This is a genomic window from Sphingomonas sp. SORGH_AS_0438 (genome assembly GCF_031453475.1).
Classification (GTDB): domain Bacteria; phylum Pseudomonadota; class Alphaproteobacteria; order Sphingomonadales; family Sphingomonadaceae; genus Sphingomonas.
Window position 1 is genome coordinate 509525 of record NZ_JAVIZS010000001.1, and the last position, 55652, is coordinate 565176.

Consider the following 55652-nt stretch of genomic DNA (forward strand, 5'->3'; position numbering starts at 1 on the left):
CCGAAATGCCGGATCGCGACGACCCGGCTTCCCAATATTGCCTCCGCTTGAGGCTGCACGATATTCCATTCCCACACCGCCAGGGCGGCCGCCACCGGACAGGAGGTGCCGAGTCCGGCCGGGGCCAGTGCGATCCGCCGTGCGCCGCCCGCCGTGAAGCGGACCGCGTCGTCATAGCCGCACTGGGCGCCATCGGACCGGGGCGGCAATGCGGTAAAGCGCACGCCCGCCTTATCGAGCAGCGCGCGACAGGCCGGCGCGTCCTCTGTCAGTGCGGTCAGCTTGCGACCGGTGAACAGCCCGACCGGCGCCCCGAGGTCGAGCGGCGTCCATGGCAGGTCCTGGGGCCGTCCGCGCAACGCTGCCCAAAGCAGGAAGGCCAGCGACAGAAGGAGACCGCCCAGGATCACGACGCCCGCGATCCGTCGCAGCGTCCGCATCAGCCGCGCACCGCTGCCGCGACGGGCTCGGCGCAGATCGGATAGCCGGCATCGTCGGGAATGCAGAGCCAGGCGCGGCCGTCGCGCTGCTCGACTCGCGGGGTGATGACCCGCACCGGATGGCGCGCCGCGTCCGCCACCGCCGCATCGAAATCGGCGAAGCGCGCCAGGCGCTCAAGGTTGCGGCGGGTTGGATAGATGATCGTGACCCGCCCCGCATCGGCCTCGGCGAGCAGGTCGGCGGCGCTGGTCCAGACCAGCCGGACGTTTTCGCTATGATCGACGGTCGGGGCAGGGGCATCGGGAGGAAGCGTGGCGAGATAGAAGCGGGCGTCGAAGATGCGCGACAGGCCATGCTCCTCGGTCGGCTCCGGCCGCCAGCGCGCGAACGGGACGAGTATCGACAGATCGAGTTCCAGCCCGGCGTCGTCCAGCAGGGTGTCGAAGGGTGCGCCGGCATGGAGCTGTTGGCGCATCACCGCCACCAAGTCGGGATCGCCGCTGAAGCCGATCGCTAGACCGGTTTCCTCCAGCGTCTCGCGGATCGCGGCGACTCGGGCGGCGGCTTCATCGCGGGGAAGGTCCGGGACGCGTTCGGCGAGACGATGGTCGCCGGGATCGACCCGCCCGCCGGGAAAGACCAGCGCGCCACCGGCAAAGGCCAAGGTGGCGGCCCGTTCGACCATCAGCAATTCGGGTGGACCGTCGCCTCGGGGTCGCATGATGACGATGGTCGCGGCGGGGATCGCATTGGCGAGAGAAGGCATGGCATCACTCACCATGATCGAACGCCCAAGTCGAGGCGATGGCGTCATGATGATCGCCTTGTGACTCGCCGTGCAGCCAGACGCGAAAAACGCCGCAACGCGAATGCGTTCGGCGTCGGATGGATATCTGCGATCGAGAAGTGGCAGGGGAGCTCGGATTCGAACCGAGGGCCTTCGGTTTTGGAGACCGACGCTCTAACCAGCTGAGCTACACCCCTGTGCGGTGGCGGGCATTAGCGCCACGACGGGGGCGATGCAAGCGGCTTCTTCACGTGATGTGAAGGGGAGGGTCGGGCAGTTGACCCGGCGGCACGGCTTACGTATAGGGCGCGCCTGTTTTCGGGGACTCCGGTTCCGGAAGGCACGCTTGAACATTGCTGGAATGAAAACGAGCCTTGGGCCCACCGATGGTGCGCCCCTGGGCTCCTTTTGTATTCTGGATGGCTCCAGCAAAGTAACCACTTGAAAGGTGAAGGCTTCAATGCCCACGATCAACCAGCTGGTCCGCAAGGGCCGCGAGCCGCAGAAGGCCAAGTCCAAGGTCCCTGCGATGGAGCAGAATCCGCAAAAGCGCGGCGTCTGCACCCGCGTCTATACGACGACCCCGAAGAAGCCGAACTCGGCACTGCGCAAGGTGGCCAAGGTTCGCCTGACCAACCAGCGCGAAGTCATTTCGTACATCCCGGGCGAAGGCCACAACCTGCAGGAGCACTCGGTGGTCCTGATCCGTGGTGGCCGTGTGCGCGACCTTCCCGGCGTGCGCTACCACGTGCTGCGCGGCGTTCTCGACACGCAGGGCGTGAAGGATCGCAAGCAGTCCCGCTCCAAGTACGGCGCCAAGCGTCCGAAGTAAGCCGGTCACGCTGCTGACCACCCAAGGCTGAAGTTAGAAGGAAGAAGAAATGGCACGTCGTCGTCGCCCCGAGAAGCGCATCATCCTGCCGGATCCCAAGTTCGGTGATGAGGTCCTCTCCAAGTTCATGAATTCGGTCATGATGGACGGCAAGAAGTCCGTCGCCGAGCTGATCGTCTATGGTGCCCTGGAAACCGTCGAAGCCCGCGCCAAGCGCGAGCCGATCGGCGTGTTCCATGACGCGCTCAACAACATCAAGCCGGGCATCGAGGTCCGTTCGCGCCGCGTCGGCGGTGCGACCTACCAGGTGCCGGTCGAGGTGCGCCCCGAGCGCGCCCAGGCACTGGCGATCCGCTGGCTGATCACCGCGGCGCGCAACCGCTCGGAGAACACCATGTCGGCGCGTCTGTCGGGCGAGCTGCTCGACGCCGCCAACAACCGCGGCAACGCGGTGAAGAAGCGCGAAGACACGCACCGCATGGCGGAAGCGAACCGCGCCTTCTCGCACTATCGTTGGTAAGGGCCGCGTCGGCGATGGTTCCCCGGAGCTGACGCCGACGGCTTTTCACCGGCAGCAATTGCACCTATATCGTGGGGAGCGGGCGTCATCGCCCTGCTCCCCACATCGCTAAGGAAGCACCGATCATGGCCCGCAGCCATCCGCTCGAACAGTATCGCAACATCGGCATCATGGCGCATATCGACGCCGGCAAGACGACCACGACCGAGCGTATCCTCTATTACACCGGCAAGTCGTACAAGATCGGCGAAGTGCACGAAGGCACCGCCACCATGGACTGGATGGAGCAGGAGCAGGAGCGCGGGATCACGATCACGTCGGCTGCGACGACGTGCTTCTGGAAGGCCAATGAAGGCCAGGGTCTCGAGCACCGCATCAACATCATCGACACGCCCGGCCACGTCGACTTCACCATCGAGGTGGAGCGTTCGCTCCGCGTGCTCGACGGCGCGGTCGCGTGCTTCGACGGCGTCGCCGGCGTGGAGCCGCAGTCGGAGACCGTGTGGCGTCAGGCCGACAAGTACGGCGTGCCGCGCATGTGCTTCGTCAACAAGCTCGACCGCACCGGCGCCGACTTCTACTTCTGCGTCGACTCGATCATCGAGCGTCTGGGCGCGCGTCCGGCCGTTCTGTACCTGCCGATCGGCATCGAGGGCGGCTTCAAGGGTCTGGTCGACCTGGTCGAGAACCGCGCGATCATCTGGCTCGAAGAGTCGCTGGGCGCGAAGTTCGAATATCAGGACATCCCGGCCGACATGGCCGAGAAGGCGGCGAAGTATCGCAGCGACCTGATCGAAATGGCCGTGGAGCAGGACGATGCGCTGATGGAAGCGTATCTCGAGGGCAACGAGCCGTCGGTCGCCGATCTGAAGAAGCTGATCCGCAAGGGTACGCTGAGCATGTCGTTCGTGCCGATCGTCTGCGGTTCCGCGTTCAAGAACAAGGGCGTGCAGCCGCTGCTCGACGCGGTCGTCGACTATCTGCCGTCGCCGCTCGACGTGCCGGCGATCAAGGGCGTGAAGCTCGACGGCGAGACGCCGGACGAGCGTCCGTCCTCGGACACCGAGCCCTTCTCGGCGCTGGCGTTCAAGATCATGAACGATCCCTTCGTCGGCACGCTGACCTTCGCCCGCATCTATTCGGGCAAGCTGGAGGCGGCGAGCCAGGTCCAGAACTCGGTGAAGGACAAGAAGGAAAAGGTCGGTCGCATGCTGCTGATGCATGCGAACAGCCGCGAGGACATCCAGGAGGCCTATGCCGGCGACATCGTCGCGCTGGCGGGTCTGAAGGATACCACCACCGGTGACACGCTCTGCGCCATCAGCGCGCCGATCATCCTGGAGCGGATGGAGTTCCCCGAGCCCGTCATCGAGCTGTCGGTCGAGCCCAAGACCAAGGCTGACCAGGAGAAGATGGGCGTCGCGCTCAACCGCCTCGCGCGCGAGGACCCCTCGTTCCGCGTCTCGACCGACCATGAATCGGGCCAGACGATCATCAAGGGCATGGGCGAGCTTCACCTCGAGATCCTGGTCGACCGCATGAAGCGCGAGTTCAAGGTCGAGGCGAATGTCGGCGCGCCGCAGGTGGCGTATCGCGAATATCTCGCGAAGAAGGTCGACATCGACTATACCCACAAGAAGCAGTCGGGTGGTTCGGGTCAGTTCGGTCGCGTCAAGCTGACCGTGGTGCCCGGCGAGCGTGGCTCGGGCTTCCTGTTCTTCGACGAGGTCAAGGGCGGCAACATCCCGAAGGAGTATATCCCCTCCGTCGAGAAGGGCATGCGCGAGACCGCCGAGTCGGGTTCGCTGATCGGCTTCCCGATCATCGACTTCGAGGTTCACCTGACGGACGGCGCGTACCACGACGTCGACTCGTCGGCGCTGGCCTTCGAAATCTGCGCCCGCGGCGCGATGCGTGAAGCGGCGCAGAAGTCGGGCATCAAGCTGCTCGAGCCGATCATGAAGGTCGAGGTCGTCACCCCGGAGGATTATCTGGGCGACGTCATCGGCGATATGAACAGCCGTCGTGGCCAGATCCAGGGCACCGATAGCCGCGGTAACGCGCAGACCGTCGAGGCGATGGTTCCGCTCGCCAATATGTTCGGCTATGTGAACCAGCTCCGCTCGTTCACCCAGGGCCGGGCGCAATACTCGATGCAGTTCTCGCACTATGACGAAGTGCCGAGCAACGTCGCGGACGAGATCAAGGCTAAGATGGCGTAATCGCCACGCTTCGGTCCGGCCGGTCGCTTTCGGGCGCCGGCCGGATGGAAGCACTGGCATTCCGTCCAAACTGTCGTTATGGGGCCGCGTTCGCATGGCCTCGGATGCGGCAGCGGATTCGATTCAGAAGGTAGGAAAATGGCAAAGGCAAAATTCGAGCGGACCAAGCCGCACCTCAACATCGGCACCATCGGTCACGTCGACCATGGCAAGACCTCGCTGACCGCGGCAATCACCAAGGTGCTGGCGGAAACGACCGGCGGCACCGCGGTGGACTTCGCGAACATCGACAAGGCGCCGGAAGAGCGCGAGCGCGGCATCACCATCTCGACCGCGCACGTCGAGTATGAGACGACGAACCGCCACTATGCGCACGTCGACTGCCCGGGCCACGCCGATTATGTGAAGAACATGATCACCGGCGCGGCGCAGATGGACGGCGCGATCCTGGTCGTGTCGGCCACCGACGGCCCGATGCCGCAGACCCGCGAGCACATCCTGCTCGCCCGTCAGGTCGGCGTGCCGGCGATGGTCGTGTTCATGAACAAGGTCGACCTGGTCGACGACGAGGAAATCCTCGAGCTGGTCGAGCTGGAAATCCGCGAGCTGCTCAGCTCGTACGAGTTCCCGGGCGACGACATTCCGATCATCAAGGGCTCGGCCACCTGCGCCCTGTCGGGTTCGAACGACAAGTTCGGCAAGGAAGCCGTCACCGCGCTGATGCAGGCCGTTGACGACTACATCCCGCAGCCGGAGCGTCCGCTCGACAAGCCGTTCATGATGCCGATCGAGGACGTGTTCTCGATCTCGGGTCGCGGCACCGTCGTCACCGGCCGCGTCGAGACCGGCATCGTGAAGGTCGGCGAGGAAGTCGAGATCGTCGGCATCCACCCGACCGTCCGCAAGACCACGGTCACGGGCGTCGAGATGTTCCGCAAGCTGCTCGACCAGGGCCAGGCCGGCGACAACGTCGGTGCGCTGATCCGTGGCGTCGCTCGCGACGAAGTCGAGCGTGGCCAGGTGCTCTGCAAGCCCGGCTCGATCAAGCCGCACACCGACTTCAAGTCGGAAGTGTACGTGCTGTCGAAGGAAGAGGGTGGCCGTCACACGCCGTTCTTCGCCAACTATCGTCCGCAGTTCTACTTCCGCACGACGGACGTGACCGGCACCGTCGAGCTGCCTGAGGGCACCGAGATGGTCATGCCCGGCGACAACGTCGCGCTCGGCATCAAGCTGATCGCGCCGATCGCCATGGACGTCGGCCAGCGCTTCACGATCCGCGAGGGCGGTCGTACCGTCGGCGCCGGTGTCGTCAGCGCCATCGACAAGTAAGCTTCTCATAGCTTAGGCCTGCTCGCAGGCCCGGCCGCCTCGTCCCGCCTTGAAAAAGGTGGGGCGGGGCGGTTGCCTTTTTATGAGAGGGGCGCTAGTTGCGCCTCTTCGTTTTCATCCGCACAGCAAGAGCCCGGCAACGGGCCCGCTCTTTCGCATCGGTAGGGATCATGGACAGCAACATCCGCATTCGCCTGAAGGCGTTCGACCATCGCGTTCTCGACCAGGCGACCGGCGACATCGCCGACACCGCGCGCCGCACCGGCGCGCTCATCCGCGGTCCGATTCCGCTTCCGACGCGCATCGAGAAGTTCACGGTGAACCGTGGACCGCACATTGACAAGAAGTCGCGCGAGCAGTTCGAGGTCCGCACCTACAAGCGCATGCTCGACATCGTGCAGCCGACCCCGCAGACCGTCGACGCGCTGATGAAGCTCGACCTCGCGGCCGGCGTTGACGTCGAGATCAAGCTGGCCTAAGGGGCCATTGCGCCGCGGTCGACTCCGGTCCCGCGGCGTTCTCGCATTTTGAGATACCGCTGGTGGCCTAGGCCGCCGGGTCAGCGTCTCCCGTCATGTTCTTGCGCTCACGGCAAGAGGACAACCAGCCCGGGACGGGGGCACGCTTCGCATTTCCGGGCTGACACGCATGGGTGGAATGGGTCTGCCTGTGCCTCTGTGAGGAGTGTTGGTCATGCGTACCGGCGTGATCGCGAAGAAGATGGGGATGACCCGCCTGTTCCAGGAAGACGGTCGGCACGTGCCGGTCACCGTTCTTCAGCTGGACGGGCTGCAGGTCGTGTCCCGCCGCGAACTGAATACCGACGGCTATACCGCCGTCCAGCTTGGCGCGGGTAGCGCCAAGGCCAAGAACGTCGCCAAGCCGCAGCGCGGCCATTTCGGCAAGGCCGAGGTGGAGCCGAAGGCGGTCCTGGCCGAGTTCCGCGTCAGCGAGGACAATCTCCTCGACGTCGGCGCCGAACTGTCGGCCGACCACTTCGTTGCCGGCCAGCTGGTCGACATCCAGGGTCGCACCCAGGGCAAGGGTTTCGCCGGCGCGATGAAGCGCTGGAACTTCGGCGGTCTGCGTGCGACGCACGGCGTCTCGGTCAGCCACCGTTCGCACGGTTCGACGGGTAACCGCCAGGATCCGGGCCGCGTCTTCAAGAACAAGAAGATGGCCGGTCACATGGGCGACCGTAACCGCACCCAGCAGAATCTTGAAGTCGTCGGCACCGATGTCGAGCGCGGCCTGATCTTCGTGAAGGGCTCGGTGCCCGGTTCGAAGGGTGGCTGGCTGTTCGTCAAGGACGCGGTCAAGGTGAAGGCGCACGCCGATGCGCCGTATCCGGCCGGCCTGAAGGCCGTCGCCAGCAACAACAATGCGCCTGCCGAGACGCCCGCCGAGACTGCGGCCGCTCCCGAGGCCACCGAAGGCCAGGAGGGCTAAACAGTGAAGGTCAAGGTTCAGTCCTTTGCCGGCACCGACGCCGCGGATATCGAGCTCAACGACGAGGTCTTCGGCCTCGATCCGCGTGCCGATATCCTGCATCGCGTGGTGACCTGGCAGCTCGAGAAGCGTCGCGCGACCGCGCGCGGCACCCGCGAGCGTGCGGACGTCGCCCGTACGGGCAAGAAGCTGGGTCGCCAGAAGGGCGGCGGTGTCGCTCGTCACGGCGATCGTCGCGCTCCGGTGTTCATCGGCGGTGGTAAGGCGCACGGCGCCCGCGTCCGCGACTTCAATCCCTCGCTGAACAAGAAAATTCGCGCGTTGGGTCTGAAGATGGCGCTGTCGAGCCATGCCAAGGCCGGCTCGCTGATCGTCATGGATGCGCTCACGGTCGACGGCAACAAGACCAAGTCGCTCAAGGGCGATCTGGCCAAGCTGGGCTGGGGCAATCGCGCCCTGGTCATCGATGGCGATGCCGTCGAGACGAGCTTCGTGCTGGCCGCGGGCAATCTTCGCGAAGTGGACGTGCTGCCGGCGATCGGCGCCAATGTCTACGACATCATCAAGGCCGATACGCTGGTGCTGACCCGCGCGGCCGTCGAGAAGCTGGAGGCGCGCTTCAATGGCTAAGCCGCAGAACGCTGTCGACATCCGTCACTATGACGTGATCGTCGCGCCGCACATCACCGAGAAGGCGACCCTGCTCAGCGAGCAGAACGCCGTCGTGTTCAAGGTCGCCAACAGCGCGACTAAGCCCGAGATCAAGGCCGCCGTCGAGGCGCTCTTCGATGTCAAGGTGCTGAACGTGAACACGATCGTCCAGAAGGGCAAGACCAAGAAGTGGAAGGGCGCGCCCTACCAGCGGTCGGACATGAAGAAGGCGATCGTCACGCTCGCTGACGGTCAGTCGATCGACGTGACGACGGGGGTCTGAGGATCATGGCACTCAAGCAATATAACCCGACGAGCCCGGCCCGCCGCGGCCTGGTCCTCGTCGACAAGTCGCAGCTCTGGAAGGGCAAGCCGGTCAAGGCGCTCACCGAGGGCAAGAACAAGACCGGCGGTCGCAACAACAAGGGTCATGTGACCAGCCGCGGCATCGCGGGCGGTCACAAGCAGAAGTATCGCTACATCGACTTCAAGCGCCGCAACTGGGGCGTCGAGGGTACGGTTGAGCGTCTGGAATATGACCCCAACCGCACCGCGTTCATCGCGCTGGTCAACTATGGCACCGACGCCGAGGGCAAGGTCCAGCAGGCCTATATCCTGGCGCCGCAGCGTCTGGGCGTGGGCGACAAGGTGATCGCCGACAAGCGCACCGACGTGAAGCCGGGCAATGCCATGGAGCTGGGCCAGATGCCCGTCGGCACCATCGTCCACAATGTGGAGATGAAGCCGATGAAGGGTGGCCAGATCGCCCGTTCGGCCGGCACCTATGTGCAGGTCGTCGGTCGTGACCGCGGCATGGTCATCGTCCGCCTGAACTCGGGCGAGCAGCGCTACATCCATGGCGAGTGCATGGCGACGGTCGGCGCGGTCTCGAACCCCGACAACCAGAACCAGAATCTCGGCAAGGCTGGTCGTTCGCGCTGGATGGGCTCGCGTCCGCTGACGCGCGGCGTCGCCAAGAACCCGGTCGACCACCCGCACGGCGGTGGTGAAGGCCGGACCTCGGGCGGCCGTCATCCGGTCACCCCGTGGGGCAAGCCGACCAAGGGTGCGCGCACCCGCCACAACAAGGCGACGGACAAGATGATCATCCGTAGCCGCCATGCGAGGAAGAAGTAATGGCTCGCTCTGTCTGGAAGGGCCCGTTCGTCGAGCTCAGCCTGCTGAAGAAGGCTGAAGCCGCGCAGGACGCCGGTGGCCGCGCGCCGATCAAGACCTGGTCGCGTCGCTCCACCATCCTGCCGTCGTTCGTGGGTCTCACGTTCAATGTCTACAACGGCAAGAAGTTCGTGCCGGTGTCGGTCAACGAGGACATGGTCGGCATGAAGCTGGGTGAGTTCGCGCCGACGCGCTACTTCCCGGGTCACGCCGCTGACAAGAAGGGCAAGCGCTGATGAGCAAGCCGCAATCCCCCCGCAAGGTCGGTGACAAGGAAGCGCTGTCGGTCGGCACGCAGATCCGTGGTTCGGCGCAGAAGCTGAACCTGGTCGCGGGCCTGATCCGCGGCAAGAAGGCCGGCGATGCGCTGAACATCCTGTCCTTCTCGACCAAGGCGATGGCCGTGGACGCTCGCAAGGTGCTCGCCTCGGCGATCGCCAATGCCGAGAACAACCACAATCTCGACGTCGACGCGCTCGTCGTCGCCGAGGCGTCGGTTGGCAAGTCGATCACGATGAAGCGCTTCGCGACCCGCGGCCGTGGCAAGTCCACCCGCATCCTGAAGCCGTTCAGCCGTCTGCGCATCGTCGTGCGCGAGCAGGAAGAAGCGTAATGGGTCACAAGAGCAATCCGATCGGGATGCGGTTGCAGATCAACCGCACCTGGGACAGCCGCTGGTTCGCCGAAGGCGCGGACTATGGCCGTCTGCTGCTGGAGGATCTGAAGATCCGCCAGTACATCATGAAGAGCCTGCCGCAGGCCGCGATCAGCAAGGTCGTGATCGAGCGTCCGGCGAAACTGTGCCGCATCTCGATCTTCGCGGCGCGTCCCGGTGTCATCATCGGCAAGAAGGGCGGCGACATCGAGAAGCTGCGCAAGACGATCGGGGCGATGACCTCGTCCGACGTCTCGCTCAACATCGTCGAGATCCGCAAGCCCGAGGTCGACGCCCGTCTCGTCGCGCAGGGCATCGCCGATCAGCTGGAGCGCCGTATCGCGTTCCGCCGGGCGATGAAGCGCGCGGTGCAGTCGGCGATGCGCCTGGGTGCCGACGGCATCAAGGTGTATTGCGGTGGCCGCCTGGGCGGCGCCGAGATCGCCCGCTCCGAGAGCTATCGCGAAGGTCGCGTTCCGCTGCACACGCTGCGCGCGAACATCGACTATGCCGAGGCCGAGGCCCACACGTCCTACGGCGTGTGCGGCGTGAAGGTCTGGGTCTTCAAGGGCGAGATCCTGGGTCACGACCCGATGGCGACCGACCGGCTCATGATGGAGGCTCAGACCTCCGGCGTGCGCCCGGCGCGCGACGACCGTCGCTAAGGAACAAGAGCAATGCTGCAACCGAAGCGCACCAAATTCCGCAAGGCGTTCAAGGGCCGCATCCATGGCGACGCGAAGGGGGGCACCGCGCTCAACTTCGGCGCCTATGGCCTGAAGGCGATGGAGCCGGATCGTCTGACCGCGCGTCAGATCGAGGCGGCCCGCCGCGCCATCACCCGTCACATCCGCCGTCAGGGCCGTTTGTGGATCCGCGTGTTCCCGGACGTGCCGGTCTCGTCCAAGCCCGCCGAAGTCCGCATGGGCTCGGGCAAGGGTTCGCCTGAGTTCTGGGCGGCCCGCGTCAAGCCCGGCCGTATCCTGTTCGAGCTCGACGGTGTCGACGGCCGCCTGGCCGCCGAAGCATTCGAGCGCGCAGCGATGAAGCTGCCGATCAAGACCAAGGTCGTTGCCCGCCTGGGCGACACCAGCCACCTCGGAGGCGAGTAATGGCCGATAACGATTTCGTCGGTCAGACCGACGACCAGCTCAACGAGAGCCTGGCGCAGCTGAAGCGCGAGCAGTTCAATCTCCGCTTCCAGGCGGCGACGAGCCAGCTCGAGAAGCCGAGCCGCGTCCGCGAAGTCCGTCGTGACATCGCCCGCATCAAGACCCTGCAGACGCAGCGCACCCGCGCCGCGGCTGCCAAGTAAGGAACCGAGCACATGCCCAAGCGCGTGCTGACCGGACTGATCGTCTCCGACAAGGGCGACAAGACGGTGGTGGTGAATGTCGAGCGCAAGGTGAAGCACCCGCTCTACGGCAAGATCATCCGCCGCTCGAAGAAGTATCACGCCCATGACGAGGCGAACGAGTATAAGGCCGGCGAGACCGTGCGCATCGAAGAGATCGCACCGCTCTCCAAGCTGAAGACCTGGAAGGTGATCGAGCGGGTGAACACCCACGCGACGCCCGACCGGGTCGACGTCGACGCCTGATTGCGCGGCCCGGCACGCGCCGGGCCCGTCATCAAAAGGCAGGATCGAAGGGCATTGCCTTTCGCATCCGGAGTGGCTAAAGGCGCCGCTCCCCCTGGTGCGGATTGTCCGCGCCGGGGGTCGTTATTTTTAGGCGGGGTTGGGTCGGTATCCACCCCAAGAAGAGAAGGAAGCAGGATCCATGATCCAGATGCAGTCCAATCTCGACGTCGCTGACAACAGCGGCGCGAAGCGGGTTCAGTGCATCAAGGTGCTTGGCGGTTCCAAGCGCCGGACGGCGAGCGTCGGCGACATCATCGTCGTGTCCATCAAGGAAGCGCAGCCCCGCGGCAAGGTGAAGAAGGGTGACGTGCATCGCGCCGTCATCGTCCGCACTGCCAAGGACATCCACCGTGCCGATGGCTCGACCATCCGCTTCGACGGCAACGCCGCGGTGCTGGTCAACAAGAACGAGGAGCCGATCGGCACCCGTATCTTCGGCCCGGTCGTGCGCGAACTGCGTGGCAAGAAGCACATGAAGATCATCTCGCTGGCTCCGGAGGTGCTGTAATGGGCGCTGCGAAGATCAAGAAGGGCGACAAGGTCGTCGTCCTGTCCGGCAAGGACAAGGGCAAGACCGGCACCGTCACTCAGTCGATGCCCAAGGACGGCAAGGTGATCGTGGGCGGCGTCAACGTCGCGACCCGTCACCGCAAGCCGACCCAGGCGAACCCGCAGGGTGGCCTGGAAAAGGTCGAGGCTCCGCTGCACGTCTCGAAGGTCGCGCACGTGACGGCCGACGGCAAGCCCACCCGCGTCCGTTTCGAGACGCAGGACGGCAAGAAGGTCCGCGTGGCCGTGAAGACCGGGGAGAAGATCGATGGCTGATGCCTACAAGCCCCGGATGAAGGGCATCTACGAGGACCGCATCGTCAAGGCGATGCAGGAGAAGTTCGGCTACGAGAACGAGATGCAGATTCCCCGCATCGAGAAGATCGTGCTGAACATGGGCGTCGGCGAGGCGACCCAGGACAAGAAGCGCGTCGATCAGGCCGCGTCCGAAATGGAGCTGATCGCGGGTCAGAAGCCCGTCATCACCAAGGCGAAGAAGTCGATCGCGCAGTTCAAGCTGCGTGAAGGCATGCCGATCGGCGTGAAGGTCACGCTGCGTCGCGAGCGCATGTACGAGTTCCTGGACCGCTTCATCACGATCGCGCTGCCCCGCGTGCGCGACTTCCGTGGCCTGAATCCGAAGAGCTTTGACGGTCGCGGCAACTATGCCTGCGGCATCAAGGAACAGATCATCTTCCCCGAGATCAACTATGACCGCATCGACAAGGTGCGCGGCATGGATGTGATCGTGACCACCACGGCGAAGACCGACGACGAGGCGCGCGAGCTGCTCCGTCTGTTCGGCTTCCCGTTCCCGCAGGAAGAGACCGCCGAAGAGAAGAAGGCGGCCTGACATTCTACCCCCTTCCCCGTCTGATCGGCGGGGGAGGGGCTTTTCAAGGAAGAGCTTAAGTCCATGGCGAAACTGAGTTCGATCAACAAGAATGAGCGTCGCAAGAAGATGGTCGCGCAATATGCGCCCAAGCTGGCGAAGCTGAAGGCGCAGGCCAATGACGAGTCGCTGAGCGAGACGGACCGTCTCATCGCGCGCCTCAAGATGGCCGAGCTGCCGCGCAACGCGAACCCGACCCGGATCCGCAATCGCTGCGCGACCACCGGCCGTCCGCGTGCGTACTACCGCAAGTTCCGTCTCTGCCGCGTGCAGCTCCGCGATCTGGCCAACAAGGGCCTGATCCCCGGCGTCACCAAGTCGAGCTGGTAAGGATAGTCCAATGGCAGTGACCGATCCCCTGGGTGATTTGCTCACCCGCATCCGCAACGGCCAGCGCGCGCGCAAGGACTCCGTCCTGAGCCCCGCGTCGAAGCTGCGCGTGCGCGTCCTCGACGTGCTGCAGCGCGAAGGCTATATCCGCGGCTATTCCGAAGAGCAGATGGGCCCCGCCGCCGGCGTGCGCATCGAGCTGAAGTATTTCGAGGGCCAGCCCGCGATCAAGCATGTCGCGCGCGTCTCGAAGCCCGGCCGCCGCGTCTACAGCGGTTCGCAGGAGCTGCCCCGCGTCATGAACGGCCTGGGCATCACCATCGTCTCGACGCCGAATGGCGTTCTGTCCGACGCGGAAGCGCGTGAGCAGAATGTCGGCGGCGAAGTGCTCGCGGAGGTCTTCTGATGAGCCGTATTGGTAAGAAGGCTGTCCCGGTTCCGGCCGGCGTGACCGCCAACATCGCCGATCGCATGCTGAGCGTGAAGGGCCCCAAGGGCACCCTGACGCTGCCGCTCGCCGACGACATCACCTATGACGTCCAGTCGGACGGCATCTCGGTGCAGCCGGCCAACGACACCAAGCGCGCGCGCGCGTTCTGGGGCATGCAGCGCACCCTGGTGCAGAACCTGGTCACGGGCGTGACCACGGGCTTCACCAAGAAGCTGGTCATCACCGGCGTCGGCTATCGCGCGGCGGCCCAGGGCAAGACCCTGAAGCTGCAGCTCGGCTACAGCCACGACGTCAACATCGACGTGCCGGAAGGCCTCGAGGTGAAGACGCCGGACGCCACCACCGTCGAAATCAGCGGCGCGGACAAGCAGAAGGTCGGCCAGCTGGCCGCCGAGATCCGTCGCTGGCGCAAGCCGGAGCCCTATAAGGGCAAGGGCATCAAGTACGACGGCGAGTTCATCTTCCGCAAGGAAGGGAAGAAGAAGTAATGACCAAGGGTCTCTCTCTTTTCGAGAAGCGCCGTCGGCGCAATCGTACCGCGCTGCGTGCGCGTGCCGGTACGCGTCCGCGCCTGTCCGTGCATCGCTCGGGCAAGCACATCTATGCGCAGGTGATCGACGACACGGCAGGCCGCACGGTCGCCTCGGCGTCGACGCTGGCGGGCCACGAGGGCGCGACGTCGAATTGCGACGCCGCCTCCGCCGTGGGCCGGCGCGTGGCCGAAGCGGCGAAGGCCGCCGGCGTCACCCAGGTCGTGTTCGACCGTGGTGGCTTCCTGTTCCACGGCCGCGTCAAGGCGCTCGCCGAGGCCGCGCGTGAAGCCGGATTGGAGTTCTAAGAATGGCTGATACCAACGATATCCAGTCGCAGCCCGGCGCTCCCGCCGCGGTTGAGGCTTCCGCCGGCGATGCCGGCGCTAACACCGGCAACACCGGTGGCGGCTATCAGGGTCAGGGCGGCGGTCGTGGTCGCGGTGGCCAGGGCGGACGTGGCGGCCAGGGCGGCGGTCGCGGTGGCCCGGGCGGCAACCGTGGCGGTCGTGACGGCGGTCGTGGTGGTCGTGACAACCGCGGTCGCGGTGGTCCCGGTCAGGACGATGGCGGCGAAGAGCTGATCGAGAAGCTGGTCCACATCAACCGCGTCTCGAAGACGGTGAAGGGCGGCAAGCGCTTCGGCTTCGCGGCGCTGGTCGTCGTGGGCGACGGCAAGGGCCGGGTCGGCTTCGGTCATGGCAAGGCGCGCGAAGTGCCGGAAGCCATCTCCAAGGCGACCGCTGCGGCGAAGAAGAAGATGGTCCGCGTGCCGCTGAAGGACGGCCGCACGCTGCACCATGACGCGAACGGTCACTTCGGTGCCGGCCGCGTGACGCTTCGCTCGGCGCCGCAGGGCACCGGCATCATCGCCGGCGGTCCGATGCGCGCCATCTTCGAATCGCTCGGCGTCGCCGACGTGGTGACGAAGTCGGTGGGCACGTCGAACCCCTATAACATGATCCGCGCTACCTTCGGCGCCCTGACTGAGCAGACCAGCCCCAAGGCGGTCGCGCAGCGTCGTGGCAAGAAGATCGCGGACCTGCTGGGTCGCGGCCAGGGCGCCACGGCGCAGGTGGCCGAGGCGGAAGCCGCGGCGATCACGGAGTAAGCTGACATGGCGACGATCAAGATCAAGCAGACCGGTTCGCCGATCCGCCGTACCAAGGATCAGCGCGCGACGCTGATCGGCCTTGGCCTCAACAAGATGCACAAGGTCAGCGAACTCGAGGACAGCCCCGAGGTTCGCGGCATGATCCGCAAGGTCCAGCACATGGTCGAAGTGCAGGGCTGAGCCCCGCATCTTCCATGCGCCTGAAGGGGCGGCGTCGGTTTCGACCGACGCCGCCCTTTTGCTTTGGGGGAAGGCGAGGGGAGGTTGCCCGACATCTTCGCTCGACAAGCGGGCGACTCCCCGTTAAGGCCCGCCGCTTCCATCCAACAGCGCGTCAAAAGCGAAAGCGAGTGCAATCATGAAGCTCAACGAACTCCGCGACAACGAAGGTGCCCGCAAGTCCAAGATCCGCGTCGGTCGCGGCATCGGCTCGGGCAAGGGCAAGACCGGCGGTCGTGGCCAGAAGGGCCAGAAGAGCCGCGAGGGCGTGTCCATCGCCGGCTTCGAGGGCGGCCAGATGCCGCTCCACATGCGTCTGCCGAAGCGCGGCTTCAACAACATCTTCGCCAAGGATTATGCCGAGGTGAACCTGGGCGCGATCCAGAAGGCGGTCGATGCGGGCAAGCTGTCGGCCGACGGCACGATCGACCATGCGGCGCTGAAGGCCGCCGGCCTGGCGCGCGGTGGCAAGGACGGCGTCCGCCTCCTCGCCAAGGGCACGTTCTCGGCCAAGCTGAGCTTCCTGGTCGCCGGTGTCTCGGCCGGTGCGCGCAGCGCCGTTGAGGCAGCGGGCGGTTCGGTCGAAGTGCCGACCGTCGTGCCGGCCGCCGAGAAGGCCGCCGCCAAGAAGGGCGTGAAGTATCGCGAGCGCCAGGCGCACAAGGCGTCGTTCAAGGCCTGATCCGGTAACGACCGTCCCGATGTGACGGCGCGGCCACGGTCGCGTTCGGCTCGGGACGGTTCGACCGTGTAGGCATTAGACAAGCCCCCACGGGTGCCTATATGAACGGCGGGAGCGGGCAAACGCATCCCGCCGTTTTTGTTTCCAGGACGAATCATCGCATGGCAACCGCAGCCGACCGAATGGCGCAAAGCATCAGCCTGGGGAAATTCGCCCAGGCCACCGACCTCAAGAAGCGGCTGTGGTTCACCATCGGCGCGCTGATCGTGTTCCGCCTGCTCAGCTACGTGCCGCTGCCGGGCATCGATCCCGTCGGTCTCGCCGGTCTGGCGAGCCGCACGCAGGGCGGCGTGCTGGACTTCTTCAACACCTTCTCGGGCGGTGCTCTGTCGCGCGCCTCGCTGATCGCGCTGGGCGTGATGCCGTACATCACGGCGTCGATCGTCGTGCAGCTCGCCACCTCGCTCGCGCCGCAGCTGGCCGCGATCAAGAAGGAAGGCGAGAGCGGCCGCAAGAAGCTGAACCAATATACCCGCTACGGCACGGTCGCGCTGACCGCGATCCAGGGCTTCTTCATCGCGCGCGGCATGGAAGCGGGCGGTGCGGTGGTGCAGCCGGGGACGATCTTCATCGTCTCGGCGATCATCAGCCTGATCGGCGGCACCATGTTCCTGATGTGGCTGGGCGAGCAGATCACCAGCCGCGGCATCGGCAACGGCGTGTCGCTGATCATCATGGCCGGCATCGTCGCGCATCTGCCGACGACCTTGTTCAACCTGCTGGAGGGCGGCCGCACCGGCAGCCTCGATCCGCTGCGCCTGATCGGCATCATCGTCGCGGTGATCGGCCTAGTCCTGTTCATCTGCTTCATGGAGCGCGCACAGCGCCGCATCCTGATCCAGTACCCCAAGCGCCAGACGCAGCGCGGGATGCAGGCGGATCGCAGCCATCTGCCGCTGAAGATCAACACGGCCGGCGTGATCCCGCCGATCTTCGCCTCGTCGCTGCTGCTGATGCCGCTGACGATCAGCCAGTTCGCCGGCCAGCACACGGCGGGTGAAAGCCGCTGGGGCGACTTCATCATCTCGCTCAACCAGTATCTGCAGCATGGCAGCCCGGTCTACATGGCGCTCTATGCCGCCGGCATCATCTTCTTCTCCTTCTTCTACACGGCGGTGGTGTTCAACCCCGAGGAGACGGCGGACAATCTGAAGCGCTATGGCGGCTTCGTGCCGGGCATCCGGCCGGGCAAGAACACCGAGAATTACTTCGATTATGTGCTGACGCGCATCACGGTGATCGGTGCGGCCTATTTGACCATCATCTGCCTGTTGCCGGAATATCTGGTCACGGCGCTGTCGATCCCCTTCTACCTCGGCGGCACCAGCCTGCTGATCGTGGTGAACGTGACGATGGACACGGTGACGCAGATCCAGTCGCATCTGCTGGCGCATCAATATGGCGACCTCATCAAGAAGTCGAAGCTGAAGGGCGGCCGCGCTCGCTGAGGCGGGCGCGCATCACGGGCGTGAACAAGGGGAATGCGACGGTGAACATCATCCTGCTGGGGCCGCCGGGTGCGGGCAAGGGCACGCAGGCGGCGCGTCTGGTCTCGGACCGGGGCATGGTCCAGCTGTCGACCGGCGACATGCTGCGGGCGGCGGTCAAGGCCGGCACCCCGGTGGGCCAGCAGGCCAAGGCGGTCATGGACGCCGGCGAACTAGTGTCGGATGCGATCGTGTCGGCCCTGATCGGCGAGCGGCTGGACCAGGGCGTGGCGTCGGGTGCGATCTTCGACGGCTATCCGCGCACCACCGCGCAAGCCGAGGCGCTCGACCTGCTGCTCAGCGAGCGGGGTCAGAAGCTCGATCATGTCATCGAGCTGGAGGTGGACGAGGCGGCGCTGATCGAGCGGATCGTCGGCCGTTTCACCTGCGCGTCCTGCGGCACGGGCTATCACGACCGGTTCAAGGTGCCGGCCGTCGAGGGTGTTTGCGACGTGTGTGGCGCGACCGAGTTCAAGCGTCGGCCGGACGACAATGCCGAGACCGTGTCGACCCGCATGGCCGAGTACCGTGCCAAGACCGCGCCGATCCTGCCCTTCTACGAAGCGCGCGGACTGGTGAGCCGGGTCGACGGCATGGCGGATATGACGGTTGTATCGGACCAGATCGCGGCGATCCTGGACCGCTGAGTTCGACGGCAGAGCGCGGGCAGGGCGATCATGAACATATTGTCATCTAGTCGTCACCGCGCTGACCGATCTTTGGGTCTATCTCCTTTTCATCACCGGTGAAGACCGGTTGACAGGACCGCCCGGCCGGCGCGGTCCGATCGAGATAGACAGATCGGTGCCCGACACTCCCGGGGGTACCGTAGGGCCGGCGAGGACTTGGTTCTCGCCGGCCTTTCCCGTTAACGGGAGCCCCCTTACGGAGTCTGTCGTGAACCGGAAGATCCTGATCGTCGAGGATGATGCCTCCACCTCCGCCTATCTGGCCAAGGGGCTGGGTGAGGCGGGCTATGCGGTGGAAACCGCAAGCGACGGCCGTGATGGCCTGTTCCTGGCCAGCGAAGGCATATTCGATCTCATCATCGTCGACCGCATGTTGCCGGGCCTGGACGGGCTGGCGATGACCGGCGCGTTGCGGGCGGCGAATATTGCCACGCCGGTCCTGGTGCTCTCGGCGCTGGCGGCGGTCGACGACCGGGTCGATGGGCTGAAGGCGGGCGCGGACGATTATCTCTGCAAGCCCTTTTCCTTCGCCGAACTGTCCGCGCGGATCGAGGCGCTGGTCCGCCGGTCGGATCGCGCCGCTTCCGAGCCGCAGAAGACGCGGCTGTCGGTCGGCGACCTGGAGATCGACCTGCTGGCGCGCCACGTCACCCGCGCCGGGCGCACGATCGCCCTGGGCGCGCGTGAGTTCAACCTGCTCGAATTCCTCGCCCGCCATGCCGGACAGGTCGTCACCCGCACGATGATGCTGGAGAAGATCTGGAACTATCATTTCGACCCAGGCTCGAACGTCGTCGATGTGCATATCGGCCGGCTGCGCCGCAAGCTGGAGGAAGGGTTCGGTTCGCCGATCCTGCATACGGTCCGGGGTGCCGGATATCGGCTGGCGCCCGAGGGCTGATGCGGCTGTCGGTCACCGCACGGATCGCGCTGCTTTCGATCGCGCTGGCGCTCGCCTCCAATCTCGCGCTGGTCAGCTTCCTGTGGCGGCAGACGCAGGATGTCGCGCTGGCGGCCACCAAGCGCGAGATGATCGAACAGTCCGATGCGCTGCTGATGATCTGGCGGCAGGGGGGCCTCAAGGCGCTGATTCCCGCCGTGAAGGGCGCGCGGCCGCCGGGCGACAATTCACTGCTGGTGGCGATCGTCGATGACGAGGGGCGGCGGCTGGTGGGAGACGCGCCCGCGCAGTTGAGCGTCGCGCTCGGCCGAGCCGGATTCCGGGTCGCGCCGCTATCGACTGACGCCGATTGGGCGGACCGCGACATCGGTTTCCTGATCCATCCGATCGGCCGCTATTGGCTGCTGACCGGCAGCAAGCTCGACGTGATCGAGGCGGAGCAGACCGCGATCGAGCGGGCGCTGGCGCTGGCCATCACCCTCTCCCTGGCGCTGGGCGTCGGGGCGGGGCTGGTGCTGGCGCGCTATGTCGGGTCGCGACTCGACCGGATCGCCGGGGTGATCGAGGCGGCGGGCGATGGCGACCTGTCGCAGCGGGTGCCGACGTTGGCGGGGGGCGATGCCTTCGACCGGCTGGCGGGCGAACTCAATGCCATGCTCGACAAGATCGCGCGCTTGATGACCGAGTTGCGCGTGGTCACCGACAGCCTGGCGCACGACCTGCGGTCTCCGCTCGCCCGGCTGCGGACCAAGACGGAGCAGGCGTTGCTGGTTGCCGATCCCGACCAGCGCGACGCGGCCTTGAGTGGGCTGTTGGTCGAGACCGACCTAGTTATGCGGATGCTGACCACGGTCATCGAGATCAGTCGCTCCGAATCGGTGTCGCGCGATCGCTTCACCTCGCTGGCGCTCGCCGAACTGGTCGAGGAGATCGGCGAACTCTATGAGCCGGTCGCGGACGAGGCGGGAATGACGTTGACGGTCGCGATCGACGACCGGCCGCATCCGCGCCCCATCCACCGCGAATTGATGACCCAGGCGATCACCAATTTGGTCGACAATGCGCTGAAACATGCCGCCGGCACCGGTTCGTTGGTGCTGCGGCTGTCGGAGAACGCGCACGGCATCGCCATCCAGGTCGAGGATCGCGGATCGGGCATCCCGGCCGACCAGCGCGAACAGGCGATCAAGCGGTTCGGCCGACTCGACCGCGCACGGTCGACGCCGGGGGCGGGGCTGGGCCTGTCGCTGATCGAGGCGGTGGCGCGTCTGCACGAGGGACGGTTCGAGCTGGCCGATAACGCGCCCGGCCTGATCGCGCGGATCGTGCTGCCTGCCTGATCGGCTTGCGGGACGGGGAGCGACCCGCCACATAGGATGGATGGATGCGCTCACTGCCTTCGGCCTGTTCGCGGTGGCCTTCACCCTGGTCTGTTATACGCTGGAAGACCGGGCGCCGTTCTGGACATTGCTCTTCGCCTTCGGTTGCCTGCTGGGCTCGGCCTATGGTTTCCTGCAAGGCGCATGGCCGTTCGGGGTGGTCGAGCTGATCTGGTTCGTCGTGGCGCTGCGTCGATGGGCGCGTTTGCGGCGACTGGCGGAACCGATCGCTTGACAGGGTGTTGCCGCGCGCTTAACTGACCCGCTCCATTACACCGGCTTCCGGCGGCGCTCTGTTGCGTTCGCCGTTTTCCTGTATGGAGCTAACGCGCTGAGATAGCGGTCGTGCTGCCATGCCGGCCGCTGTGGAGCTAGGAGAAATTATACCATGGCACGTATCGCGGGTGTTAACATCCCGACCAACAAGCGCGTGGTCATCGCGCTGACCTACATCCACGGCATCGGCCCCGCCCATGCCAAGGCCATCACCGAGAAGCTGAACATCGCCGCCGAGCGCCGCGTTCAGGACCTGTCCGACCAGGAAGTCCTGCAGATCCGCGAAGCGATCGACGCCGATTACACCGTGGAAGGCGATCTGCGTCGCCAGACCGCGATGAACATCAAGCGCCTGATGGACCTGGCCTGCTATCGCGGCCTGCGTCACCGCAAGGGCCTACCGGTCCGCGGCCAGCGCACGCACACCAACGCGCGCACCCGCAAGGGCAAGGCGAAGCCGATCGCGGGCAAGAAGAAGTAAGAGAATCGTCCGGGGGACGATTTTCACTTCTTCTCCGCCGGAGGCGGGCTTGTGGCGCACCGCCCGCCGGCCTCCGTACCACGAGATTAAGGTCAGGATTTTAGAATGGCACAAGCACCGCAGCGCATTCGCCGTCGCGAGCGCAAGAACATCACGGCTGGCGTCGCGCACGTCAACGCGAGCTTCAACAACACCATGATCACCATCACCGATGCGCAGGGCAATGCGATCTCCTGGTCGTCGGCCGGGATGATGGGCTTCAAGGGCAGCCGCAAGTCGACCCCGTACGCGGCGCAGGTCGCGGCCGAGGATGCCGGCAAGAAGGCCGCCGAGCATGGCGTCCGCACCCTCGAGGTCGAAGTCAAGGGCCCCGGTTCGGGCCGTGAGTCGGCACTCCGCGCGCTTCAGGCCGTGGGTTTCCAGATCACGTCGATCCGTGACGTCACGTCGATCCCGCACAATGGCGTGCGGCCGTCCAAGCGTCGCCGCGTCTGACCTCAGGCTCGCCGGCTGACGAGCCGGCGTCCTTTTCTACCTTCGAGGCGGTTCTCCCCATCCGCCTCCAACCCAGGGGAACCTCGTGGCTGTCAACGCAAAGAACTGGCAGGAACTGAAAAAGCCGAACGGCCTGGAGAAGAAGGGCGGAGACGGCAAGCGCAAGGCGACGTTCGTCGCAGAGCCGCTGGAGCGTGGTTTCGGCCTGACGCTCGGCAATGCGCTGCGCCGGGTGCTCCTGTCCTCGCTGCAGGGCGCGGCGGTGACGTCGATCAAGATCGAGAACGTGTTGCACGAATTCTCGAGCCTGGCCGGCGTGCGCGAGGACGTGACCGACATCGTCCTCAACGTGAAGCAGATCGCGCTGAAGATGCAGGGCGAGGGGCCGAAGCGGCTCCAGCTGTCGGCCACCGGTCCCACGACCGTCAAGGCCGGCGACATCGCCGTGTCGGGCGACATCGAGGTCATGAACAAGGACCTGGTGATCTGCCATCTCGACGAAGGCGCGACGTTCAACATGGAACTGACCGCCGACGTGGGCAAGGGCTATGTCCCCGCCACCGCCAATCGTCCAGCTGATGCGCCGATCGGCCTGATCCCGGTCGACGCGCTCTATTCGCCGGTGCGCCAGGTGTCGTACAAGGTCGACCCGACCCGCGTCGGTCAGGACCTGGACTATGACAAGCTGACGCTGACGATCGAGACCGACGGCACCGTCACCCCGGAAGACGCGGTGGGCTATGCCGGCCGCATCCTCCAGGACCAGCTGGCGCTGTTCGTGCATTTCGACGACTCGTCCGTCACCCGCGCGGCCCCGGTGGGCCAGGCGGCGGTGCCGGCCGCTGGCGCCGAGCCAGCGGGCGACACCCAGCAGATCAACCGCTACCTCCTCAAGAAGGTGGACGAGTTAGAGCTGTCGGTGCGTTCGGCGAATTGCCTGAAGAACGACAACATCATCTATATCGGCGATCTCGTCGGCAAGACCGAGGCGGAAATGCTCCGCACGCCCAATTTCGGCCGCAAGTCCTTGAACGAAATCAAGGAAGTGCTGTCGTCCATGGGTCTGCGCCTGGGCATGGAAATCCCCGGCTGGCCGCCCGAGAACATCGAGGAGATGGCCAAGAAGCTCGAGCAGGAGATCATGGGCTGAGCCGCACGCGGATAGCCAAGCTATCCGCGAGACGGCGCAAGCCCAGCCGGCGGGTCGGCCAACAGCCGACCCGTCCGACGTCTCGACCACGGCTTTGCCGTGGTCTGGCTTCAAGAACGATTTTCGATCCTCGAGGTCGAACGGCGATGGTGACGGCCGCCCCAACGGTCACCTGCTCTGGGGTTCCGTGACACGGCCCCTTAACGAACGAAGGACTATCCCATGCGTCATCGCGTTGGCGGCCGTAAGCTGCAGCGGACCTCGGCTCATCGTATTGCGCTGTTCCGCAACATGTCGGCCGCGCTCATCAAGCATGAGCAGATCACCACCACCGTCGCCAAGGCGAAGGAACTGCGCCCCTATATCGAAAAGCTGGTGACGCTGGCGAAGAAGGGTGGCCTGTCCAACCGTCGTCTGGCCCATGCCCGTCTGCTCGACGATGCGCAGCTCGTGAAGCTGTTCGACGTGCTGGCGTCGCGCTATGCCGATCGCAACGGCGGCTATACCCGCATCATCAAGACCGGCCCGCGCGCCTCGGACGCTTCGCCGATGGCGATCATCGAGTTCGTCGATCGCGACGTGTCGGCCAAGGGCCAGGATTCGGGCCCGGTGCTGAGCGACGAGGATTTCGACGACGCGGCCTGATCGCCGCTCGACGATTGACCGATCGGGAAGGGGGCCGTGCTGGCGACAGCGCGGCCCTTTTTTCATGGGCGGCCGGATCGGTGCCGGCCCGGTAGCATCTCCCGGCGTTTCTGCTATGGGGCCGCCATGGAGCATCCCGACACCATCCTCATCGTCGATTTCGGTAGCCAGGTCACCCAGCTCATCGCCCGCCGCGTGCGCGAGGCCGGGGTGTATAGCGAGATCGCGCCCTTCCAGTCCGCCCAGGCCGCGTTCGAGCGGTTGCGTCCCAAGGGCATCATCCTGTCCGGCGGCCCCGCCTCGGTGGTGGACGAGGGCAGCCCGCGCTGTCCAGCTGCGATCCTGGAATCGGGCCTGCCGATCTTTGGCATCTGCTATGGCCAGCAACTGCTCAACGCGCAGCTCGGTGGCCGGGTTGAGAAGGGCAATAGCGGCGAGTTCGGCGAGGCGTTCCTGGAGGTCGACGACGCCTGTACGTTGTTCGACGGCCTGTGGCAGGTCGGCGAGCGTCACCAGGTCTGGATGAGCCATGGCGACCATGTCGCGCAGCTCGCTTCCGGCTTCCGCCCGGTGGCTTCGTCCAAGGGCGCGCCCTTCGCGATGATGGCGGACGATGCACGCCGCATCTACGGTATGCAGTTCCACCCCGAGGTCGTGCATACGCCGGACGGCGCGAAGCTGATCGCCAATTTCGTCCGCCATGTCTGCGGTCTCGCCGGCGACTGGACGATGGCCGAGTTCCGCGCCGCTAAGATCGAGGAGATCCGCGCGCAGGTCGGCACAGAGAAGGTGATCTGCGGCCTGTCGGGCGGGGTCGACTCCTCGGTCGCGGCACTGCTGATCCATGAGGCGATCGGCGACCAGCTGACCTGCGTGTTCGTCGATGGCGGCATCCTGCGGGCCGGCGAAGCCGAACAGGTCGTCAGCCTGTTCCGCGAACATTACCATATCCCGCTGGTCCATGTCGAAGCGCAGGACCTGTTCATGGATGGGCTGAAGGGTGTCACCGACCCGGAGGCGAAGCGCAAGTTCATCGGCAAGACCTTCATCGACGTGTTCGAGGCGGAGGCCAAGGCGATCGGCGGGGCCAAGTTCCTGGCACAGGGCACGCTCTATCCCGACGTGATCGAGAGCGTCAGCTTCACCGGCGGTCCGTCGGTGACGATCAAGAGCCACCATAATGTCGGCGGCCTGCCCGAGCGCATGAACATGGCGCTGGTCGAGCCGCTGCGCGAGCTGTTCAAGGACGAGGTGCGGGCGCTCGGTCGCGAACTGGGCCTGCCGGACGTGTTCGTGGGCCGTCATCCCTTTCCCGGGCCGGGTCTCGCCATCCGCATTCCCGGCGAGGTGACGCGCGAGCGCTGCGATATCCTGCGCAAGGCGGACGCCATCTATCTGGAGGAGATCCGCGCGGCGGGGCTGTACGACGCGATCTGGCAGGCCTTCGCGGTGCTGCTGCCGGTGCGGACGGTCGGGGTGATGGGCGATGCGCGCACCTATGACCATGTGCTGGCGCTCCGCGCGGTGACCTCGACGGACGGGATGACGGCGCAGGCCTTCCAGTTCCCCGGCGACTTCCTGCCGCGCGTGTCGACGCGGATCATCAACGAGGTGAAGGGCGTCAACCGCGTCGTCTATGACTACACCTCCAAGCCGCCCGGCACGATCGAGTGGGAATGATCCGGGAATAGCGAACGGCCGGGGGCCGTTCGCCCGCGGATCGTTCGGCGCTGCAAAGCGCCGTGGGGCACCGGGAATAGCGAACGGCCGGGCCATGCGGCCCGGCGACATGCCGTCTCCTATCGCCGGACGTCCAGGCCGCCCGCGACGAAGGCGTCGATATCCGCCTGGCGGAACAGCGCCGCGTCGCCGGGCAGCGAATGTTTGAGCGCGGCCAGCGCCAGCCCGGTGCGCGCCGCGCCCAGGCTGTCCTGCCCGGAGCGCAGCCCGTGCAGCACGCCCGCCGCGAAAGCGTCGCCGCCGCCGATCCGGTCGACGATGCCGGCGATCAGCACCTCGTCGGTCTGGGCATAGCCATCGCGCGTGTCGATCCGGGCGGACAGGCGGTTGCTGTCGACATGCTCGACATGGCGCGCGGTCGAGGCGATCGTCCGGAGGCGGGGGAAGGCCTGGAACGCGGCTTCCGCTGCGGCCCGGCGGCGATCCTCGCCCTCGCCGGCAAAATCGTCGCGGCCGAGTAGCAGCGCGATGTCGCGGTGGTTGCCGAACATCAGGTCGGCCTGTTCGACGATGCGGCGCAGGATCGCGCGCGGATCGCCGTCCCAGCGCGCCCAGAGCTTGCCGCGCCAATTGCCGTCGAACGACAGGGCGATGCCGCGCGCGGTGGCCGCCTCGGCCGCCGCGATGGCGGTTTCGGCGGGCACCGGCCCCAGCGCCGGGGTGATGCCCGATAGATGCAGCCGGTCGACGCCCCGCCAGGATCAAGTCCCAGTCCCAGGCATCGGCGGGGGCTTCCGCGAAGGACGACCAGGCGCGATCATAGACGACCTCCGTCGCGCGCAGCCCTGCGCCGGAGGTTACGAAGTACAGCCCCATCCGCTCGCCGCCGGTCTGGATGTGGCGCACGTCGACGCCGTGGCCGCGCAGCGTGTCGATCGCCGCGCGACCCAGGTCATTGTCGGGCACGCGGCTGGCGAAGCCGACATCATGGCCGAGCCGCGCGAGCTGGGTGGCGACATTCGCCTCCGCCCCCGCGACCCAGACGTCGAAGCGCGGGCTTTGCATCAGCAATTCGCGCCCCGGTGGCGACAGCCGGAGCATGATCTCCCCGAACGCCAGGAACTTGCCCGTCACGCGACCTTCTCCCCCTTGTCATCGAGCCGGTAGGCGCGGCGCACCAGGCCGCTGGTCAGCTCCTGCGCCAGGTCCGCCGCCTCCCAATCCTCCAGCCGATGCTCGGCGACCAGTCGGGCCAGGAAGGCGCAATCGACACGGCGCGCAACATCGTGCCGCGCCGGGATCGACAGAAAGGCGCGGGTGTCGTCGTTGAAGCCGACCGTATTGTAGAAGCCGGCGGTCTCCGTCGTCATCTCGCGGAAGCGGCGCATCCCCTCCGGCGAGTCGTGGAACCACCAGGCGGGCCCCAGCTTCAGGCACGGATAATGGCCGGCAAGCGGCGCGAGTTCGCGCGCATAGGCGCTTTCGTCCAGCGTGAAGAGGATGATGGTGAGCGACGGATCGGTGCCGACCACGTCGAGCATGGGCTTGAGCGCCGCGACATAGTCGGTGCGCATCGGGATGTCGGCGCCCTTGTCGCGGCCATGGCTGGCGAACAGGCCGGCATTGTGGTTGCGGAAGCTGCCGGGATGGATCTGCATGACCATGCCGTCCTCGATCGACATGCGCGCCATCTCGGTTAGCATCTGGGCGCGGAACAGCTCGGCATCGGCCGCGTCCCAGTTGCCGCCGGTGATGCGTGCGAACAGCGCCTCGCATTCGGGGGTGGAGAGATTGGCGGTGCGCGCGGTCGGGTGGCCGTGATCGGTCGCGGTCGCACCCGCCGCGCGGAAATCGGCCCGGCGCTTGCGATGCGCGGCGAGATAGCCCTGCCAGCTGCCGACATCCTCGTTCGTCAGCTCGGCGAAGCGCCGCATCGCGCCCGCGAACTGCTCATGCTCGACATCGATCACGCCGTCCGGGCGATAGGTGGTGACGACGCGTCCCTGCCAGCCCGAGGCCTGGATGGCGTGATGCGCGTCCAGATCGTCCTGCGCACCCTCGGTGGTGGCGAGGAAGTCGATGCGGAACCGGTCAAACAACGCGCGCGGGCGGAAGGCGGGGGTGGCCAGTGCCGCGCCGATCGCGTCGAAATAGAGATCGGCGGTCGACGACTCCAGCGCCACGTCCAGGCCGAACACCTCTGCGAAGACATGGTCGAGCCACAGGCGCGATGGCGTGCCCCGGAACAGATGATAATGGTCCGCCAGCACCCGCCAGGCGGCGCGCGGATCGGTCGCGGGGCGGCCGGACCGGGACGGGATCGCCAGCGCGTCGAGCGACAGGCCCTGCGAATAGAGCATCCGGAACAGATAATGGTCGGGCGCCAGCAACAGGCTGGTCGCGTCGGTCCAGGGTTCGTCGGTGGCGAACCAGCGCGGGTCGGTATGGCCGTGCGGGCTGACGATCGGCAGCGCGGCGACCTGGGCATAGAGGCTGCGGGCGATGGCGCGCGTGCCAGGATCGGCGGGGAACAGGCGGTCGGGGTGGAGTTCCAGGCGACGGGTCACGATTATCCTCTCTGGTCATGCACCGCCTTGCGCGGATTGTCGGGGCGGGGTGGTAATCGGTGGCGGCGGCAAGTCAATCGGACCGGGCCGGACTTGCCGAGCCCGAACCGGCGCGGCAGGGGAGAGCCGAACAGCGGCGAAAAGCCTTTGGGGGAGTGGATATGGAGAAGCTGTCGAACACGACGTTGGCCCGCGTGCCTGCCGATGTGGCGGCCCCGCGCGACCGGCGCCCGGTGACGATCGGCATCGTCCATTTCGGACCCGGTGCCTTTCACCGCGCGCATCAGGCCGCCTATGTCGATGCGCTGCTGGACAGCGACCCGCGCTGGGGGATCGCGGTGGTGTCGATGCGCAGCCGGGGCACGATCGATGCGCTGGCGGCGCAGGACGGGCTCTATACGCTGGCGATCCGGGATGCCGAGTCCGGCTTCCGGGTGATCGGCGCGCATCGGCGCTTCCTGTCGCCCGACGACGCGGCGGAGACGCAGGCGCTGCTGGCCGACCCGGCGGTCGGGCTGGTGACCAGCACCGTGACCGAGAAGGGTTATTGCCTGGCGGCGGACGGCACGCTCGATCTGGCACATCCCGATATCGTCTATGATCTGGCCGGGGAGGGCACGCCGCGCAGCCTGGTCGGCTGGATCGTCGCCGGGCTCGCCGCGCGCCGGGCGGCGGGCACCATGCCGTTCGTGGTGATGCCGTGCGACAATCTGGCGAACAACGGCGCGAAGCTGCGCGCCGCGCTGGTCGCCTTTGCCCGCGTGCGCGATCCCGAACTGGCGAACGGGATCGACGCGACGCTGGACGTGCGCTCGACCATGGTCGACTCGATCACCCCGGCAAGCGATGCCGCCCTGGAGGAGGTGGTGTCGGCGGCGCTGGGCGGGCTGACTGACGCCGCGCCGGTGCAGCGCGAGGCGTTCACGCAATGGGTGATCGAGGATAATGGCCGGCCGCTGGGTCCCGATCTGGGCGCGGTCGGCGCGACGCTGACCGACGATGTCGCCGGATATGAGCGGGCCAAGCTGCGCATCCTGAACGGCAGTCATTCGACCCTGGCCTATGCCGGGCTGTTGCGCGGTCATGACAGCGTCGCGGCGGCGATGGCCGATCCGGCGCTGGCAGGCTTCGTCGAGGCGATAATCCGCGACGAGATCGCTCCCATATTGCCCGATGTGCCGGGACTGGACCTGGCGGCCTATGGCGCGGCGGTGCTGGCGCGGTTCCGCAACCCGGTGATCGTCCACCGGCTCGACCAGATCGCGCAGGACGGATCGCAGAAGCTGCCCTATCGGCTGGGCGACACGCTGGCCGCGCACCGGGCGGAGGGGCGGATGCCGCGCCATGTCGTGGCGGCGCTGGGCTGCTGGATCGCCTTCCTGATCACCCGCGCCAGGGCGGGAACGCCGATCGTCGATCCGGCCGGCGAGAGGCTGGCGGCGATCGCGAAGGGCGGCGATCCGCTGGCGGTGACCAGCCGACTGGCAGAGGCGGCGATCGGTTTCCACCCCGGCCTGTTCGAGGATGCCGCCGTGATCGAGGCGATCGCAACGGCGGCCGGGGATGCGCTGGCCGGGCGGTGGGATAGGCTGCTCGACGCGGCCTGACCGGGCGATCGTGCGTGCGGGGCGATCAGCCGCCCTGCACGCAGTGTTGGAGCGCCGCGGTCAGGTCGGCCGGCGCGCTGGGCTTGGGGCAGATACGCGCCTTGGGATAGCGGCGGCGGAGCTCGCCGTCATCGGCATGGCCGGAATGGAAGATCAGCGGCACGCCATCGGCATAGAGCCGATCGGCCGCCGGAAACACCGCGCCATCGGTCAGCCGCACGTCGAGCAGCGCCGCCGCCAGCGCCCGCGAGCCGAGCCGGTCGATCATGGCCTGCGCCTCGCTGACGCTGGTGCACGGCCCCTCGACGCAGAAGCCTGCATCCTCGATCGTCATCTGCAGGTCCATCGCGATGAACAGCTCGTCCTCGACGAGCAGCACGACCTCACTCATCGACCAGCACGCTGCCCGGCAACAGGATCTCCATGTGGAAGCGCCCGACCTCGACCGAACGGGTCAGCGTGCCGCGCAACTGGCGGACGCTGGTCTCGACCAGGATCGAGCCGAAGCCCGGCTTGCTGGTCGCCGTCGGGGCATCGACCTGTTCGCATTCCTCGTTCCATATCACCCTCACGCCGCCATCCTCGCAACGCCAGCCGATGGTCAGGCTGCGCGCGTCGGGACTGCTCAACGCACCATATTTGATCGAGTTCGTTGCCCATTCGTGCAGGATGAGCGCGATCGGCGACAGGCATTCGCGATCGAGCGTCAGCGCCGGCCCCTCGATCCGGATCCGGCCCTGCTCATCATAGGGCGCGAGCGTCGCGGTGACGAGATCGCGCAGGTTGATCGCCTGGGGCGTGCCGGCGGGCGAGGCGAGCGAATGCGCCCGGCCCAGCGCCGCGATGCGGTTGCGGATATCCTCTGCGAAGCTCGGTACGCCGCTATGGCTGCGCGCGGCGATGGTGACCATGCCGGCGATGACCGCGAACAGGTTCTTCACCCGGTGGTTCATCTCGCGCAGCATCAAGTCGCGGGTTTCCGCCAGCAGATGCTCGGGCGTCACGTCGATCGACACGCCGACCAGCCGCTTGGGCGTGGAATTGGCGACCAGCCGGCCGATCCCCTTGACCCAGCGGATCGCGCCATCGTCTTGCCGGACGCGGAAGGTCGCCTCGAAGTCGCACTCGCCCTGGATCGCCCGGTCCAGTGCCGCGTCGATATCCGCCCGGTCCTCGGCGGGAACGCGCGACAGGACGGGATCGATATGGCCGGCATCCGGGTCGCGCACGTCCAGAAGATCGCGCTCGGTGGTGTCGAGCGTCGTCGTGCCGGTGTCGGGGCTATACTCCCACACGCCGATCCCGGCGGCGCGGATCGCCAGGTCCAGCCGCTCGCGTTCGGCGGCGAGCTGGCGTTCCAGCGCCAGCGCCTCGGTGATCTCGGTCAGCACCAGCGTGGTGCCGTCGGTCTCGCCCGACTGGGTGTGATAGGGCAGGACCCGCATCGAGAAGATGCGCCCGCCGTCCAGCGTCGCCACCCGGCGCTGGACCGGCGCCGCGCCGCCCGCCACCGCGCGCGCATCGTCGAGATGCGTCGATCCGGAAAGCCGGCTGGCGACATCGGCGAGCGGCCGCCCGCGATCGGCGGGCTTGAGCGGGAAGACGCTGGTCGCCGCCGCGGTGAAGCTGCGCACCCGCTGCTCGGCGTCGAGCACCACTACGGCGAGGTCGGTCGATTCGTAGAAGTTACGCAGGTCGGAATTGGCGATGGTGAGCTGGTCGACCTTGCTCTTCAGCTCGTCATTGACGGTGGAGAGCTCCTCGTTGGTCGATTGCAGCTCCTCGTTCATCGACATCATTTCTTCGTTGGAGCTCTTCAGCTCCTCGTTCGCCGTCTCCAGCTCCTCGATCGCCGAGCGCAGCCGGTGGCGGGTCAGGCGCAGCTCGTCCTCCAGCGCCTCGAAATGATCGTCGCCCGATTCCAGGTCGTGCAGTTCGCCGCCGTCATCGGGGCGGAACGGGCCGGTGTCGCGGAACACGCAGAGCAGGCTGCCGTCGCCCAGCGGATCGCAGATCACGTCGACCGGCTGGACGCCGTAATCCGTCTCGATCCGGACGTCGCGCGCGATCACCCGGCGGCGTTCGTCCCGGGCCTGGCGCAGCAACGGCCCGATCACGGTGCGCAGGCCGGCCCGCGCCAGGTTCACCGCGCTGCTGCCGCCGGTACGGGTGACGGGAAATTCGAAATAGCGGCCGAGCTTGCCATAGGCGGAGATGATCGCGCCGTCCTGGTCGACGACCAGGCTGGGCGGGGCATAGCGTTCGACCAGCCGGCGCACCGCCAGCCGTTCATTGGCCAGCGACGGCGACTCGCCGCCGCCCTCGCGCTCGCGGCGCGGGGGCCGGTCGCGCGCGCTGGCGGGCAGGTCGATCGGATAGTTGGGCGCCCCCGGCGAGCGTTCGAACAGCCGCGCCGGCTGGTCGATCGGCCGGAACATATGTTCGAACCGGCTGACCGTCTCCGATGGGCCCAGGAACAGGTAGCCGCCCGGCCGCACCGAATAATGGAGCAGCGGCACCACCGATTGCTGCAACCGGTCGTCGAAATAGATCAGGAGGTTGCGGCACGACAGCAGGTCGATGCGCGAGAAGGGCGGGTCCTTGACCAGGCTGTGGCTGGAAAAGCGGATCATGTCGCGGATCGTCGCCGACATGGCGAACCGCTCGGCATGGAGGATGGTGTAGCGATCGCGCAGGTCGCCCGGCAGGTCGGCCAGGGCGGCGGCGGGGTAGGTGCCCTCGCGCGCGATCGCCAGCATCTGTTCGTCGATATCGGTCGCGAAGATCTGCACGGCCAGCGGCTGGCCGGTCAGGCGCGCCGCCTCCGCGAACAGCATCGCGATCGTATAGGCTTCTTCGCCGCTGGAGCAGGCGGGAATCCAGACGCGGATGTCCTCGTCCGGCGCGCGTTCGCGCATCAGCGGCTCGATCGCGCGGGTGCGAAGCACCTCGAACGCCTCGCCGTCGCGGAAGAAGCGGGTGACGTTGATCAGCAGGTCGCGGAACAGCGCCTCGCACTCGCGCGGGTCGGTGCGGATGCGCGCCAGATAGGCGCGGCCGGTGTCCAGGCCCAGCACATGCATCCGTCGCTCGACCCGGCGGACCAGGGTCGAGCGCTTGTAGCCCGAGAAATCATGGCCGACCGCGGTCCGCAGCACGTGGCACAGGTCGTCGATATGGTCGGCGACGACATCCGCCTCGATCGCGCCCGGTCCCCGCCGGCGACGGTCGAAGAAGCTGCGGATGCACTCCAGTATCTCGCCGGCCGGCTTGACGAAGTCGATCAGCCCGGTGCCGACCGCCGATAGCGGCATCCCGTCATAGCGTGCGCTTTCCGGCTGCTGGACGATGCAGACGCCGCCATTCTCCTTGACCGCGCGCAGCCCGGTGGTGCCGTCCGCGCCGGTGCCCGACAGGATCACGCAGGCGGCATTGGCCTGCTGGTCGACGGCCAGCGACTGGAAGAAATCGTCGATCGGGCGGCGCAGCCCGCGGGGCTGCTGGAAATCGGTCAGCTTCAGCCGGCCGTCCTGGATCGCCAGGCCATGGCCGGGCGGGATGATATGGACCGTGTCGGGCTCGATCCGCTCGCCGCCCGCGCATTGCAGCACCTTGAGCACGGTGTTGCGGTCGAGCAGTTCGGCCAGCATGCTCTGGTGATTGGGGTCGAGATGCTGGACCACGACAAAGGCCAGGCCGGTCGGCAGGCGCGCCGGCGCCAGCATCTCGCGCAGGGCCTCCAGCCCGCCGGCCGATGCGCCGATGCCGACGACCGGCACGGCGGCGGCGGCCGACGGCGTCACCGGCTCCTGCGCCTGGACGACATTATGCATCGGTGTTCATGTCGAGGCCCGCCAGCATCATCTTCGCCTGCGCGATGGTCGCGGCGCTGTTGGCGATGGTCAGCAGCGTGCCCTCCACCACGATCCCGGCTTCCTCCGCGATCGGCACCAGCCTGCCCAACGTCGACTCCAGCGCGGCGTTGTAATCGGCCAGCAGGTCGCCGTGCGAGCGGCTGACATCGAATTGCGACGCGAAGAGATAGGGCGTCCCGCCGCTCATGGCGCGCAGCCGCGACATATAGAGGAGATTGACGAAGGGGCGGCCATCCTTGCGGAAGTTGACGATCAGCGTGCGGACATTGGGTTGCCGCTCATTGGCGATGAACTCGCGCAGCCGCGCCCGCGCTTCGATATTCGGCGCCTTGTGCTGAAGCATTCGACAGTTGCGGCCGACCACATCGTCGGGTTCATAGCCGGTCAGCGTGGTGAACGGGGCATTGACATAGACCAGCGGATTGTCGTCCGCCGCCGAGGCCACCGCCAATGCGACGCGGGACTGACGCAGATAGTCGACCAGCGTTGAGGGAAGCTCGGAGTGCACGTCGGGCCTGTCGTTCGAGGGGGAATGGGGATTAGCCGCATCAACCTTATCCAAACAAGGGCCGCGCAGGAAGGGCTATGCGCATACCGGGCGATTTCGGCCGTCCCGCCGGGCGACACCCGATGAACTGCGGCGACACCGCCCCTATGTAGCGACACGACCCGTCCGTCCGTTCAACGAAAGACTGTCCATGACGACTGCCGCGCTGACCCTGCCGACCGAACTGCCATCCTTCTCGGCGCTGACGCCGGACGCGATCCTGCCCGCGCTGGACCAGGCGATCGCCGACCAGGACGCCACGGTCGCCCGGCTGGTCGAGACGCGGCCGACCGGGTTCGATGAGGTGTGGATGCCGCTGGAGCGCTGCGGCAACGCGATCGACGCGCTGTGGTCGGCGGTGTCGCACCTGCACGGCGTCGCCGACACGCCCGAACTCCGCGCCGCCTATGCCGAGGGGATGGGGCGGCTGGTCGAATCCAGCACCCGGCTGCACCAGAATCGTGACCTGTACGACCTGCTGGTCGCACTGACCGCATCGCCGGCCTTTGCCGACCTGTCCCGCCCCGACCGGGTGGCGGTGGAGCGAGCGATCCGCGACTTCACCCTGTCGGGCGTCGCGCTGGACGCGGAGGCGCGCGCGCGTTTCGCCGAAATCTCGGTCGAGCTGTCGCAGCTCGGCACCGCATTCGGCAGCGCGGTGCTGGACGCCACCGATGCCTGGTCCGAGCATGTCACCGACGTGGCGCGGCTGGCGGGCGTGTCCGAGGCTGATCTCGGCATGTTCGCCGCCGCCGCCCAGGCCAAGGGGCTGGACGGCTGGCTGGTCACGCTCCACCAGCCGAGCGTCAGCGCGATCCTGACCTTCGCGGAGGATCGCGACCTGCGCGCCGGCGTCTACCGGGCCTTCGGCACGCGGGCGTCGGACCAGGGGCCGGATGCCGGCCGTTTCGACAATGGCCCGCGCATCGCCCGGCTGCTGACCCTGCGCCACGAGTTGGCGCATCTGCTGGGCTTCACCGACCCCGTCGCCCTGTCGCTGGCGACCAAGATGGCGCCCGACGCGGGCGAGGTGCTGACCTTCCTGCGCGATCTCGCCAAGCGGGCGCGGCCGATCGCCGAGCGCGAACTAGCCGAGCTGCGCGACTATGCCGCGGCCGAGCTGGGGATCGCCGATCTCCAGCCCTGGGACGTCGGCTTCGCCAGCGAGCGGCTGCGCGCCTCGCGCTATGCGGTCGACGAACAGGCGGTGCGCGCGCACTTCCCGGTCGAGCGGGTGCTGGAGGGGTGGCAGGCGCTGCTTGGCCGGCTGTTCGGCATCCGCCTGGCCCGGCGCGAGGATGTCGATTTGTGGCATCCCGATGCCCGTTATTACGATGTCGCCGATGAGGATGGCAGTGTCTTCGCCGGCCTGTATCTCGACCTCCATGCCCGCCCCGGCAAGCGCGGCGGCGCGTGGATGGCGGAGGCGCGGCCCCGCCTGCGCGACGGCAACACGGTCAGCGTGCCGGTCGCCTATCTGGTCTGCAACTTCGCGCCGCAGGGAACGGGGACGCCGTCGCTGCTCAGCCATGGCGACGTGCTGACGCTGCTGCACGAGACGGGCCATTGCCTCCATCATCTCTGCACGCTGATCGACCGGCCGGGCATCGCCGGCACCAGCGGCTTCGAATGGGACGCGATCGAGCTGCCCAGCCAGTTGATGGAGGATTTCGCCTGGGACCGGGCGGTGCTGACCAGCATGTCCGGCCATCACGTCACCGGCGCGCCGCTGCCCCCGGCGATGTACGAGGCGCTGGTCGCGGCGCGGCGCTATCATTCGGCGATGATGGTGGTGCGGCAGATCGAGTTCGCGCTGTTCGACCTATTGCTGCACCTGGGCACGATGGGCACCGACCCGATGGAGGTGCTGGAGGCGGTGCGCGACGAGGTGTCGGTGATCCGCCCGCCCGAATGGCACCGCTTCCCCCATGCGTTCAGCCACATCTTCGCCGGCGGCTATGCGGCGGGCTATTACAGCTATCTATGGGCGGAGGTGCTGGCCGCCGATGGGTTCCAGCGCTTCGCCGAGGCGGGGCTGGTCGACCGGGCGACGGGCGACGCGTTCCGCGCCGAGGTGCTGGCGCGTGGCGCAAGCCGCCCGGCGGCGGACAGTTTCCGCGCGTTCCGGGGCCGCGATGCCGGGATCGACGCGTTGCTGGTGCGGCGCGGCCTCGCCTGAACCGAGGGGCGGGGGCGCGTCAGCCGCGCGTCTCCGCCACCGGCGTCAGCGCGCGGCCGGTGGTGAACCAGCTCGCCAGATTGTCGACCACCAGCTTGCCCATCGCCGCGCGCGTCCGCTCCGACGCGGAGCCCAGATGCGGGAGCAGCACGACCTGCTCCATCGCGACCAGCGCCTCGGGCACGTTCGGTTCGTCGGCATAGACGTCCAGCCCAGCGGCGAGGATGCGCCGCTCCGCCAGCGCCGCGACCAGCGCGTCCTGATCGACGACGCTGCCGCGCGCGACGTTGATGAACACGCCGTCCGGCCCCAGCGCATCCAGCACCCGCGCATCGACCAGATGGCGGGTGCCGGCGCCGCCCGGCACGATCGCGATCAGCGCGTCCGATGCCGCCGCCAGCGCCGCCGGGCTGTCATGATAGGCATAGGCGACCTCCGGCTGCCGCGAACGACCGTGATAGGCGATCGCGACATCGAAGCCGTCCAGCCGCCGCGCCACCGCCTTGCCGATCGCGCCGAGCCCGAGAATGCCGACGCGTCGGCCGCGCAAGCTGGGCGACAGGGGGAAGGGACCCCGCCGCCACTCCCCTGCGCGCACGAACCGGTCCGCCTGGGGCAGGCGGCGCAGCGTCGCCAGCATCAGGCCGATCGTCAGGTCGGCGACCTCCTCGTCCAGCACGCCCGGCGTGTTGGTGACGACGATCCTGCGCGCGGCGGCGGCGTCGGCGTCGATCGTCTCGTAGCCGACGCCGAAATGGGCGACGATCTCCAGCGCGGGCAGGCGGTCGAACCAGCGCCCGTCGATCCGCCCGGCCGCGCCGCCTACCGCCATGCCGCGGATGCGGGGCGCGACCGCCGCCAGATAACGGTCCGGGTCGGGCTGCTCCCACAGACGGTGCAATGTGAAGTCCCGCTCAATCGCCTCGATCACGTCCGGCGCCATCGGGGCGGGCATCAGCACGTCCACGCGATCCGGCCCGGTCATCGCCGCCGCCCGCCATTGGTGGTGCGCAGGTCCGGCCTGGGGGGCGGTGTCCAGCCGGGCGGCGGGGCCGGGCGTTGCTGGCTGGTACCCAGGCCCATCGCCCCCGGCTGCTGGCGGGTCAGCCCCGCATCGCTGGCGGCGCGGGCCTCCTCGGCACTCGCCCCGCCGCGCATCAGGGCGATCTGGTCGCGCAGGCGCGACGCCGTTTCGAAGTCGAGCGCCACCGCCGCCGCCTCCATCTTCTCCCGCAATGTTCGGATATCATCGTCCATGCAGCGGCAACGCGCCAGCCACCCGCCCGGACGCATGGTCCGGCGGGTGGATCGGCGATGGACCCGGCTCGCAAAAAGGATCATGATTTCCGCATGAACGACGATCCCGGTCCGCCAGCGCCGATGATCCACCGGGCGCGCCATGTCGCCACCGGCCTTGCCGATGTCGGGCTGACCCATGCCGAGGACCTGCTCCGCCGCCTGTCGCCGGAGGGGCGGGAGCAGGCGCGTCGCGAGCGGGCCGCGAAGGCGCGGCGGCAGAAGAGGCTGATGATCCGGCTGGTATTCGCGGCGGTCGCGTCGATGCTGGCCTGGGCGATGCTGGACCTGATGCTGCCGTCCGCCATCGCGCTCGTCCTGTCGGTGGCAGTGATGCTGGTCCTGACGATGCTGATCGTCCTGCGCGCCCCGCCGCGCGTGCCGGGGCGGGAGGCGCTGGCGGGCGCGCCGCTGGCCGGTCTGGCGGAGGAGGCGAGCGTCTGGCTCGCCGCGCAACGGCGCGGGATGCCCATGCCCGCGTTGCGGCTGGCCGATGAACTGAGCCGCCGGCTGGACGATGTCGCGCCCCGGCTCGGCGCGCTCGATCCGCGCAGCCCCGCCGCCGCATCGCTGCGGACGCTGGTCGCGGTGGAGCTGCCGGCGCTGGTCGAGGGCTGGCGCACCGTGCCGATCGCGGCGCGTCGCCAGCCCCATGCCGATGGCCGCACCCCCGACGACCATCTGGTCAACGGCCTGCGCCTGATCGATGCCGAGCTGGCCCGCGCCCATGCGCAACTGGGGCAGGGCGCGCTCGACGGGATCGCGGTGCAGGGGCGCTATCTCGAATTGAAATATGATGAGGGCGGTCGGCCGCTATAGACCGGCCTGCCGGATGCGGACGGTCAGCGCCAGTTCGTCGCGCGCGGTCAGCAGCTTGCGGCGGATATCGATGGGGAGGGCGGGCTGCGCCTTCAGGAAGCCGTCGACCACCGCCAGCGCCGCCGCGTCGCGCTGGCCGGCGACGAACGCCTCGATCCAGGCGGGCAGGAAGAAGATGCGCCTATTCTGCCGGATCCATTCCAGCCGGTCGAGCGCGGGACGCAGGAAGGGCAGGGTGAGCGCCGCCTGCCCGATCTCGTTGAACGCGCCCAGGCTTTCGCTGGCCCAGGCCTCGTTGAGCGTCGCATCGTCGAAATAGCGGGTGAAATAGGCGGCCTTGACCGACCGGTCCGGCGTCGCCGCCCGAGCGACGAACGCATCCTTCACCGCCTCGCTGGAGGTGTCGCGCCGCTGCTCGGCGGCGAACAGGGCGGCGGCGTCCGGCGCGCCGACCGCGATCAGTCGACGGACGATCGCCCAGCGCGTCGGCTGGCGGATCGCCGCCCCCGCCAGCATCGCGCGCCCGGCGAGCAACTCGCGCAGCCGGCCGAGCGCCAGCGGCGTCCGGGCGGTCGCGACCAGCCGGTCGAGGGCGTCCTTGCGCAGGCCATAGCCAAGCTGCGGATCGTCGATCCGGGCGAGCAGCGCCGCCTCCCAGCGCGGGCGCAGCGCCTCCGCCTTCGCATCCGGCAGATAGAGGTCGAGCGCGGTCGCGCCCCGCGCCAGGATGGTGCGCGAGATCTGCTCGTCCCGCTCGCCCGGCAGATGGTCGAGCAGCACCGCGACATAACGGTCCGGCGCGACGCGGAGGTCGCGGACGCTGTCCCACAAACCGCTCCACAACAGGGCGCGGAGCAGCGGATCGGTGACGGTGCCGACCCGTGCGACGATCCAGGCGATGGTCCGCGCATCCGGCAGGAACAGCCCATAGCCCTGGTCACCGTCATTCGCCCAGACATAGTCCGGCATCGGCAGCCCCGCCGCATCGGCCAGCGTCGCGGTCGCTCCGTCGAACGTGGTCTCCAGCACCACATCGTCGCGGTCGTGATAGCCGAGCCGCACGCGCACCTTCATCGGCCAGGCGCCGCCCGGATCGCCGGGCAGCGCGCGGGCCGGGCGCTGGACCAGGGCCAGCGTGCCGATACGGTCGCCCGCCGGCCTCAGCCGCGTGTCGATGCGGGGAAGCCCGGCGCGCAGCATATATTGCCGCCCGAACGCGCCCAGGTCGACGCCCGAGGCCCTGCCGATCGCGCCGAGCAGATCCTGCCAGGTGGCGTTGCCATAGGCGTGGTCGTGCAGGAAATCGTGCAGGCCGCGGCGGAAGCCGTCCTCGCCGACCAGGAAGGCGAGCTGTTTGATGACGGCCGGCGCCTTGTTGTAGACGATCGGGCCGTAATTGCTCTTGGCCGCGTCCAGATTGTCCAGCGGCTGCCACAGGGCCTGGGTGCCGCTGGTCGCGTCGGCGCGGTATGCGGGCGTCTTGGTCGACAGGAGGAAGGTGGTCCAGGCATTGCTGTCCGGCTGCAGCTCCGCCTGGATGCGCGCGGCCATATAGGTGGAAAATCCCTCCTTCAGCCACAGGTCGTCGAACCAGCGCATCGTCACATCGTCGCCGAACCATTGGTGGCTGATCTCGTGATAGATGGTCGCATCGCGGTTGACGCGCTGCGGCAGCGTCGGCGGCTCGCGGAAAACGAACCGGTCCTCATTGTAGAAGACCGCGCCGACATGCTCCATGCCGCCGAACGGAAAGGCGGGGGCCAGCACCAGGTCGAGCTTGGCGAAGGGATAGGGGATGGCGAACCAGTCGGCGAGCCAGCGGACGGCGGCGCGGTTGGTGGCGATCTGCGCCTCGGCATCCACCTCGGCGCGGCGGGAGGCACGCGCATAGTGGCTGATCGGCCGGTCGCCGGCGGGCGCGGAGGTCCAGTGCGTCCAGGGGCCAGCGGCGAAGGCGGCGAGATAGGTGGAGATCGGCTCGGTCTCCGCGAACCGCCAGCGGGTGGCGGTGCCGGCGGCGCTCCGCTCGGCCAGCGGACCATTGGCGATCACCGTCCAGCCGGCGGGCGCGGTGAGCGTCCAGCGGAACCGTGCCTTCAGGTCGGGCTGGTCGAAACAGGGGAAGAGCAGGTTCGCGTCGGACGGGACCAGCAGCGTGTAGAGATAGACGCCGCCATCCTTGTCGTCGCGATAGCGGATGATCGCCGCGCCGGACGCCGCGACCGGCGTCGCGAACCGGGCGGTGATGCGGTTGGCACCCGTGCGCAGCAGTGCTTGCGGCAGGGTCAGGTGGCCGTCCCTTCGCCCTTGGGTGGAAAGGGGGCGGTCGTTGACGATCAGGTCGGACAGGTCCGGCCCCCGGAAGTCGAGCACCAGGTCGCCGCTGCCGGCGACGCGGTCGAAGCGAATGGCGATCGTGCCGTTGGCGCGCGCCTCGCCGGTCAGGTCGAGCGACAGGTCGTAGCGCACGTTCGCGATCTGCGCCGCGCGGCGTTCGGCCAGCGCATGGGCGATGCCGGGGCCGGGGCCTTTCTCCGTTGCCAGGTCGGCGGTACGCGCCACAGTCGAGAGGCCGGCGGGGGCGAGCAAGGCGGCGCGCAGCAGCGCGCGTCGGTCGTCGAGGAAATCCACATCGGCCCCTATATGATTGGCCGCGCGACGATAGGGCGCGGGGCGCGCACGGCAAGTCCGTCGCGACGGCACCGCCACCGATGCTCGGTCGTTCGGATCGCATGGCCCTTTTCTTCACCGCCGATACGCATTTCGGCGACCACCGCACGATCAACATCCAGAAACGCCCCTTCGCCGACGTGGCCGCGATGGACGCGCTGATCGTCGAGCGCTGGAACGCGGCGGTCGGGCCGGAGGACGATGTCTGGCATCTGGGCGATGTCGCGCGGCGGGCGGGGGACGTGCCGGCGCTGCTGGCGCGGCTGAACGGCACCAAGCACCTGCTGCGCGGCAACAACGATCCCGATGCCACCGTAGCGGCGACGGGCTGGGCGAGCGTCGGCGACTATGCGGAGATCGATGCCGACGGCCACCGGCTGGTGCTGTGCCACTATCCCTTTCGCAGCTGGAACGGCCAGCACAAGGGGGCGCTCAACCTGCACGGCCACAGCCATGGCCGGTTGAAGCCGATGCCGCGCCAGTTCGACGTCGGCGTCGATGTTCACGGCTTCGCGCCGGTGCGCCTCGCCCAGCTCCTGGCCCCGGCCGCTGAACGTCGGGGCAGGGCCGGCGCGGCATCATAGGCCCCGGGGTCGCCTGGCCTATCGTCGCTTCTTCGCGGTGGTGGCGGTGAAGTCCGGGTCCTTGTTCGCCACCCAGTCGACGAACTTGCGCACATCGGGATGCGCGAGCAGCGCCTCCACGTCCATGCCGTGGCGCTGCAATTCGGAATTGGTAAAATTCGCCATCAGCGTCTGCTGGCAGATCGGATGCATCGGCACGACGTCGCGGCCACCCCGGCTCTTGGGCACGGGATGATGCCAGACGATGGTCTTGCCCGTGGGGCGGCCGCAGAGCCAGCAGGCGACCACGGGCGGCGGTGCATCGTCCTCGTCCGGGGCGACGGGCGGGTAGGGATCGTGTTTTGAATGCTTGCGCGCCATGGCTTGGGTCCGTCTTCGTTTATGTCACTTGCCGCCCTGATAGCGCAGGGTGTTGGCAAAACCGTCATTGGCCTTGGTCATCTTGGCAAGTTTGCGCAGATGCGCGCGGACGTTGCGCTCGTACCGGCGGTCGTCATGCACGCCGGTCGTCGGATAGTCCTCGCGCGCGAGCAGCGCCTTGACCTGGGTCGCGAACGCCGCTTGGTCGCCGGCATGACCGCCCGCCTGTAGCGCGCGGCAGACCCATTCCTCGGCGGCGGCGAGGTCGTAATCATCGTTCGCCGCATAGCCGCGCCGGTCCGCCGCCGCCTGGTCGAGCCGGGCCGCCTCGATCCGGCTGGCCAGCCAGCGGCGGACCTGATCGCCGTCCCAACCCTTCGCCGCGTCGTTCATCGCTACCCCCCGTACATGGCTGCGAAGATCGCGCCGCCCCTTGCCCCTTACGCCGAGACCGGGCGGCCGGTCGAGGCGCGGATCGCCAGCGTCGCCGGCACGATGACGGGGTCGGTCGGCGGCGTGCGGCCGGCCTGTTCGGCGATGACCCGCTCCACCGCCCGCGCGGTCACCTCGGCGATCGGCTGCACGATCGCGGTCAGGGGCGGGTGGACGAAGCGGACGATCGGCGTGTCGTCGAAGCTGACGATCGACAGTGCCCCCGGTACGCCCAGCCCGCGTTCCCGCGCCAGTTCCAGCGTGGCGAGCGCCATCTGGTCGCTGCTGGCGATGATCGCGGTCGGCGGGACGGGGCCATCCAACAGGGCTAGGGCGGCGGCGCGGCCGGTCTCGAACCCGAAATCGCCTTGGGCGAGCAGGCCATCGGTCGGGCACCCCGCCTGCGCCATCACCGTGCGCCAGCCGGCGACGCGCCGAGCGCTCAGTTCATAATCGTCGGGCCCGGCGATGAAGCCGATCCGCCGATGGCCCAGCGCGACCAGATGCTCGGTCGCCAGCCGCGCCGCGCCCTCGTCGTCGATCGCGACCGCGAAGCCGCCGCCGGCCTTGAGCGATCCGATGCGCGCGAAGCTGATCCCCTGTTCCTCCAGCAGGCGGGTGATCAACGGGTTCTCGGAATGGGGCGGGGTCAGGATGACGCCGTCCGGCTGGATCGCGGCGATCGCGCCGAGCAGTTCGCGCTCGATATGGTCGCTATGCGTGTCGACCAGCTCGACCAGCAGGCGATAGCCATGTTCGGCGCAGGTCAACATGCCGCCAAGCAGCATCTGGTCGACCCAGTCTGTGCCCTGGCGGTTGCGCCAGCCGGCGATGGTGCGTTCCCGGTCGTTGAGCGCGACGATCAGATAGGAGCGCGAGCCGCCCATGCGCTGCGCCGCGATCGACGGGACATAGCCGAGCCGGGCGATCGAGGCCTGGACCCGCTCCATCATCTCGGGCCGGACGTTCGGCTCCTTGTTGATGACGCGGCTGACCGTCTGGAGCGAGACGCCCGCATCGGCGGCGACGTGGCGGATCGTCACCGCCTGGCGGCGCCGCGCCATCAGGCCGGGGCCGCGCCGCAATAGCGCGCGACATAGTCGGCATGGGGCGGCAGGCCGCGCACCGTCGTCGCCACCGACTGGCGCAGGCCGCCCAGGAACCGCGCCAGTTCCTCGTCGGGCAGCTTGGCGGCGATCGGGTGGTGGGCCTGCGGCGTGATGCCCTGGCCCAGCATGACCTGGATCCAGCTATTCTCGGCGAAAAGCTCGTCGTTGCGCCGGAAGACGCGGCCGGTCTCGCGGAACAGGCCGATCTTCTGGGCGAGGCTGTCGGGGATGTCCATCGCCGCGCAGTGCCGCCAGAAGCCGCTGTCGCGCCGTTCGGTGACCTTATAGTGCAGGATCAGGAAATCCCGGATCTGGTCCATGTCGGTCAGCTGCTGGTCGTTGAACTCCGCCACGTCATGGGGCGATATGGGCCCCGGCGGCAGCAGCCGGATCAGGCGCAGGATCGCGCGCTGGATCAGGTGGATGCTGGTCGATTCCAGCGGCTCCATGAACCCGCCCGACAGTCCGATGGCGATGCAGTTGCGGTGCCATTGCCGGCGGCGCGCGCCGGTGACGAAGCGCAGGTGATTGGGCTCGGTCAGCACCTTGCCCTCGACATTGCCGAGCAGGCGTTGCAGCGCCGCCTCACGGTCCAGATAGCGGCTGCAATAGACGATGCCATTGCCGACCCGGTGCTGGAGCGGGATGCGCCACTGCCAGCCGGCGTCATGCGCCATGGCGCGGGTATAGGGGACGGGGGGACGGACGCTTTCCGTCTGCACCGCGATCGCGGCGTCGCAGGGCAGCCAGTGCGTCCAGTCGTCATAGCCGACATGCAGCGCCTGCCCGATCAGGAGCGCGCGGAAACCGGTGCAGTCGAGGAACAGGTCGCCCTCGACCCGCCGCCCGTCGTCCAGTCGCAGCGCGGCGATGTCGCCGCTCGCCGGGTCGAGGTCGACCTGGGCGATCCGGCCCTCGATCCGCGTCGCGCCGTCGCCCTCCGCCATGCGACGTAGGAAGCGGCCGTAGAGCGTCGAGTCGAGCTGATAGGCATAGCTCATCCGGTCGTCGGGCAGATGCGCGAACTTGCCTTCCCGTGCGGCGACCAGTTCCAGGCAGTAATCGTCATAGGGCTCGGCATGGCCGCGCGCCTGCCCGTCGAGCCAGAAATGCTGGAAGCCGGCCGCCCAGTGATCCTTGCCGGTCAGGCCGAAGGCATGAAAATAGCTGTCCTCCGGCCCCTTCCACCCGTCGAATTGGATGCCCAGCTTGAAGGTCGCCTGGGTTGCGGCCATGAACTCGGCCTCGCCGATGCCGAGCAGGCGGTTGAAGGTGATGAGCGGCGGGATGGTCGACTCGCCGACGCCGATGGTGCCGATCGCGTCGGATTCGACCAGGGTCACGCTCGCGGTGCGGCCCAGCGTGCGGGTCAGCGCGGCGGCCGCCATCCAGCCGGCGGTGCCGCCCCCGGCGATGACGATGCGGCGGGGCGTGACGGCGTTCACCGGCTGAGCGCCCGGAGCAGGAAGCCACGCAGCCGCCCGGCCAGTTCCGGCGTCATCGGGTCCAGCACGCCGCGACCGCCCTCCGGGATATGTGCGGTGACGCCGTCGTCATTGTTGAAGACATAATGGTCGAACATGTCGCGCCAATGCGCCTTCTGGTCGGCGGGCAGGTCGCGGATCGCCATCAGCGCATGGTTGAGCGCCTCCTGCGGCTGGCCCATCCAGCGCGGCGTCTCCCGCCACCAGTAATTGACCAGCACGTTGAAGTCGTCGAGCCCTTCGACATGATGCCACCACAGGGCCGGGATGTAGAGCGCGTCGCCCGGACCCATCTCCACCACCTGGCCATGCGCCATCGCCTCTTCGAAGCGGGGATGGCGGGCGAGGTCGGGCGCGTGGAAGTCGACCATGCTGACCGCGCGGCCGGCGGGGGTGTTGTCGACCGGTCCCAGATAGAGGTTGCGGAACTGGTCGCGCGGGAACAGCGTGAAGCGGCGATGGCCGGCCGCGACCACCGCCAGATTGTGCGGCACGTCGTTATGCGCGGCGATCCGGGTGCGGCTGCCCATCCAGATGCTGGCCAGCGGTTCGCGCGCGCCGAGGTCGATATGGTTGGCGGCGTGCAGTCCGTCGAAATATTGATGCACGTCGATCGAGGCGAGATAGACGGTCGGCGCGTCCGGGTGGCCGGCGAACGCCGCCATGCGCGCGAACACCTCCGGCAGCTTCGCGTCGAAGGTGCGGAAGTTCATCGCCATCGCATCGTCGTAGAACAGCCGCCCGCCGCTGCCCGGCTGGCCGACCGAGACGGTGAAGGGCCGGTCGCGGTGGTGGCGGAGCAGATAGTCGCGCGCCGCATCCGCCGATCGCAATCCGGCCTCGACCAATGGCCAGCCGGCGGCGAGGCCCCGGACGACGAAGGGGGTGTCGGCGGCGCGCAGCCGGGCGTCGAGATCGGCGGCATCGGCCACCGTCACCTCGGGCACCGGCGACAGGCCGGCGAGCGGCCCCGGATCAGCCACGGTCACGGGCGATCCGCCGGTTGCGACGGGCGACCAGATCGCCCAGATGTTCCAGCGAGGCGATCGCCATGTAGATGGGTAGCAGATGGCCGGCGGCGTTCAGCTCCGCCAATATGGTCGCATCCAGCGTGGCCAGCCGGTCCTCGTCGATGATGTGGAAGCCGACCAGCTGGTTGCGCGACCCGTCGTCCAGCGTCACGTCGAGCGTGAAGGGTTCGAGCAGGTCGTGGCGGTGGAGCGCGGCGAAGAAGTCGGGCGCGGCGCGATAGCCTTCGTCGAGCGCGCCGAGCTGGCCGGCGACCCGGTCGAGATAGGGGGTCGGACGGCCCATCTCGTCGAACAGCCGCTCGCCCTGGCCGGGCCGGCCGATGCGGGGGGAGGACAGGTCGACATGCACCTGTTTGAGGCTGTCGTCGGTCGGCGAGCCGCCGATCAGGAAGGGCTGGATCTCCATCGCCAGCGGGCGATAGCGCGCCTCCCAGCGGCCATCGTTCAGGAACAGGTTCTCGCCATTCTCGAACCCGAACATCGCCAGCGCGGAGAAACGGTCGCGCGTGTCGCTCAGGCGGAACAGGATGGGATAGGCGCTCTGCACCGCGCGGAATTCGCTCGGCACGGTGATGCAGCACATCGCCGCGTCGCCCAGCGCCGCCGCGCGATCGGTGCGGATGGTCAGGTCGCGGTGCGCCTCGGCGGTCAGGATCGCGTGCTGGTTGGTCATCGAACGCAACTCTCGTCTATGGGCATCCGGCGGCCGGAGCTGTCGCAGACGTGCCGGTCCCGCGCAAAAAAAGCCAGCCTTCCCGGTCGGAAAGGCTGGCAGGTCGTCGGGGAACTCAGAAGGTGAAGCGCACGCCCGCGGAGTAGCGCGCATCCTGCTTGGTCACGAAATTGATGTTGCGGTCGGAGCGCAGATGGCCGCCGCGATTCTCACCCAATATGTTGATCCCCTCGGCGAAGATCGTGACGTTGGGCGTGATCGCATAGCTCGCCGTGCCGTCGAGCTGGCCATAGGTGTTGACATAGACCGGATTGGTCCCGGCCCCCGCCAGATAACCCTTGCGCCAGTTATAGGCGGCGCGCGCATTGATGCCGTATTTGTCGAAGAACAGGACCGCGTTGGCGCTGTCCGACAGGCCGGTGATCGCGAATTGCGCGACGGTGGAGGGTAGCTGGTTGTCGTACGGCCGGTTGCCGTTGACGATCGTGTAGTTGAGGATCGTACCGAAGCCGGTGTTCCAGAAATTATGCTGGACGGCGAATTCGAAGCCATCGACGGCGGCGGTCTGGTCGCTGTTGAATGGAGTCGTGATGACGAAATTGACCAACGGATCGTTGGGTTGCGCCACGATCGCTACTGGAACGCCGTTTTGGTCACGCGTGACGGTCGTGGGATAGACGCGAGCAATATAGTTGCGAATATTGGAGAAGATCAGGTCCTGTCCACTCGCGGTCAACGCCGCGACCGCTTCCTGATAGCGCGGACCGCCAAACGGCGTGGTGACACCCGGCAAGGTCGTGTTGACCTGCGTCCGGCCAATATAGTTCGACACGTCCTTGTGGAAGTAGCCGACCGAGAAATAGCTGTCGCTGGTGTAGTACCATTCCGCCGACAGGTCGATATTCTTGGATTTGAACGGAACGAGGTTGGGATTGCCGACCGAGCCGAAGCCACCACCGACACGGAACAACGTGTCGATGCGGCGACCGCCCTGCAGGCTGCCATAATCGGCGCGGGTGATGGTGTGGCTGTACGAGGCGCGCAGCTTCACATTCTCCAGCGGCTGGAAGTCGAAATCGACCGATGGGAGCCAGTTCTGATAGCTGCCCTTGAAGGTCGTGAAGCCGCTGCCCTCGAACAGCACGTTGAACTCGTTCTGCGAATTCTGCCGCGCGCCGACCGGTGTCGGCACCAGGGCCGAGGCGGAGACATTGGTATTCTCGAACCGCAGGCCCGCGATCAGGTGCGCGGTGCGGGAGAACAGGTCGAACTTGCCGTTGAATTGGGCATAAGCCGACATCGTCTTCTCACGGATGCGCGAATCCGTATCATATGGCTTCAGGCAGCCCCCGTTGCCGCCGCAGATGTTGTAGGCATCGTCGAGCAGCTTGACGACGCTGGGCAGGTCGAAGGTGTAGAAGGACTTGATGATGTTGGGATCGTTGGCGCCGCTGATCCCCTTGAACTTGTCGGGGATGCCGGTCAGCGTGAACAGGTTGTCGGGCAGCAGGGCCGCCGCCGCCGCGCGCTGCGCCGCGCTGTCGCCGCCGGTGCCGCCCCAGGTGTCGTTCTGGAGCACGCTATAGGCGGAGCGGACCTTGTTGTCCGTATATTCCGCACCCCAGTCCAGGCTATCCATCACGCCATGGCCATGGTCGTAATGACCGCGCACCTGGACCTGGTTGATCCGGTCGCGGAAGTAGGAATTGCGGAAGGCGTTGCCGGTCGGCACGATGTTCGCCGCGTTCAGCGGATCGATGCCGGGATACATGTTGTACGAGATGACCGGCAGGTCGTTGTCGAAGTTCAGCGTCTGATTCTGGATGCCGAACACCGCGGTGCCGACCGAGTTGCTGTTGCCATAGGGGCTGTTCGGCTTCGACACCGCGGTCGAGTGATGCGCGTCGAGCGTCATCGTCACGCCGCCCGGCGCGTTCCAGGTCAGGTTGCCGCCCAGCGACTTGTTCTCGCTGCGCACCGACGTCTGCGAGGCGGAATAGGCCAGATCCTTGGCCTCGCCCGCGCCGAACCGCTCGGTGTAGAAGATCGGGCCGGCGACCGGACCGTCGGTCCAGGCGCTCAGCGTGTCGTTGTGGTTGTACCAGATGCCGACGCTGTTGTCGCGAATGTCGATGGTGTTGCGCGAATAGGTATAGTCGACCGTGGCGGTCAGCTGGTCGGTCGGGCGGAATTGCAGCACCGCCTGGCCGTTGATGCGCTCGCGCCGGCCGTTGATGACGTCGTACCCGCCATTCTGCGGCACCTGATAGACATCGGTCGCCTCGGGGCGGTTGGTGATGTTGGCGTAGCGCGGGTCGCCCGGCATCGCCAGCGAACCCCAGTTGTTCTCATTGCCCAGATAGCCGTCGCGCCAGCCGATATTGGCGCTGTTGGCGCTGAAGTTGCGGCGCTGATAGGCGCCGGTCACCAGGATGCCGATCCGGTTGTCGGCGAAGGTGTCCGACAGGATGCCCGACACTTCGGGCGTGATGTCCTTCTTGCCGTTCTGTGAGGTGTCGATGACGCCGCGCGCCGAGATCGAGCCGCGCAGGCCCGGCTTGTCGAGCGGGCGGGGGGTGCGGATATTGATCGTCGAGCCGATGCCGCCGGTCGGCACGGTGGCGCGCCCGGACTTGTAGACCTCCAGCGCCGCGACGCCTTCGGAGGCGAGGTTGGCGAAGTCGAACGAGCGCGACGCGGGGGCGCTGTTGCCGTCGCCGATCGTCGAGGTCGGCATCTGCCGCCCGTTCAGCGTGACGAGGTTATATTCGGGGCCGAAGCCGCGCACGGTGACGAACTGGCCTTCGCCGTTCGACCGGTCGATCGACACGCCGGTGATGCGCTGGAGCGATTCCGCCAGATTGGTGTCGGGGAACTTGCCCATGTCCTCGGCGCTGATCGCGTCGACGATGCCCTGGCCGTTGCGCTTGATGTTGATCGAGTCGCGCAAGCTGGCGCGGATGCCGGTGACGACGATGTCGCCGTCCGCCTCGCCCGCCGCGCCGTCGCTGGTCGCGGGCTGCGGATCGGTCTGGGACGGGCCGGTCGCGCCCATGGTGGCGGCGGCGTCCTGCGCCTGCGCCATGCCGGGCAGCGCGACGAGCGCGATGGTGGAGACGCCGATGGCGAATTGCGAAAGCAGGCGAGCGTGGGCGCTGCGCATGAAAAACCTCCCCTGTATGTCGCACGGTCTGCGGCCGTGTCGTTGAGAACGTTCACTTCGCTTAGGACAAGGTTGCTGTCAAGCGGCTCTTACTCGTTGAAACAGCATGGTTGTGAACGTTCACTCGCTGTGCTTACAGGGTCACACAAGGCTGCGCGAAGGCGGCTCATCATGGGGAGGATCGGCATGATCGCTGGACGACGGACGCATTGGGTTTCGATGGCGGCGCTGGGCGTCGCGCTCTGTGGCGCGGCGGGCACGACGGCACAGATGCGGGCAGGGCAGGCCACTGCTGCACAGGCCTCCGACGCACGATCGCGCGCCGATGCGCTGGTCGCGCGGATGACGCTCGACGAGAAGATCGCGCTGGTCCACGGCCTGTTCCCGCCGATGGCGACGGGCAAGACGACGAACGAACTGATCCCGTCGGCCGGCCATATCGACGGCATCGCCCGGCTGGGCATCCCGCTGGTCCGCGAGAGCGACGCGTCGCTCGGCGTCGCCAACCAGGTCGAGCAGCGCAAGGGCGATGTCGCGACCGCCTTGCCCTCCAGCCTGGCGACGGCGGCCAGCTTCGATCCCGACATCGCCCGCGCCGGCGGCGCGATGATCGGGGCGGAGGCGCGGGACAAGCGCTTCAACGTGCTGCTGGCCGGCGGCGTCAACCTGACGCGCGATCCCTGGAACGGGCGCAACTTCGAATATCTGGGCGAAGACCCGCTGGTCGCAGGGCTGCTGGGCGGCGCGCATATCGCGGGCGTGCAGTCGAACCGAATCGTCTCCACCATCAAGCATTTCGCGCTCAACGCGCAGGAGACCGGCCGCACCGTCGTCGACGCGCGGATCGGCGAGGCGGCGCTTCGGATGAGCGACCTGCTGGCGTTCCAGATCGCGATCGAGCGCGGCCATCCCGGCTCGGTCATGTGCGCCTATAACAAGGTCAATGGCGACTGGGCGTGCGAGAACAGGCACCTGCTCACCGATGTGCTGAAGCGCGACTGGGGCTATCGGGGCTGGGTGATGAGCGACTGGGGCGCGGTCCATTCCACCGTCAAGGCGGCGAATGCCGGGCTGGACCAGCAATCGGGTCAGGAACTGGACAAGGCAATCTATTTCGGCGCGCCGCTGAAAGAGGCGGTCGAGAAGGGGCAGGTGCCGATGGCGCGGATCGACGACATGGTCGCGCGCTACCTGACCGGCCTGATCGAGACCGGGGCTTTCACCGAGGCGATGCCCGCCAAGGCGATCACCCCCGACTATGCCGCCCATGCCGAGGTGGCGCAGCGCACCGCGGAGGCGGGGATCGTGCTGCTGAAGAATGACGGAAATCTGCTGCCAATCGCGCGCACGGCGAAGCACATCGTCGTGATCGGCGGCAATGCCGATGTCGGCGTGCTGTCGGGCGGCGGCTCCAGTCAGGTGCGATCGGTCGGCGGCGCGCCGGTCGAGATCCCGCTGTCGACCGGCGGCTCGGCCTCGTTCGCGCGCATCACCTATCATGCCTCCTCGCCGCTCCAGGCGCTGCGCAAGGCCCTGCCGGGCGTGCGGGTCGACTGGGTCGATGGTCGCAGCCTGAACGCGACGGTCGAGGCGGCGAAGGCGGCCGACCTCGCCATCGTCTTCGCGACGCAATGGACGACCGAGGCCGACGATGTGCCCGACCTGCGCCTGCCCAACCAGCAGGATGCCCTGATCGAGGCGATCGCGGCGGCGCAGCCGCGCACCGTGGCGGTGATGGAGACGGGCGGGCCGGTGCTGATGCCCTGGATCGCCAAGGTGCCGGCGGTGGTGCAGGCCTGGTATCCGGGCCAGCGCGGCGGCGAGGCGATCGCCGCCATCCTGACCGGCCGTGTCGCGCCCTCGGGCCGCTTGCCGATCACCTTCCCCGCCGATGCCTCGCAACCGCCGCGCCCGCGCCCGGTCGGGCTCGACCGGATGACCGGATTGCAGGCGGCCGCCGCCGCCAATCCCGCCGCGGCGGCCGGCTATACGCTGGACAGTTTCCCGGTCGATTATGTCGAGGGGGCCGATGTCGGCTATCGCTGGTACGAGAAGAAGGGGCTGAAGCCGCTCTTCCCGTTCGGGCATGGGCTCACCTACACCCAGTTCGCCTATCGCAACCCCGTGGTGCGCGGCGGCAAGACGTTGAGTGTGACGTTCGAGGTGGTGAACACCGGCCCGCGCGAGGGCGTGGACGTGCCGCAGATCTATGTCGGGCGCGACGGCGGCACGGCGCCGATGCGGCTGGGGGCCTTCACGCGGGTGACGTTGAAGCCGGGCGAGACGCGGCGGATCACGCTGACCGCCGAGCCGCGCATCGTCGCCGATTACGACACCGCCCTGCCGGGCTGGCGGATCGCGTCCGGTCGCTACCGCGTCGCGCTGGCGCGCGATGCCGCCGACCGGACGATGGTGTCGACCGCGACGCTGGAGGCGCAGACGATGAAGCCCTGATGCGGACATTGCCCGGCGGCGCAAAGCGGGGCAGGACATGTCGATGACGCGGCCCCGCATCTTCCAGCGTTCGCCAGCTTTCCTGGGTATCGTGGCGCTGGCCAATGTCGGCGGCGTGATCGCCTATCTGCCGCTGCTCACCCTGTTGCTGCCGATCAAGGTGGAGCGGTTGAGCGGCGAGGCCCGGATCGGCCTGTTCACCGCGACGGTCGTCGCGGGTGCCATCGCCGCCAGCCTGTCGAACGTCCTGTTCGGCTGGTTGAGCGACCGGTCCATGGCCCGGGGGCGCGGCCGGCGGGGCTGGGTGGCGGCCGGCCTGGTCGCGACCGCGATCAGCTATGGGGGGCTGGCCGTCGCGTCGACGCCGCTGGCGCTGGTCGCGGCGGTCGTCGGCTTCCAGGCGGCGGTCAACATGCTGCTGTCCCCGATGATGGCGATCATGGCCGAAGAGGTGCCGGACGCGCAGAAGGGGGTCGGCGGCGGCCTTCTCGCCCTCGGCAATCCGGTCGCGTCGGGCGTGTCCGCGCTGCTCGTCGGACAGGCCCTGTTGTCGGAGACGGCGCGGTTCGCGCTGCTGCCGGTGATCGTCGCCGCCTGCATGATGCCGCTGCTGCTGGCGCGCCGACACGGCACCGTCGCGGACGGGGCGGGCGGGGAGGCCATGCCACCCGGCCGCCGCGACCTGGTCGTCGCCGGGGTGGCGCGGCTGCTGCTCCAGATCGCCGGCGTCGTCACCCAGACCTATCTCCTCTATTATTTCGAGAGCGTCACGTCCCCGGCGGAGCATGGATTGCTGCCGACGCGGATCGGCCATCTGCTGATCCTGGCCTTTCTGATCCCCCTGCCGCTGGCGCTGCTGCTGGGCCGGTTGTCGGACCTCACGCGGCGGCGCAAGCCGGCATTGCTGCTGGCCGCGCTGGTCGCGGCGGCAGGGCTGGTCGGCATGGCGCTGGCGCGGACCTGGTCGACCGGGGCGGCGGCCTTCGCCGTCTATGCCATGGGGTCGTCGGTCTTCGTAGCGCTCCATGCCGGGGTCGCGATGCTGCTCCTGCCCGACCCCCGCCACCGGGGGCGGGACCTGGGGCTGCTCAACCTTGCCAACACGCTGCCGTCGCTGCTCGGGCCGCCGCTCGCTTGGCTGCTGGCGACGCCGCGCGATTTCGCCGGGGTGATGCTGGTGCTGGCCGGGCTGACGGCGAGCGGCGGGCTGGCCATGCTCGCCGTCACGACCCGGCGCTAGGACGGCTTCGGAGCGGGGCGCACCACCGGCATTCCGCAACCGCTGGGGGGCGTCCGGTCAAGCGGGCTCCTCTGTCCCCGATGTCCCGCCGAGCAGCAGCAGCAGGCCGTCATAAGGCGTGGCGGCCACTTCGCGCGCGACCATCCTGCCATAGGTCCGGCGCGACATGCGGCCCATCCGGTTGGGCACGTCCGGAATGACGACGCGATAGCCCAGCAGGCGGAACAGCAGGGCGCAGCGGGGCTGATGATAACGGCTGGTGCAGCAGATGACACGCCGGCAGTCGCCGCGATCCTGCAGGATGCGGTGGCAGAGCCGCACCGATTCCAGCGTGTCGCGACCATGACGCTCGACGATGATCCGCGACGCGGCGATCCCGGCATCGACCAGCACGCGCTTCATCACCACCGCCTCGGCCGGGCCATGCGCGCCGACCCCGCCGGTCGGCAGCAGCATCGCGCCGGGATGATCGCGCGCCCAGGCGAGCGCGCCGTCGATCCGTTGCCGCAACGCCGGGCTTGGCCGCCCGCCGGGCCGGACCGCCGCGCCGAAGATGACGATATAGTCGCGCTGGCCGGTCTTCACCGGTTGGCCCCGGCGCGGCGGCAGGGGACGGGGGCGGGGGCGGTCGCTCGGCTGGGCGGTCATGCGATCTGAATGACCGGGCCCGCATGGTCGTTCCGGTCCGGCCGGGGCGGCAGCGGATCAGGCGATGACCGCCCCGGCACGCTTGGTCGAATACAGCGCCTCATCGGCCTGATGGAGGATGAGGTCGAGGCAGTCGGGCCCGGCCAGCCCCTGTCCCGTGCCGACGCTGGCCGTCAGATGCAGGCATGTGGGCGCGAGGCCGGGCATCGGCTGGCGAACCTCGTGTCGCACGGCGTCCGCCACGGCCGCGAGATCGTCGCCGTCCGTGATCAGGATCATGAATTCGTCGCCGCCCATGCGGAAGACCGGATGGCCGTCCGCCGCCACGATCAGGCGCCGGGCCACCTCGCACAGCACCTTGTCGCCGATGAGGTGGCCGAACGTGTCGTTCACCGCCTTGAAACGGTCGAGGTCGACCGACACCAGTCCGAAGGGGGAAGCCGGAGGCATCGCCGCGGTCGCGATCTCGAAGGCGGCGCGGTTGCCGATGCCGGTCAGCGGATCGGTCGCCGCCATCCGCTGCGCCAGCCGCTGGGCGCGCAGGGTGGTGATCAGGCCCTTGCGGGTCTGGCGCGCCAGCGTGATCAAACCCGCCGTCACGATCAGGAACTGCACCGCCAGCAGGCCCGCATGTTGGATGTCGGATCGGGCGATGATGACGGCGAAGGGCAGGGAATAGGCCAGGATCGCCGGCACGGCCAGCCTGGGCAGGCCGGCCCAGCGCGTCGCCATCGCGGTCGCGGTCGCCATCACCGATATGACCGCCATCACCTGCAGCGTCGGATCGCCGGTCGCGAAGCATTGGCCGCAGCCGATGCCGAACCCGACAAAGGCCAGGATCGACAGGCCGGAGATGCGCCGCGCGACATATAGCGGCGCAGCGCGGCCGGTGCGGGCCATGGCGACGAGGCGGGCGACGAACAACAGCCCGTTGACGATGCCCCAGGCCAGCGCCCAGGGCGCGCGGGTCAGTTGAAAGGCGACCCCCGTCATCAGGAAGATGCCGACGCCGGACAGCAACAGGGGCGCGATCTTCAGCATGACCGCTTCCATGATGTCGGCGCGAAGTTCCGCGGCTTCCTGGCTGGGCAGGCCGGTGAACCAGTCGAACAGCTGTTCCAGGAACGAATCCAGCCGTTGCGGCATGGACATGCCCGCAGGCGAAGCCGCCCTTTTTCGACGTCCCGATTTCACACC

The 55652-nt window shown here is 67.7% G+C and carries 59 protein-coding genes, 1 tRNA gene and 1 pseudogene (1 of these 61 cut by a window edge); 41 read left to right on the top strand and 20 right to left on the bottom strand.

The features are described from left to right. From QE452_RS02420 to QE452_RS02430, 3 genes are all read right to left on the bottom strand, one after another. Nucleotides 1–440 carry the 5' portion of an extensin family protein gene (locus tag QE452_RS02420; protein WP_309658522.1) on the bottom strand. Its footprint begins 292 nt before the window's first position, so only the first 440 of its 732 coding nucleotides appear in the window; its start codon is at nucleotides 438–440; its stop codon lies off the left edge, out of view. Further along, the gene (locus tag QE452_RS02425) at nucleotides 440–1222 is read right to left on the bottom strand and encodes an NUDIX domain-containing protein (protein ID WP_309729546.1); all 783 of its coding nucleotides are present in this window, start codon (nucleotides 1220–1222) and stop codon (nucleotides 440–442) included. The genes QE452_RS02420 and QE452_RS02425 overlap by 1 nt, the downstream gene beginning before the upstream one ends. A gap of 126 nt (nucleotides 1223–1348) precedes the next feature. Then, nucleotides 1349–1425 (bottom strand) — tRNA-Trp (locus tag QE452_RS02430). Between the two features lie 263 nt (nucleotides 1426–1688). On the opposite strand from QE452_RS02430, the gene rpsL reads away from it, so the two are divergent. The 35 genes from rpsL (at nucleotide 1689) to guaA (ending at nucleotide 25717) form a co-directional block, all read left to right on the top strand. Beyond that, nucleotides 1689–2060, top strand: a complete 372-nt coding sequence (gene rpsL, locus QE452_RS02435; protein ID WP_019831557.1) for a 30S ribosomal protein S12 — start codon at nucleotides 1689–1691, stop codon at nucleotides 2058–2060. A gap of 49 nt (nucleotides 2061–2109) precedes the next feature. Then, on the top strand, nucleotides 2110–2580 hold the full coding sequence (gene rpsG / locus QE452_RS02440) for a 30S ribosomal protein S7 (RefSeq protein ID WP_125994109.1): 471 nt from the start codon (nucleotides 2110–2112) through the stop codon (nucleotides 2578–2580). A gap of 125 nt (nucleotides 2581–2705) precedes the next feature. Further along, nucleotides 2706–4802 (top strand): elongation factor G, encoded by a 2097-nt coding sequence (gene fusA / locus QE452_RS02445; RefSeq protein WP_125994110.1) that lies wholly within the window; start codon nucleotides 2706–2708, stop codon nucleotides 4800–4802. A gap of 138 nt (nucleotides 4803–4940) precedes the next feature. Next, nucleotides 4941–6134 (top strand): elongation factor Tu, encoded by a 1194-nt coding sequence (gene tuf / locus QE452_RS02450; RefSeq protein ID WP_125994163.1) that lies wholly within the window; start codon nucleotides 4941–4943, stop codon nucleotides 6132–6134. A 170-nt stretch (nucleotides 6135–6304) separates the two neighbouring features. Beyond that, nucleotides 6305–6613, top strand: a complete 309-nt coding sequence (rpsJ, locus tag QE452_RS02455) for a 30S ribosomal protein S10 (protein WP_007406109.1) — start codon at nucleotides 6305–6307, stop codon at nucleotides 6611–6613. Between the two features lie 214 nt (nucleotides 6614–6827). After that, nucleotides 6828–7583: a 50S ribosomal protein L3 gene (gene rplC, locus QE452_RS02460; protein ID WP_309658524.1), complete on the top strand. Its 756-nt coding sequence runs from the start codon at nucleotides 6828–6830 to the stop codon at nucleotides 7581–7583. A 3-nt stretch (nucleotides 7584–7586) separates the two neighbouring features. Then, nucleotides 7587–8213, top strand: coding sequence for a 50S ribosomal protein L4 (rplD, locus tag QE452_RS02465; protein ID WP_309729549.1), 627 nt, complete (start codon nucleotides 7587–7589; stop codon nucleotides 8211–8213). Beyond that, nucleotides 8206–8517: a 50S ribosomal protein L23 gene (locus QE452_RS02470; RefSeq protein ID WP_125994113.1), complete on the top strand. Its 312-nt coding sequence runs from the start codon at nucleotides 8206–8208 to the stop codon at nucleotides 8515–8517. Before rplD ends, QE452_RS02470 begins: the two co-directional genes overlap by 8 nt. A gap of 5 nt (nucleotides 8518–8522) precedes the next feature. After that, nucleotides 8523–9371 (top strand): 50S ribosomal protein L2, encoded by an 849-nt coding sequence (gene rplB / locus QE452_RS02475; RefSeq protein ID WP_125994114.1) that lies wholly within the window; start codon nucleotides 8523–8525, stop codon nucleotides 9369–9371. Further along, nucleotides 9371–9646: a 30S ribosomal protein S19 gene (gene rpsS / locus QE452_RS02480; RefSeq protein WP_125994115.1), complete on the top strand. Its 276-nt coding sequence runs from the start codon at nucleotides 9371–9373 to the stop codon at nucleotides 9644–9646. The genes rplB and rpsS overlap by 1 nt, the downstream gene beginning before the upstream one ends. Continuing rightward, nucleotides 9646–10023: a 50S ribosomal protein L22 gene (rplV, locus tag QE452_RS02485; RefSeq protein WP_125994116.1), complete on the top strand. Its 378-nt coding sequence runs from the start codon at nucleotides 9646–9648 to the stop codon at nucleotides 10021–10023. Before rpsS ends, rplV begins: the two co-directional genes overlap by 1 nt. Further along, on the top strand, nucleotides 10023–10730 hold the full coding sequence (gene rpsC / locus QE452_RS02490) for a 30S ribosomal protein S3 (RefSeq protein ID WP_125994117.1): 708 nt from the start codon (nucleotides 10023–10025) through the stop codon (nucleotides 10728–10730). Before rplV ends, rpsC begins: the two co-directional genes overlap by 1 nt. Nucleotides 10731–10742: 12 nt before the next feature. Then, nucleotides 10743–11177 (top strand): 50S ribosomal protein L16, encoded by a 435-nt coding sequence (gene rplP, locus QE452_RS02495; protein ID WP_125994118.1) that lies wholly within the window; start codon nucleotides 10743–10745, stop codon nucleotides 11175–11177. Further along, on the top strand, nucleotides 11177–11380 hold the full coding sequence (gene rpmC / locus QE452_RS02500; protein ID WP_125994119.1) for a 50S ribosomal protein L29: 204 nt from the start codon (nucleotides 11177–11179) through the stop codon (nucleotides 11378–11380). Before rplP ends, rpmC begins: the two co-directional genes overlap by 1 nt. A 12-nt stretch (nucleotides 11381–11392) precedes the next feature. After that, nucleotides 11393–11665 (top strand): 30S ribosomal protein S17, encoded by a 273-nt coding sequence (gene rpsQ / locus QE452_RS02505; RefSeq protein ID WP_125994120.1) that lies wholly within the window; start codon nucleotides 11393–11395, stop codon nucleotides 11663–11665. A gap of 181 nt (nucleotides 11666–11846) precedes the next feature. Beyond that, nucleotides 11847–12215: a 50S ribosomal protein L14 gene (gene rplN / locus QE452_RS02510; protein WP_017979484.1), complete on the top strand. Its 369-nt coding sequence runs from the start codon at nucleotides 11847–11849 to the stop codon at nucleotides 12213–12215. Next, nucleotides 12215–12532: a 50S ribosomal protein L24 gene (gene rplX, locus QE452_RS02515; RefSeq protein ID WP_125994121.1), complete on the top strand. Its 318-nt coding sequence runs from the start codon at nucleotides 12215–12217 to the stop codon at nucleotides 12530–12532. Before rplN ends, rplX begins: the two co-directional genes overlap by 1 nt. Then, the gene (gene rplE / locus QE452_RS02520; RefSeq protein ID WP_309658526.1) at nucleotides 12525–13109 is read left to right on the top strand and encodes a 50S ribosomal protein L5; all 585 of its coding nucleotides are present in this window, start codon (nucleotides 12525–12527) and stop codon (nucleotides 13107–13109) included. Before rplX ends, rplE begins: the two co-directional genes overlap by 8 nt. A gap of 63 nt (nucleotides 13110–13172) precedes the next feature. Then, a complete protein-coding gene (gene rpsN, locus QE452_RS02525; RefSeq protein ID WP_125994123.1) occupies nucleotides 13173–13478 on the top strand; it encodes a 30S ribosomal protein S14 in 306 nt (101 codons plus the stop codon). A gap of 10 nt (nucleotides 13479–13488) precedes the next feature. Next, nucleotides 13489–13884 (top strand): 30S ribosomal protein S8, encoded by a 396-nt coding sequence (rpsH, locus tag QE452_RS02530; protein ID WP_125994124.1) that lies wholly within the window; start codon nucleotides 13489–13491, stop codon nucleotides 13882–13884. Next, nucleotides 13884–14417: a 50S ribosomal protein L6 gene (rplF, locus tag QE452_RS02535; protein ID WP_125994125.1), complete on the top strand. Its 534-nt coding sequence runs from the start codon at nucleotides 13884–13886 to the stop codon at nucleotides 14415–14417. Before rpsH ends, rplF begins: the two co-directional genes overlap by 1 nt. Next, nucleotides 14417–14767, top strand: coding sequence for a 50S ribosomal protein L18 (gene rplR / locus QE452_RS02540; RefSeq protein WP_309658527.1), 351 nt, complete (start codon nucleotides 14417–14419; stop codon nucleotides 14765–14767). The genes rplF and rplR overlap by 1 nt, the downstream gene beginning before the upstream one ends. 2 nt (nucleotides 14768–14769) lie before the next feature. Continuing rightward, the gene (gene rpsE / locus QE452_RS02545) at nucleotides 14770–15570 is read left to right on the top strand and encodes a 30S ribosomal protein S5 (RefSeq protein WP_309658528.1); all 801 of its coding nucleotides are present in this window, start codon (nucleotides 14770–14772) and stop codon (nucleotides 15568–15570) included. Nucleotides 15571–15576: 6 nt separating this feature from the next. Beyond that, entirely contained in the window at nucleotides 15577–15753 is a 177-nt protein-coding gene (rpmD, locus tag QE452_RS02550) for a 50S ribosomal protein L30 (protein ID WP_017979476.1), read from the top strand. Nucleotides 15754–15931: 178 nt separating this feature from the next. Beyond that, a complete protein-coding gene (rplO, locus tag QE452_RS02555) occupies nucleotides 15932–16474 on the top strand; it encodes a 50S ribosomal protein L15 (protein ID WP_309658529.1) in 543 nt (180 codons plus the stop codon). A gap of 161 nt (nucleotides 16475–16635) precedes the next feature. Continuing rightward, nucleotides 16636–17982 (top strand): preprotein translocase subunit SecY, encoded by a 1347-nt coding sequence (secY, locus tag QE452_RS02560; protein WP_125994129.1) that lies wholly within the window; start codon nucleotides 16636–16638, stop codon nucleotides 17980–17982. Nucleotides 17983–18023: 41 nt separating this feature from the next. Beyond that, complete coding sequence (locus tag QE452_RS02565; protein ID WP_309658530.1) at nucleotides 18024–18668, top strand: adenylate kinase; 645 nt, start codon at nucleotides 18024–18026, stop codon at nucleotides 18666–18668. A 250-nt stretch (nucleotides 18669–18918) separates the two neighbouring features. Beyond that, nucleotides 18919–19611, top strand: coding sequence for a response regulator transcription factor (locus tag QE452_RS02570; RefSeq protein ID WP_125994130.1), 693 nt, complete (start codon nucleotides 18919–18921; stop codon nucleotides 19609–19611). After that, on the top strand, nucleotides 19611–20951 hold the full coding sequence (locus tag QE452_RS02575; protein WP_309658531.1) for an ATP-binding protein: 1341 nt from the start codon (nucleotides 19611–19613) through the stop codon (nucleotides 20949–20951). The genes QE452_RS02570 and QE452_RS02575 overlap by 1 nt, the downstream gene beginning before the upstream one ends. Before the next feature lie 40 nt (nucleotides 20952–20991). Continuing rightward, nucleotides 20992–21225, top strand: a complete 234-nt coding sequence (locus QE452_RS02580) for a hypothetical protein (RefSeq protein ID WP_309658532.1) — start codon at nucleotides 20992–20994, stop codon at nucleotides 21223–21225. A gap of 153 nt (nucleotides 21226–21378) precedes the next feature. Beyond that, nucleotides 21379–21747: a 30S ribosomal protein S13 gene (gene rpsM / locus QE452_RS02585; RefSeq protein WP_125994133.1), complete on the top strand. Its 369-nt coding sequence runs from the start codon at nucleotides 21379–21381 to the stop codon at nucleotides 21745–21747. A gap of 105 nt (nucleotides 21748–21852) precedes the next feature. Next, nucleotides 21853–22242, top strand: a complete 390-nt coding sequence (rpsK, locus tag QE452_RS02590) for a 30S ribosomal protein S11 (protein ID WP_019516037.1) — start codon at nucleotides 21853–21855, stop codon at nucleotides 22240–22242. An 85-nt stretch (nucleotides 22243–22327) separates the two neighbouring features. Beyond that, a complete protein-coding gene (locus tag QE452_RS02595; RefSeq protein ID WP_125994134.1) occupies nucleotides 22328–23392 on the top strand; it encodes a DNA-directed RNA polymerase subunit alpha in 1065 nt (354 codons plus the stop codon). A 222-nt stretch (nucleotides 23393–23614) separates the two neighbouring features. Continuing rightward, nucleotides 23615–24037, top strand: coding sequence for a 50S ribosomal protein L17 (rplQ, locus tag QE452_RS02600; protein ID WP_309658533.1), 423 nt, complete (start codon nucleotides 23615–23617; stop codon nucleotides 24035–24037). Nucleotides 24038–24163: 126 nt separating this feature from the next. Then, nucleotides 24164–25717, top strand: coding sequence for a glutamine-hydrolyzing GMP synthase (guaA, locus tag QE452_RS02605; protein ID WP_309658534.1), 1554 nt, complete (start codon nucleotides 24164–24166; stop codon nucleotides 25715–25717). A 119-nt stretch (nucleotides 25718–25836) separates the two neighbouring features. Here guaA and QE452_RS02610 read toward each other — a convergent pair. Next, a pseudogene (locus QE452_RS02610) lies at nucleotides 25837–26818 on the bottom strand (sugar kinase). Nucleotides 26819–26847: 29 nt separating this feature from the next. Continuing rightward, entirely contained in the window at nucleotides 26848–28284 is a 1437-nt protein-coding gene (uxaC, locus tag QE452_RS02615; RefSeq protein ID WP_309658536.1) for a glucuronate isomerase, read from the bottom strand. A gap of 161 nt (nucleotides 28285–28445) precedes the next feature. On the opposite strand from uxaC, the gene QE452_RS02620 reads away from it, so the two are divergent. Continuing rightward, nucleotides 28446–29891, top strand: a complete 1446-nt coding sequence (locus QE452_RS02620; RefSeq protein WP_309658537.1) for a mannitol dehydrogenase family protein — start codon at nucleotides 28446–28448, stop codon at nucleotides 29889–29891. A 25-nt stretch (nucleotides 29892–29916) separates the two neighbouring features. Here the strand turns inward: QE452_RS02620 and QE452_RS02625 are convergent, their stop codons facing one another. The 3 genes from QE452_RS02625 to QE452_RS02635 are packed head-to-tail and all read right to left on the bottom strand — an operon-like array spanning nucleotide 29917 to nucleotide 34274. After that, nucleotides 29917–30282 (bottom strand): response regulator, encoded by a 366-nt coding sequence (locus tag QE452_RS02625; protein WP_309658538.1) that lies wholly within the window; start codon nucleotides 30280–30282, stop codon nucleotides 29917–29919. Further along, a complete protein-coding gene (locus QE452_RS02630) occupies nucleotides 30275–33724 on the bottom strand; it encodes a chemotaxis protein CheB (RefSeq protein ID WP_309658539.1) in 3450 nt (1149 codons plus the stop codon). The genes QE452_RS02625 and QE452_RS02630 overlap by 8 nt, the downstream gene beginning before the upstream one ends. Continuing rightward, entirely contained in the window at nucleotides 33717–34274 is a 558-nt protein-coding gene (locus QE452_RS02635; RefSeq protein ID WP_309658540.1) for a PAS domain-containing protein, read from the bottom strand. Before QE452_RS02635 ends, QE452_RS02630 begins: the two co-directional genes overlap by 8 nt. A 190-nt stretch (nucleotides 34275–34464) precedes the next feature. On the opposite strand from QE452_RS02635, the gene QE452_RS02640 reads away from it, so the two are divergent. Beyond that, on the top strand, nucleotides 34465–36492 hold the full coding sequence (locus QE452_RS02640) for a M3 family metallopeptidase (RefSeq protein WP_309658541.1): 2028 nt from the start codon (nucleotides 34465–34467) through the stop codon (nucleotides 36490–36492). Nucleotides 36493–36511: 19 nt separating this feature from the next. On the opposite strand, the gene QE452_RS02645 is transcribed toward QE452_RS02640, so the two are convergent. Continuing rightward, nucleotides 36512–37477, bottom strand: a complete 966-nt coding sequence (locus QE452_RS02645; protein WP_309658542.1) for a 2-hydroxyacid dehydrogenase — start codon at nucleotides 37475–37477, stop codon at nucleotides 36512–36514. Beyond that, complete coding sequence (locus QE452_RS02650) at nucleotides 37474–37749, bottom strand: UvrB/UvrC motif-containing protein (protein WP_309658627.1); 276 nt, start codon at nucleotides 37747–37749, stop codon at nucleotides 37474–37476. Before QE452_RS02650 ends, QE452_RS02645 begins: the two co-directional genes overlap by 4 nt. 93 nt (nucleotides 37750–37842) lie before the next feature. On the opposite strand from QE452_RS02650, the gene QE452_RS02655 reads away from it, so the two are divergent. Beyond that, nucleotides 37843–38607, top strand: a complete 765-nt coding sequence (locus QE452_RS02655) for a hypothetical protein (RefSeq protein ID WP_309658543.1) — start codon at nucleotides 37843–37845, stop codon at nucleotides 38605–38607. On the opposite strand, the gene QE452_RS02660 is transcribed toward QE452_RS02655, so the two are convergent. Continuing rightward, nucleotides 38602–41238: a M1 family aminopeptidase gene (locus QE452_RS02660; protein WP_309729553.1), complete on the bottom strand. Its 2637-nt coding sequence runs from the start codon at nucleotides 41236–41238 to the stop codon at nucleotides 38602–38604. The genes QE452_RS02655 and QE452_RS02660 overlap by 6 nt on opposite strands. 101 nt (nucleotides 41239–41339) lie before the next feature. Here QE452_RS02660 and QE452_RS02665 point away from each other — a divergent pair, with 101 nt between their 5' ends. Beyond that, nucleotides 41340–41861 (top strand): metallophosphoesterase family protein, encoded by a 522-nt coding sequence (locus QE452_RS02665; RefSeq protein WP_309658545.1) that lies wholly within the window; start codon nucleotides 41340–41342, stop codon nucleotides 41859–41861. A gap of 18 nt (nucleotides 41862–41879) precedes the next feature. On the opposite strand, the gene QE452_RS02670 is transcribed toward QE452_RS02665, so the two are convergent. The 7 genes from QE452_RS02670 to QE452_RS02700 form a co-directional block, all read right to left on the bottom strand. Beyond that, complete coding sequence (locus QE452_RS02670) at nucleotides 41880–42221, bottom strand: hypothetical protein (RefSeq protein WP_309658546.1); 342 nt, start codon at nucleotides 42219–42221, stop codon at nucleotides 41880–41882. Between the two features lie 24 nt (nucleotides 42222–42245). Then, on the bottom strand, nucleotides 42246–42614 hold the full coding sequence (locus QE452_RS02675) for a hypothetical protein (protein WP_309658547.1): 369 nt from the start codon (nucleotides 42612–42614) through the stop codon (nucleotides 42246–42248). Nucleotides 42615–42661: 47 nt separating this feature from the next. Continuing rightward, a complete protein-coding gene (locus QE452_RS02680) occupies nucleotides 42662–43717 on the bottom strand; it encodes a LacI family DNA-binding transcriptional regulator (RefSeq protein WP_309658548.1) in 1056 nt (351 codons plus the stop codon). Then, complete coding sequence (locus tag QE452_RS02685) at nucleotides 43717–45207, bottom strand: tryptophan 7-halogenase (RefSeq protein WP_309658549.1); 1491 nt, start codon at nucleotides 45205–45207, stop codon at nucleotides 43717–43719. Before QE452_RS02685 ends, QE452_RS02680 begins: the two co-directional genes overlap by 1 nt. Then, a complete protein-coding gene (locus QE452_RS02690) occupies nucleotides 45204–46235 on the bottom strand; it encodes a cupin-like domain-containing protein (RefSeq protein ID WP_309658550.1) in 1032 nt (343 codons plus the stop codon). Before QE452_RS02690 ends, QE452_RS02685 begins: the two co-directional genes overlap by 4 nt. After that, a complete protein-coding gene (locus tag QE452_RS02695; protein WP_309729556.1) occupies nucleotides 46222–46950 on the bottom strand; it encodes a SapC family protein in 729 nt (242 codons plus the stop codon). The genes QE452_RS02690 and QE452_RS02695 overlap by 14 nt, the downstream gene beginning before the upstream one ends. 115 nt (nucleotides 46951–47065) lie before the next feature. Further along, complete coding sequence (locus QE452_RS02700) at nucleotides 47066–50113, bottom strand: TonB-dependent receptor (RefSeq protein ID WP_309658552.1); 3048 nt, start codon at nucleotides 50111–50113, stop codon at nucleotides 47066–47068. A gap of 186 nt (nucleotides 50114–50299) precedes the next feature. Here QE452_RS02700 and QE452_RS02705 point away from each other — a divergent pair, with 186 nt between their 5' ends. Together QE452_RS02705 and QE452_RS02710 are read left to right on the top strand one after the other, a co-directional pair. Further along, nucleotides 50300–52567: a glycoside hydrolase family 3 C-terminal domain-containing protein gene (locus tag QE452_RS02705; protein ID WP_405052720.1), complete on the top strand. Its 2268-nt coding sequence runs from the start codon at nucleotides 50300–50302 to the stop codon at nucleotides 52565–52567. A gap of 43 nt (nucleotides 52568–52610) precedes the next feature. Next, nucleotides 52611–53807 (top strand): MFS transporter, encoded by a 1197-nt coding sequence (locus tag QE452_RS02710; RefSeq protein ID WP_309658553.1) that lies wholly within the window; start codon nucleotides 52611–52613, stop codon nucleotides 53805–53807. Between the two features lie 57 nt (nucleotides 53808–53864). On the opposite strand, the gene QE452_RS02715 is transcribed toward QE452_RS02710, so the two are convergent. Both QE452_RS02715 and QE452_RS02720 read right to left on the bottom strand, forming a co-directional pair. Beyond that, entirely contained in the window at nucleotides 53865–54455 is a 591-nt protein-coding gene (locus QE452_RS02715; protein WP_309658554.1) for a YdcF family protein, read from the bottom strand. A gap of 57 nt (nucleotides 54456–54512) precedes the next feature. Next, complete coding sequence (locus QE452_RS02720) at nucleotides 54513–55601, bottom strand: GGDEF domain-containing protein (RefSeq protein ID WP_309658555.1); 1089 nt, start codon at nucleotides 55599–55601, stop codon at nucleotides 54513–54515. Between the last annotated feature and the right edge of the window lie 51 nt (nucleotides 55602–55652).

Bases quoted from the DNA above. Each gene is read 5' to 3' on its own strand.
- QE452_RS02425 (WP_309729546.1), bottom strand. From the start codon at position 1,222: ATGGTGAGTGATGCCATGCCTTCTCTCGCCAATGCGATCCCCGCCGCG.
- rpsL (WP_019831557.1), top strand. From the start codon at position 1,689: ATGCCCACGATCAACCAGCTGGTCCGCAAGGGCCGCGAGCCGCAGAAG.
- rpsG (WP_125994109.1), top strand. From the start codon at position 2,110: ATGGCACGTCGTCGTCGCCCCGAGAAGCGCATCATCCTGCCGGATCCC.
- fusA (WP_125994110.1), top strand. From the start codon at position 2,706: ATGGCCCGCAGCCATCCGCTCGAACAGTATCGCAACATCGGCATCATG.
- tuf (WP_125994163.1), top strand. From the start codon at position 4,941: ATGGCAAAGGCAAAATTCGAGCGGACCAAGCCGCACCTCAACATCGGC.
- rpsJ (WP_007406109.1), top strand. From the start codon at position 6,305: ATGGACAGCAACATCCGCATTCGCCTGAAGGCGTTCGACCATCGCGTT.
- rplC (WP_309658524.1), top strand. From the start codon at position 6,828: ATGCGTACCGGCGTGATCGCGAAGAAGATGGGGATGACCCGCCTGTTC.
- QE452_RS02470 (WP_125994113.1), top strand. From the start codon at position 8,206: ATGGCTAAGCCGCAGAACGCTGTCGACATCCGTCACTATGACGTGATC.
- rplB (WP_125994114.1), top strand. From the start codon at position 8,523: ATGGCACTCAAGCAATATAACCCGACGAGCCCGGCCCGCCGCGGCCTG.
- rpsS (WP_125994115.1), top strand. From the start codon at position 9,371: ATGGCTCGCTCTGTCTGGAAGGGCCCGTTCGTCGAGCTCAGCCTGCTG.
- rplV (WP_125994116.1), top strand. From the start codon at position 9,646: ATGAGCAAGCCGCAATCCCCCCGCAAGGTCGGTGACAAGGAAGCGCTG.
- rpsC (WP_125994117.1), top strand. From the start codon at position 10,023: ATGGGTCACAAGAGCAATCCGATCGGGATGCGGTTGCAGATCAACCGC.
- rplP (WP_125994118.1), top strand. From the start codon at position 10,743: ATGCTGCAACCGAAGCGCACCAAATTCCGCAAGGCGTTCAAGGGCCGC.
- rpmC (WP_125994119.1), top strand. From the start codon at position 11,177: ATGGCCGATAACGATTTCGTCGGTCAGACCGACGACCAGCTCAACGAG.
- rpsQ (WP_125994120.1), top strand. From the start codon at position 11,393: ATGCCCAAGCGCGTGCTGACCGGACTGATCGTCTCCGACAAGGGCGAC.
- rplN (WP_017979484.1), top strand. From the start codon at position 11,847: ATGATCCAGATGCAGTCCAATCTCGACGTCGCTGACAACAGCGGCGCG.
- rplX (WP_125994121.1), top strand. From the start codon at position 12,215: ATGGGCGCTGCGAAGATCAAGAAGGGCGACAAGGTCGTCGTCCTGTCC.
- rplE (WP_309658526.1), top strand. From the start codon at position 12,525: ATGGCTGATGCCTACAAGCCCCGGATGAAGGGCATCTACGAGGACCGC.
- rpsN (WP_125994123.1), top strand. From the start codon at position 13,173: ATGGCGAAACTGAGTTCGATCAACAAGAATGAGCGTCGCAAGAAGATG.
- rpsH (WP_125994124.1), top strand. From the start codon at position 13,489: ATGGCAGTGACCGATCCCCTGGGTGATTTGCTCACCCGCATCCGCAAC.
- rplF (WP_125994125.1), top strand. From the start codon at position 13,884: ATGAGCCGTATTGGTAAGAAGGCTGTCCCGGTTCCGGCCGGCGTGACC.
- rplR (WP_309658527.1), top strand. From the start codon at position 14,417: ATGACCAAGGGTCTCTCTCTTTTCGAGAAGCGCCGTCGGCGCAATCGT.
- rpsE (WP_309658528.1), top strand. From the start codon at position 14,770: ATGGCTGATACCAACGATATCCAGTCGCAGCCCGGCGCTCCCGCCGCG.
- rpmD (WP_017979476.1), top strand. From the start codon at position 15,577: ATGGCGACGATCAAGATCAAGCAGACCGGTTCGCCGATCCGCCGTACC.
- rplO (WP_309658529.1), top strand. From the start codon at position 15,932: ATGAAGCTCAACGAACTCCGCGACAACGAAGGTGCCCGCAAGTCCAAG.
- secY (WP_125994129.1), top strand. From the start codon at position 16,636: ATGGCAACCGCAGCCGACCGAATGGCGCAAAGCATCAGCCTGGGGAAA.
- QE452_RS02575 (WP_309658531.1), top strand. From the start codon at position 19,611: ATGCGGCTGTCGGTCACCGCACGGATCGCGCTGCTTTCGATCGCGCTG.
- QE452_RS02580 (WP_309658532.1), top strand. From the start codon at position 20,992: ATGGATGCGCTCACTGCCTTCGGCCTGTTCGCGGTGGCCTTCACCCTG.
- rpsM (WP_125994133.1), top strand. From the start codon at position 21,379: ATGGCACGTATCGCGGGTGTTAACATCCCGACCAACAAGCGCGTGGTC.
- rpsK (WP_019516037.1), top strand. From the start codon at position 21,853: ATGGCACAAGCACCGCAGCGCATTCGCCGTCGCGAGCGCAAGAACATC.
- rplQ (WP_309658533.1), top strand. From the start codon at position 23,615: ATGCGTCATCGCGTTGGCGGCCGTAAGCTGCAGCGGACCTCGGCTCAT.
- guaA (WP_309658534.1), top strand. From the start codon at position 24,164: ATGGAGCATCCCGACACCATCCTCATCGTCGATTTCGGTAGCCAGGTC.
- QE452_RS02620 (WP_309658537.1), top strand. From the start codon at position 28,446: ATGGAGAAGCTGTCGAACACGACGTTGGCCCGCGTGCCTGCCGATGTG.
- QE452_RS02625 (WP_309658538.1), bottom strand. From the start codon at position 30,282: ATGAGTGAGGTCGTGCTGCTCGTCGAGGACGAGCTGTTCATCGCGATG.
- QE452_RS02630 (WP_309658539.1), bottom strand. From the start codon at position 33,724: ATGCATAATGTCGTCCAGGCGCAGGAGCCGGTGACGCCGTCGGCCGCC.
- QE452_RS02640 (WP_309658541.1), top strand. From the start codon at position 34,465: ATGACGACTGCCGCGCTGACCCTGCCGACCGAACTGCCATCCTTCTCG.
- QE452_RS02645 (WP_309658542.1), bottom strand. From the start codon at position 37,477: ATGACCGGGCCGGATCGCGTGGACGTGCTGATGCCCGCCCCGATGGCG.
- QE452_RS02650 (WP_309658627.1), bottom strand. From the start codon at position 37,749: ATGGACGATGATATCCGAACATTGCGGGAGAAGATGGAGGCGGCGGCG.
- QE452_RS02655 (WP_309658543.1), top strand. From the start codon at position 37,843: ATGAACGACGATCCCGGTCCGCCAGCGCCGATGATCCACCGGGCGCGC.
- QE452_RS02665 (WP_309658545.1), top strand. From the start codon at position 41,340: ATGGCCCTTTTCTTCACCGCCGATACGCATTTCGGCGACCACCGCACG.
- QE452_RS02670 (WP_309658546.1), bottom strand. From the start codon at position 42,221: ATGGCGCGCAAGCATTCAAAACACGATCCCTACCCGCCCGTCGCCCCG.
- QE452_RS02675 (WP_309658547.1), bottom strand. From the start codon at position 42,614: ATGAACGACGCGGCGAAGGGTTGGGACGGCGATCAGGTCCGCCGCTGG.
- QE452_RS02680 (WP_309658548.1), bottom strand. From the start codon at position 43,717: ATGGCGCGGCGCCGCCAGGCGGTGACGATCCGCCACGTCGCCGCCGAT.
- QE452_RS02695 (WP_309729556.1), bottom strand. From the start codon at position 46,950: ATGACCAACCAGCACGCGATCCTGACCGCCGAGGCGCACCGCGACCTG.
- QE452_RS02700 (WP_309658552.1), bottom strand. From the start codon at position 50,113: ATGCGCAGCGCCCACGCTCGCCTGCTTTCGCAATTCGCCATCGGCGTC.
- QE452_RS02705 (WP_405052720.1), top strand. From the start codon at position 50,300: ATGATCGCTGGACGACGGACGCATTGGGTTTCGATGGCGGCGCTGGGC.
- QE452_RS02710 (WP_309658553.1), top strand. From the start codon at position 52,611: ATGACGCGGCCCCGCATCTTCCAGCGTTCGCCAGCTTTCCTGGGTATC.
- QE452_RS02715 (WP_309658554.1), bottom strand. From the start codon at position 54,455: ATGACCGCCCAGCCGAGCGACCGCCCCCGCCCCCGTCCCCTGCCGCCG.
- QE452_RS02720 (WP_309658555.1), bottom strand. From the start codon at position 55,601: ATGCCGCAACGGCTGGATTCGTTCCTGGAACAGCTGTTCGACTGGTTC.